This is a genomic window from Streptomyces sp. B15, assembly GCF_018070605.1.
In the GTDB taxonomy this organism is placed as follows: Bacteria; Actinomycetota; Actinomycetes; order Streptomycetales; family Streptomycetaceae; genus Streptomyces; species Streptomyces smyrnaeus.
Genome location: NZ_JAGPXJ010000004.1, coordinates 56050 through 112706 on the forward strand (window position 1 = coordinate 56050; position 56657 = coordinate 112706).

General features: G+C 72.2%; 49 protein-coding genes and 2 pseudogenes (2 of these 51 only partly in view). 17 read left to right on the forward strand and 34 right to left on the reverse strand.

The genetic code is table 11. The features are described 5' to 3' along the window. The 4 genes in view from KBY19_RS03640 to KBY19_RS03655 are tightly spaced (each overlapping or abutting the next) and all read right to left on the reverse strand, a layout consistent with a single transcriptional unit that may run on beyond the window. Positions 1 to 184 carry the 5' end (the start) of a DUF3488 and transglutaminase-like domain-containing protein gene (locus KBY19_RS03640; protein WP_247690559.1) on the reverse strand. Its footprint begins 2423 nt before the window's first position, so only the first 184 of its 2607 coding nucleotides appear in the window; the start codon lies at positions 182 to 184; its stop codon lies beyond the left edge, outside the window. Continuing rightward, positions 181 to 1356: a DUF58 domain-containing protein gene (locus KBY19_RS03645; protein WP_185018514.1), complete on the reverse strand. Its 1176-nt coding sequence runs from the start codon at positions 1354 to 1356 to the stop codon at positions 181 to 183. Before KBY19_RS03645 ends, KBY19_RS03640 begins: the two co-directional genes overlap by 4 nt. Continuing rightward, positions 1356 to 2366, reverse strand: coding sequence for a MoxR family ATPase (locus tag KBY19_RS03650; protein WP_185018515.1), 1011 nt, complete (start codon positions 2364 to 2366; stop codon positions 1356 to 1358). The genes KBY19_RS03645 and KBY19_RS03650 overlap by 1 nt, the downstream gene beginning before the upstream one ends. Further along, on the reverse strand, positions 2357 to 4738 hold the full coding sequence (locus KBY19_RS03655; RefSeq protein WP_210965134.1) for a hypothetical protein: 2382 nt from the start codon (positions 4736 to 4738) through the stop codon (positions 2357 to 2359). Before KBY19_RS03655 ends, KBY19_RS03650 begins: the two co-directional genes overlap by 10 nt. Before the next feature lie 358 nt (positions 4739 to 5096). Here KBY19_RS03655 and KBY19_RS03660 point away from each other — a divergent pair, with 358 nt between their 5' ends. Beyond that, entirely contained in the window at positions 5097 to 5810 is a 714-nt protein-coding gene (locus tag KBY19_RS03660) for an ABC transporter ATP-binding protein (protein ID WP_210965135.1), read from the forward strand. Then, a complete protein-coding gene (locus tag KBY19_RS03665) occupies positions 5807 to 7528 on the forward strand; it encodes a hypothetical protein (RefSeq protein WP_210965136.1) in 1722 nt (573 codons plus the stop codon). The genes KBY19_RS03660 and KBY19_RS03665 overlap by 4 nt, the downstream gene beginning before the upstream one ends. A gap of 39 nt (positions 7529 to 7567) precedes the next feature. Here KBY19_RS03665 and KBY19_RS03670 read toward each other — a convergent pair whose 3' ends face one another. From KBY19_RS03670 to KBY19_RS03680, 3 genes are all read right to left on the reverse strand, one after another. Next, on the reverse strand, positions 7568 to 8416 hold the full coding sequence (locus KBY19_RS03670) for a metallophosphoesterase (RefSeq protein ID WP_099885228.1): 849 nt from the start codon (positions 8414 to 8416) through the stop codon (positions 7568 to 7570). Between the two features lie 151 nt (positions 8417 to 8567). Continuing rightward, on the reverse strand, positions 8568 to 9863 hold the full coding sequence (locus KBY19_RS03675) for a PP2C family protein-serine/threonine phosphatase (RefSeq protein WP_210965137.1): 1296 nt from the start codon (positions 9861 to 9863) through the stop codon (positions 8568 to 8570). Between the two features lie 114 nt (positions 9864 to 9977). Beyond that, positions 9978 to 10478: an STAS domain-containing protein gene (locus KBY19_RS03680; protein ID WP_099885230.1), complete on the reverse strand. Its 501-nt coding sequence runs from the start codon at positions 10476 to 10478 to the stop codon at positions 9978 to 9980. A 488-nt stretch (positions 10479 to 10966) separates the two neighbouring features. On the opposite strand from KBY19_RS03680, the gene KBY19_RS03685 reads away from it, so the two are divergent. Then, the gene (locus KBY19_RS03685; protein WP_099885231.1) at positions 10967 to 11389 is read left to right on the forward strand and encodes an ATP-binding protein; all 423 of its coding nucleotides are present in this window, start codon (positions 10967 to 10969) and stop codon (positions 11387 to 11389) included. Positions 11390 to 11479: 90 nt separating this feature from the next. Beyond that, positions 11480 to 12004, forward strand: a complete 525-nt coding sequence (locus KBY19_RS03690; protein WP_099885232.1) for a VOC family protein — start codon at positions 11480 to 11482, stop codon at positions 12002 to 12004. Here the strand turns inward: KBY19_RS03690 and KBY19_RS36170 are convergent. Further along, positions 11984 to 12220, reverse strand: a pseudogene (locus KBY19_RS36170) (hypothetical protein); the annotation flags it as partial. The gene KBY19_RS03690 and the pseudogene KBY19_RS36170 sit on opposite strands and share 21 nt — an antisense overlap. 101 nt (positions 12221 to 12321) lie before the next feature. Next, a complete protein-coding gene (locus KBY19_RS03695) occupies positions 12322 to 13386 on the reverse strand; it encodes a Ku protein (protein ID WP_210955154.1) in 1065 nt (354 codons plus the stop codon). 382 nt (positions 13387 to 13768) lie between these two features. Here KBY19_RS03695 and KBY19_RS03700 point away from each other — a divergent pair, with 382 nt between their 5' ends. Together KBY19_RS03700 and KBY19_RS03705 are read left to right on the forward strand one after the other, a co-directional pair. Further along, a complete protein-coding gene (locus tag KBY19_RS03700; RefSeq protein ID WP_210965138.1) occupies positions 13769 to 14929 on the forward strand; it encodes a polyprenyl synthetase family protein in 1161 nt (386 codons plus the stop codon). A gap of 236 nt (positions 14930 to 15165) precedes the next feature. Next, positions 15166 to 16512 carry a CapA family protein gene (locus KBY19_RS03705; RefSeq protein ID WP_247690560.1) on the forward strand — a complete coding sequence of 449 codons (1347 nt, stop codon included), beginning with the start codon at positions 15166 to 15168 and terminating at the stop codon, positions 16510 to 16512. 52 nt (positions 16513 to 16564) lie between these two features. On the opposite strand, the gene KBY19_RS03710 is transcribed toward KBY19_RS03705, so the two are convergent. The 10 genes from KBY19_RS03710 to KBY19_RS03755 form a co-directional block, all read right to left on the reverse strand. Continuing rightward, the gene (locus tag KBY19_RS03710) at positions 16565 to 17734 is read right to left on the reverse strand and encodes a S8 family serine peptidase (RefSeq protein WP_210965139.1); all 1170 of its coding nucleotides are present in this window, start codon (positions 17732 to 17734) and stop codon (positions 16565 to 16567) included. After that, entirely contained in the window at positions 17731 to 18651 is a 921-nt protein-coding gene (locus KBY19_RS03715) for a hypothetical protein (RefSeq protein ID WP_247690561.1), read from the reverse strand. Before KBY19_RS03715 ends, KBY19_RS03710 begins: the two co-directional genes overlap by 4 nt. Positions 18652 to 19014: 363 nt before the next feature. Beyond that, positions 19015 to 19410, reverse strand: coding sequence for a hypothetical protein (locus tag KBY19_RS03720; protein ID WP_210965140.1), 396 nt, complete (start codon positions 19408 to 19410; stop codon positions 19015 to 19017). A gap of 135 nt (positions 19411 to 19545) precedes the next feature. Continuing rightward, positions 19546 to 21051 (reverse strand): APC family permease, encoded by a 1506-nt coding sequence (locus tag KBY19_RS03725; protein WP_099885238.1) that lies wholly within the window; start codon positions 21049 to 21051, stop codon positions 19546 to 19548. Positions 21052 to 21331: 280 nt separating this feature from the next. Beyond that, positions 21332 to 22693, reverse strand: a complete 1362-nt coding sequence (locus tag KBY19_RS03730) for a GntP family permease (protein WP_099885239.1) — start codon at positions 22691 to 22693, stop codon at positions 21332 to 21334. Between the two features lie 271 nt (positions 22694 to 22964). After that, the gene (meaB, locus tag KBY19_RS03735) at positions 22965 to 23951 is read right to left on the reverse strand and encodes a methylmalonyl Co-A mutase-associated GTPase MeaB (RefSeq protein ID WP_099885240.1); all 987 of its coding nucleotides are present in this window, start codon (positions 23949 to 23951) and stop codon (positions 22965 to 22967) included. A 4-nt stretch (positions 23952 to 23955) separates the two neighbouring features. Beyond that, a complete protein-coding gene (gene scpA / locus KBY19_RS03740; protein ID WP_210965141.1) occupies positions 23956 to 26217 on the reverse strand; it encodes a methylmalonyl-CoA mutase in 2262 nt (753 codons plus the stop codon). Then, a complete protein-coding gene (locus KBY19_RS03745; protein ID WP_210965142.1) occupies positions 26214 to 28112 on the reverse strand; it encodes a methylmalonyl-CoA mutase family protein in 1899 nt (632 codons plus the stop codon). Before KBY19_RS03745 ends, scpA begins: the two co-directional genes overlap by 4 nt. Positions 28113 to 28339: 227 nt before the next feature. Then, positions 28340 to 29008 carry a response regulator transcription factor gene (locus KBY19_RS03750; protein ID WP_307842262.1) on the reverse strand — a complete coding sequence of 223 codons (669 nt, stop codon included), beginning with the start codon at positions 29006 to 29008 and terminating at the stop codon, positions 28340 to 28342. Next, positions 29005 to 30237, reverse strand: coding sequence for a sensor histidine kinase (locus tag KBY19_RS03755; protein WP_210965143.1), 1233 nt, complete (start codon positions 30235 to 30237; stop codon positions 29005 to 29007). The genes KBY19_RS03750 and KBY19_RS03755 overlap by 4 nt, the downstream gene beginning before the upstream one ends. 302 nt (positions 30238 to 30539) lie before the next feature. Between KBY19_RS03755 and KBY19_RS03760 the strand changes: the two genes are divergently transcribed. After that, positions 30540 to 31415 (forward strand): class I SAM-dependent methyltransferase, encoded by an 876-nt coding sequence (locus tag KBY19_RS03760; RefSeq protein ID WP_099886903.1) that lies wholly within the window; start codon positions 30540 to 30542, stop codon positions 31413 to 31415. On the opposite strand, the gene KBY19_RS03765 is transcribed toward KBY19_RS03760, so the two are convergent. Both KBY19_RS03765 and KBY19_RS03770 read right to left on the reverse strand, forming a co-directional pair. Next, positions 31388 to 32089, reverse strand: coding sequence for an endonuclease V (locus tag KBY19_RS03765; RefSeq protein WP_210965144.1), 702 nt, complete (start codon positions 32087 to 32089; stop codon positions 31388 to 31390). The two genes, KBY19_RS03760 and KBY19_RS03765, sit on opposite strands and share 28 nt — an antisense overlap. A gap of 21 nt (positions 32090 to 32110) precedes the next feature. Beyond that, positions 32111 to 32668, reverse strand: coding sequence for a hypothetical protein (locus KBY19_RS03770; protein ID WP_099885245.1), 558 nt, complete (start codon positions 32666 to 32668; stop codon positions 32111 to 32113). 226 nt (positions 32669 to 32894) lie between these two features. Here KBY19_RS03770 and KBY19_RS03775 point away from each other — a divergent pair, with 226 nt between their 5' ends. Genes KBY19_RS03775 through KBY19_RS03790 form a run of 4 tightly spaced genes read left to right on the forward strand, consistent with a single transcriptional unit; the run spans position 32895 to position 36458 of the window. Next, on the forward strand, positions 32895 to 33647 hold the full coding sequence (locus KBY19_RS03775; RefSeq protein ID WP_210965145.1) for a MerR family transcriptional regulator: 753 nt from the start codon (positions 32895 to 32897) through the stop codon (positions 33645 to 33647). Positions 33648 to 33705: 58 nt separating this feature from the next. Beyond that, positions 33706 to 34371 carry a hypothetical protein gene (locus KBY19_RS03780; RefSeq protein WP_210965146.1) on the forward strand — a complete coding sequence of 222 codons (666 nt, stop codon included), beginning with the start codon at positions 33706 to 33708 and terminating at the stop codon, positions 34369 to 34371. Further along, complete coding sequence (locus KBY19_RS03785) at positions 34368 to 35717, forward strand: nucleotidyl transferase AbiEii/AbiGii toxin family protein (RefSeq protein ID WP_210965147.1); 1350 nt, start codon at positions 34368 to 34370, stop codon at positions 35715 to 35717. The genes KBY19_RS03780 and KBY19_RS03785 overlap by 4 nt, the downstream gene beginning before the upstream one ends. Positions 35718 to 35759: 42 nt before the next feature. Then, entirely contained in the window at positions 35760 to 36458 is a 699-nt protein-coding gene (locus KBY19_RS03790; RefSeq protein ID WP_210965148.1) for a hypothetical protein, read from the forward strand. Between the two features lie 7 nt (positions 36459 to 36465). Here KBY19_RS03790 and KBY19_RS03795 read toward each other — a convergent pair whose 3' ends face one another. The 3 genes from KBY19_RS03795 to KBY19_RS03805 all read right to left on the reverse strand — a co-directional run bounded on the left by KBY19_RS03795 (position 36466) and on the right by KBY19_RS03805 (position 38012). Then, positions 36466 to 36993: a copper chaperone PCu(A)C gene (locus KBY19_RS03795; protein WP_210965149.1), complete on the reverse strand. Its 528-nt coding sequence runs from the start codon at positions 36991 to 36993 to the stop codon at positions 36466 to 36468. Positions 36994 to 37081: 88 nt separating this feature from the next. After that, positions 37082 to 37525: a MarR family winged helix-turn-helix transcriptional regulator gene (locus tag KBY19_RS03800; protein WP_210965150.1), complete on the reverse strand. Its 444-nt coding sequence runs from the start codon at positions 37523 to 37525 to the stop codon at positions 37082 to 37084. A gap of 85 nt (positions 37526 to 37610) precedes the next feature. Then, positions 37611 to 38012, reverse strand: coding sequence for an ATP-binding protein (locus KBY19_RS03805; RefSeq protein WP_210965151.1), 402 nt, complete (start codon positions 38010 to 38012; stop codon positions 37611 to 37613). Between the two features lie 205 nt (positions 38013 to 38217). Here KBY19_RS03805 and KBY19_RS03810 point away from each other — a divergent pair, with 205 nt between their 5' ends. Together KBY19_RS03810 and KBY19_RS03815 are read left to right on the forward strand one after the other, a co-directional pair. After that, on the forward strand, positions 38218 to 39075 hold the full coding sequence (locus KBY19_RS03810; protein WP_099885251.1) for a helix-turn-helix transcriptional regulator: 858 nt from the start codon (positions 38218 to 38220) through the stop codon (positions 39073 to 39075). Next, positions 39072 to 39281 (forward strand): DUF397 domain-containing protein, encoded by a 210-nt coding sequence (locus KBY19_RS03815; RefSeq protein ID WP_210965153.1) that lies wholly within the window; start codon positions 39072 to 39074, stop codon positions 39279 to 39281. The genes KBY19_RS03810 and KBY19_RS03815 overlap by 4 nt, the downstream gene beginning before the upstream one ends. Positions 39282 to 39335: 54 nt before the next feature. On the opposite strand, the gene KBY19_RS03820 is transcribed toward KBY19_RS03815, so the two are convergent. From KBY19_RS03820 to KBY19_RS03835, 4 genes are read right to left on the reverse strand one after another with little or no spacing between them, the layout of a single operon-like run. Continuing rightward, entirely contained in the window at positions 39336 to 39647 is a 312-nt protein-coding gene (locus KBY19_RS03820) for a hypothetical protein (protein WP_247690562.1), read from the reverse strand. Then, entirely contained in the window at positions 39644 to 44263 is a 4620-nt protein-coding gene (locus KBY19_RS03825; RefSeq protein ID WP_210965154.1) for a putative T7SS-secreted protein, read from the reverse strand. The genes KBY19_RS03820 and KBY19_RS03825 overlap by 4 nt, the downstream gene beginning before the upstream one ends. Continuing rightward, entirely contained in the window at positions 44263 to 44922 is a 660-nt protein-coding gene (locus KBY19_RS03830; protein ID WP_099885255.1) for a hypothetical protein, read from the reverse strand. Before KBY19_RS03830 ends, KBY19_RS03825 begins: the two co-directional genes overlap by 1 nt. Next, entirely contained in the window at positions 44922 to 45341 is a 420-nt protein-coding gene (locus tag KBY19_RS03835; RefSeq protein WP_099885256.1) for a hypothetical protein, read from the reverse strand. Before KBY19_RS03835 ends, KBY19_RS03830 begins: the two co-directional genes overlap by 1 nt. A gap of 243 nt (positions 45342 to 45584) precedes the next feature. Here KBY19_RS03835 and paaI point away from each other — a divergent pair. Beyond that, a pseudogene (paaI, locus tag KBY19_RS03840) lies at positions 45585 to 46002 on the forward strand (hydroxyphenylacetyl-CoA thioesterase PaaI). 14 nt (positions 46003 to 46016) lie between these two features. Beyond that, positions 46017 to 47303: a phenylacetate--CoA ligase PaaK gene (paaK, locus tag KBY19_RS03845; protein ID WP_099886905.1), complete on the forward strand. Its 1287-nt coding sequence runs from the start codon at positions 46017 to 46019 to the stop codon at positions 47301 to 47303. A gap of 190 nt (positions 47304 to 47493) precedes the next feature. Here the strand turns inward: paaK and KBY19_RS03850 are convergent, their stop codons facing one another. Together KBY19_RS03850 and KBY19_RS03855 are read right to left on the reverse strand one after the other, a co-directional pair. Next, positions 47494 to 48684 (reverse strand): zinc-dependent alcohol dehydrogenase, encoded by a 1191-nt coding sequence (locus KBY19_RS03850; RefSeq protein WP_099885257.1) that lies wholly within the window; start codon positions 48682 to 48684, stop codon positions 47494 to 47496. 114 nt (positions 48685 to 48798) lie between these two features. After that, positions 48799 to 49725, reverse strand: a complete 927-nt coding sequence (locus tag KBY19_RS03855) for an SDR family oxidoreductase (RefSeq protein WP_099885258.1) — start codon at positions 49723 to 49725, stop codon at positions 48799 to 48801. 146 nt (positions 49726 to 49871) lie between these two features. Here KBY19_RS03855 and KBY19_RS03860 point away from each other — a divergent pair, with 146 nt between their 5' ends. Then, entirely contained in the window at positions 49872 to 50837 is a 966-nt protein-coding gene (locus KBY19_RS03860) for a TIGR03557 family F420-dependent LLM class oxidoreductase (protein WP_099885259.1), read from the forward strand. Between the two features lie 140 nt (positions 50838 to 50977). Then, on the forward strand, positions 50978 to 51391 hold the full coding sequence (locus KBY19_RS03865) for a RidA family protein (RefSeq protein ID WP_180289965.1): 414 nt from the start codon (positions 50978 to 50980) through the stop codon (positions 51389 to 51391). Between the two features lie 10 nt (positions 51392 to 51401). Here KBY19_RS03865 and KBY19_RS37430 read toward each other — a convergent pair whose 3' ends face one another. The 4 genes from KBY19_RS37430 to KBY19_RS03885 form a co-directional block, all read right to left on the reverse strand. Further along, positions 51402 to 53537, reverse strand: a complete 2136-nt coding sequence (locus tag KBY19_RS37430; protein WP_307843429.1) for a helix-turn-helix transcriptional regulator — start codon at positions 53535 to 53537, stop codon at positions 51402 to 51404. A gap of 104 nt (positions 53538 to 53641) precedes the next feature. Beyond that, positions 53642 to 54568, reverse strand: coding sequence for a dienelactone hydrolase family protein (locus tag KBY19_RS03875; protein ID WP_099885261.1), 927 nt, complete (start codon positions 54566 to 54568; stop codon positions 53642 to 53644). Between the two features lie 179 nt (positions 54569 to 54747). After that, on the reverse strand, positions 54748 to 56007 hold the full coding sequence (locus KBY19_RS03880) for a DUF1266 domain-containing protein (protein ID WP_099885262.1): 1260 nt from the start codon (positions 56005 to 56007) through the stop codon (positions 54748 to 54750). A gap of 132 nt (positions 56008 to 56139) precedes the next feature. Next, positions 56140 to 56657: the 3' portion of a helix-turn-helix transcriptional regulator gene (locus KBY19_RS03885; protein WP_210955140.1), read on the reverse strand. Its footprint extends 364 nt past the window's final position; 518 of the gene's 882 nt are visible here — the last part of the coding sequence; its start codon lies off the right edge, out of view; the stop codon is at positions 56140 to 56142.

Below are 56657 nucleotides of genomic sequence, written 5' to 3' on the forward strand. Positions count from 1 at the left end.
TGCCGTCCCGCCCACCGCCGGCCGGCCCGCCCGTGCCGTCGCCGGGCGACAGCGGTGCCGGCGGGGGAGAAGCCTCGGGCGCCGTCGGCCGTGGCGGCGCCCAGGACGGACCGTCGTGACCGGCGCCACCGGTGGGACGCACGCCCGGCAGGGCGGTGGCGCGCGGCGTGGATGCCGGGCTCATCGCACCGCCTCCCGGCGCCAGGTGGCCGGCAGCGAATCGAGTCCGGTCACCCGCAGCTGCGGAACGTCGCTGCCGAGGCCGGGCGGCTCGTGCGGGTCGTCCTGCGTCCGGGAACCCGCCCGCAGCACCACCGTCCGGTCGAAGCGGCGGCGCACCCGCTCCAGCGCGCTCAGCCCGCTGACATCGGCCGTGCCGGTGACGACGGTGAGCGAGCCGCGGCGGCGCGCCCGCTCCAGCTCGTCGAAGGCTCCCGCCGCCGAAGCCCGATCGGAACGGCGCACCAGCGCGAGCCGGTCCAGCAGCGCCTCCGCGTCGTTGCCGCCCGCGCCGTCCGTACGCAGCACGGGGCCCGTCTCGCTGAGCACGTCCACCGGGAAGTTGGAGCGGGCGGCGGCGAACGCGACGGAAGCCGCGGTGTCCACGGCCAGCTCGAAGTCGTCCTCGGTGCGGTAGGCGGCGGACCGGGTGTCCAGCACGACCGTGGTGTGCGGCAGCGAGACATCCACCAGCTGCTTGACCATCAGCGTTCCGGTACGCGCCGAGGAGCGCCAGTGCACCCGCCGCAGATCGTCGCCCAGCACGTATTCGCGCAGCGCGTGGAAGGTCAGCGACCCCTCGTCCGCCGTGTCCGAGGTCGGCCCCTCCACATGGTGCGCCGTGCCCGAGGGGAGGACCGGCAGCAGACACACCCGGGGCCGCACCAGCAGGGTGTCCGTCCCGCCGTCCGTGGGGCCGAACACCCGTACCCTGCGGGCCAGTCCGAGCGGGTCGGTGCGCTCCAGCCGCAGGGGGCCCAGCGCGAGCCGGCCGCGCCGCTCGGTGGGCAGCGCGTAGCGCACGGTGTGCTCAGCGCCCGCGGCCAGCGACGGCACCTGGAGCGTGAGCGGCAACTCGCCGCACCTGTCGGTGACATCCAGCCCGCGCCGGGTGCGGCGCCCGGTGTTGGTGAGGGTGACGGAGCCCTCGGCCCGGTCCCCGCGCGCCACCTTCCGCGGGGTGACCCGGCGCCGCGCCGCCAGCTGCGGTGAGCGCCCCGTCCGGACGAGGGCCGCGGCCACCGCGAGCAGGCAGCCGACCCCCAGGATCGCCGCCTCCGGATAGCCGAACGCGTAGCCGGCCCCCGTGAGTGCCGCGCCGCCGACCAGTGCCCCCCAACCCGTCGGCGACAGCATCAGCCCTGTGCCCCCGCCTGCGGTACCGGAACGGTGGCCAGCGCCTCCGCGACGACGTCGGCGCCGCTGCGGCCGCTCAGCTCCGCCTCCGGGGTGAGGATGAGCCGGTGTGCCAGCACCGGACCCGCCAGCGCCTTGACGTCCTCCGGCAGCGCGTAGGCGCGCCCCTGCGAGGCGGCCCGCACCCGAACGGCGCGCAGCAGTGCCACCGAGCCGCGCGGGCTGGCGCCCAGCCGCACCTCGGGCAGCTGCCGGGTGGCCGCGACCACCCGCACCAGATAGTCGTACAGCTGCGGCGCCACCTGGATCTGCTTGGCGACCTGGATGAACTCCGCGATGTGCCGGCCCGTCGCGATCGTCGGCAACTGCTCGATGTCCGGCTGGGATCCGGCGCCCGAGAGGACGGCGACCTCCGAGGCATGGTCCGGGTAGCCGAGGGTGACCTGCATCAGGAACCGGTCGAGCTGGGCCTCCGGCAGCGGATAGGTACCGCCCATGTCCACCGAGTTCTGGGTGGCGATCACCATGAAGGGGCGGGGCACCGGGTGGGTGCTGCCGTCCGCGGTGACCTGCCGCTCCTCCATCACCTCCAGCATCGCGGACTGGGTCTTGGGCGAGGCGCGGTTGATCTCGTCACCGAGCACGACGTTGGCGAAGACCGGGCCCGGCAGAAACTCGAACGCCCCGGTGTTCTGCCGGTAGATGGTCACCCCGGTGATGTCCGAGGGCAGCAGGTCGGGCGTGAACTGCACGCGGTGCCAGCTCGCTTCGAGGGAGGCCGCCAGGCAGCGTGCCAGCGTCGTCTTACCGGTCCCGGGTACGTCCTCGATGAGCAGATGCCCTTCCGAGAACAGGCACACCAGCGCCAGCTCGACGGTCTCCCGCTTGCCCTTGACGACCCGCTCGATGTTGTCGCCGAGCGCGTGGAAGCACTGGGCGAGCAGCGCGACGGACTCCGGGGAGGCTGCGGTGGCGGCCGGTGCGGTTGCTTGCTGGTGTTCTACTCGCACTTCCAGACCTCCGGGGAGAACTCGCCCTTGCGATGGTTGCTGGTGCCGACCCACAGGTCACTGACGTAGGCGGTCTTGCCCTCCCACTCGATGCGGTCCCACTTGTCGCTCTTCCAGCCGTACGTGTCGTGGGTCTCCGCACTGCCCTCGACCTGGCAGATCACCTTGAGCATCGGCGTCTGCCCGCTGGGGATGAAGCCCGCCCGCGACCCTGCCATGCCGTTGGGCTGGGTACGGACACCCACGTCGTCCCCGTCGTCGACATTGTCCGCGACGCGGATGTTCTTCGTGTTCGACAGATTCACCCGCTTCACGACGCTGCCGCCAGAGCCGGCCGCGTTCTTGGCGGCGACGGTGAGGGTGTAGGCGCGGAAATTCTTCAGGTTCCGCAGCGTCGCCCGGGTGTTGCCCCGATTCCCGTCCGTGTCGGGTCCCCCGCCGGTGACGGTGTAGGTGGTGCCGTTCCCCGCGTTGGCCGGTGCCTGCCAGGTGAGGTTGATGCCCTTGCCGCCCTGCGGGAAGGCGTGCTGGACGTTCTGCGGCTGGCCGGGCGCCACACACGGGCGGGCGGGGCCGGAGCGGCCGGACTCGGCCTTCTGCCCGTCCGAGAACTCCGCCTCCACGGTGAAGGTGTACTGCCGGTCGCAGGAGCCGCCCTTCACCTCGAAGGTGAACGGCCCGCCGGGACCGACCCTCGTCGGCTTCACATCGGCGCCGGCCGGTGCGCCCTTGAGCCGGTATCCGGTCGGCTTGACGCCCGAGGAGGGCGCGAAGGAGACGCGGATGGTGCCGGGGCCGGATTCCGCCTGCGGGACACCGGGCGGCTGCGGCTTCGCGGGCTCGTCCTCATCCGGCTTGTCGGGATCCGGCTTCTCGGGGTCGGGCTTCGGGTCCTGCTTCGGGTCGGGCGCGGGCTTGTCGTCGGTGCCGTCCCGGTCCGGCTTGTCCGCCGGGGCCTCGGGACGTGCGGGCTTGTCGTCCCGGCCCGGACCGGAGGGGCCTTCGGGCAGCGGGTCGGGCGTGTCCGGTCCCGGCGCCGGGTCGCGCCTGCCGTCGTCGTCGCTGCGGTCCTTGTCCCGGGGCTTGCGGCCGGAGGGCACATCGGTGTCGTACTTGTGCACGCGCTTGACGTGGCCCGAGGAGTTGATCACGACGGCGGTGGCGTTGTCCGCGTCGTTGACCCACAGCAGTCCGTCGCGTACGAACAGGCTCAGCTTGCCGCGCTTGCCGGTCACCTTGACCGGCTTGGTGATCGCCGCCGCCTCGGTGTCGTACACCTTCAGCGTCCCGTTGCCCTGGTCGGGCACATACACCTTGGACCCCAGCACCTGCGGTGTGCCGTACCGGCCGTCCGAGGAGCCCAGGGACGCGGTCAGCAGCGAGCCCGTCCGGGTGTTGACGAGCGCCATCCGGCCCGACTTGCGCGCCAGCACCGGCACCACGTCACCGGTCGTCGCCGAGGGCACCAGCACCGAACCGGACGGGGCCTTGGTGATGTTGCTCGGCAGCTTGAAGCGCATCCCGCGGCCCGTGCGCTTGAGCAGGGTGACCGTTCCGCCCTCGGTGTCGGTCACCACGGGGCGGCTGTCGGCGAGCGTCATCAGCAGCGTGGCGGGCTTGTTGCTCTTCGCCGCCACCTTGATGCCCGGCGCCTTCTTGCCGCGTGGGAAGGGTACGACCTTGCCCTTGCCGGGCACCGGCACCCACAGCGTGCCCTTAGGGTCCGCCACGGCCTTGCCCAACGGCCCGGCCCCCAGGTCGACGGGGGCGCCGATCGGAGTCGTACGTACCGGATCGATGCGCTGGACCCGGGCCTTGACCGGATCGACCAGGTAGGCGTACCGGCCGCCGGTCACCAACTGCAGCCCCGTCCCGTAGCGGGAGGACTGCTCGACCGTCAGCTGTGAGGGGTCGATCCGTACGAGCTTGCCCGTCTTCTCGTCCAGGACCAGCACCGTCTTGCCGTCCTGCGAGATGGTGACCGGGTGGTCACCCATACCGGGGAGCTTGACCTTGCCGTCCACGTCCCCGGTCAGGCCGTTGGCGTGCGCGGCCTCACCGGTGCGCGAACTGGTCAGCCAGGCACCGATGTCGGACAGGTCGGGCACCGCCCCCGCCTTGCCGGTGCCCACCACCACGGACGTACCGACCAGCGCCCCCACCGAGCACAGCGCGATATAGCCGGTCGCGCGGCGCCTGTTGGGCCGCACGGTCGCCCATGCGGCGGCGGCCAGCCGTGCGCCGCGCGCCTTCAGCGCCGCCAACCCGCGCCGTTCGACCTCCCGGTCGGTGCTCTTCGCCTCGTCGACCAGCCGCCGCGGACGCAGCCCCGGCGTCCGGCCCTCTTCGGAGCTCCCCCGAGCATCCGGCATCGACAGTCCCTCCCCCGTCACCCGCATCCACGTCCGACCGCAATGCGCCGCACTTGCAGATTAGCCAACCAACCGGTCTCCCGGTCAGCGCCCGAGCCCCTGCTGTGACAGGAGTATGACGTCCCCGCCACGCAGCCATTGCCTTCCCCACTTGTCGCACCGGACGGGACCGGGCGCCGCCGGATGCCGCGGAGGCAGGGCCGCCGGAGGTGGTCCGATCGTCTGAGAAAATGATCCACATGGGGCCGACCGGAGGGGTGATCTCCGCGCACAGCAGCGGGGACGCAGTTGTCATCGGGACGGAACGGCTGTTGCGGCGGCCGCCGACATCGGAGTACGGGGGATGACGGCCGCACCCATGACCGGAACGGAGCCGGCCGGCGGGCAGGCCGAGCCGCTGCTGCGGCTGTCGGGCGTGAGCCGACGCTACGGGGAGCGGGAAGCGCTCCACCCCCTCGACCTGGAGGTCCGCCCCGGGACGTGCACCGCGCTGTTCGGCCACAACGGGTCGGGCAAATCGACGCTGCTGCGCCTGGCGTGCGGGCGGGACCGGCCGACCACGGGAACGGCGCTGTTCGACGGCAGGCCGGTCGACGAGGACGACCCTCAGGTACGGGCCCGGGTGGCGGTCGCGGGGGACACCGCCAGCTTCTACCCGGACCTGACCGTTCGCGAGCACCTCGAACTGATCACCGTGGCCCACGGGGTCGCCGACGCGGACATGTGGATCGACCAGGTGCTGGCCGACCGGCGCCTGGCCGGTCACGCGGACCAGCTGCCCTCCGCCCTCTCCTCCGGCCAGACCCAGGCCCTGCAACTGGCTGCCGCGCTCGTCCGGCCGCGGGACCTGCTCGTCCTGGACGAACCCGAACAGCGCCTGGACCCGGCCACCCGCACCCGCCTGGGCGAACTGCTGCGCGGTGAGACCCGGGACGGTGTGGCGGTGCTCCTCGCCACCCACCAGGCCGAGCTCGTGCACGCCGTGGCCGACCATGTGCTCGTCCTGGAGGACGGCAAGGTGCTCGCCGAGGGCGGCCCCGGCGTGCTGGAGGAGCTGGACGGCCCCCGATGAGCGGCGCAGCGCAGCGGGACGGTACCGAACCGGTCGACGGTACCGCCGCCGAGACCGACGATGCCGCGTGGACGGAGGCGGACGACCGCACTCCCGAGACCCTGCGCTGGCTGCACCACAAGCGCCAGGCCCACCGCAGCCGGCGCAACCGCGACATGGCGGTCACCGGCTACGCCGTGGCGCTGTTCGCCGTCGGCTACGGCAGCACCCTGGGCTACCGCTTCGTCCAGCGGCTCGGGCACCTCGCCGCGCAGGACGACACCGCCGAGGCGATACGCCGCGCCCTGCCGGCGGTGCTGGTCCTGCTGGCGTGCGCACTGGCAGTGCTCGCGGCGCGGGACGCGCTGTGGCGCGGGCCCGTGCTGGTGCCGCGCCACGACGTGGGCTGGCTGCTGTCCCAACCGGTACGCCGGGAGCGGGTGTTGCGGCCCGCGTTCCGGCTGACGGCGCTCCTGATGACGGTCGGCGGGGTGCTGTGTGCCGTCGGTGGCGCGGTGCTGCTGCGGCTGATCGGGCTGGCCGAGCTGGGGCCCGCGTCTTCGCTGTGGCTGCCGGCCGGGGTGTGCTTGCCGCTGCTGGCCGCGACGCTCGCCCTCCATGTGGAACGCGGTGCCCTGTCGGCGCGCCGGGTGCGCAAGCTCACCCCGTACGCCGTGCTGCTGCTGACCCTGCTCGCCGGGCAGGCGGCCCTGGCGGCGACAGGACGGCGCTCGGCGCTCGTGGAGACGGTTGAACTGTGGTCCGGACCGTGGGGTTGGGCCGCGCAGCCGGTGCTGCACGCGGCCGGTGGGCGGGCAGCGGGCTGGCCGCTCGCCCTCGCCTTGCTGCTCGCCGGCACGGCCGCAGCCGTCGCCCACGCCGTCGGTGTGGTCGGGACGGTCCCCACCCGGCTGCTGCGGGCACGCGCCGCCACGGCGGCCACCGTCGCCTCGGTGCTGTGGTCGGCCGAACTGCGCGTCGCCAAGCTGGCGATCGACGAGGCACTCGCGGACGGCGCGCCCAGAATCCGGCGCCGGCTGCCCCTGCCGCGCTCCCGCCGGCTCGTCGTCGTATGGCGGGATGCCGTCGCCCTGCTGCGTGCGCCGGGACGTGCGGCGAGCGCCGCGCTGTGGACGGTCGCCGCAGCCGGTACGGCGGGCCTGGCCGTGCGGCTGGAGGGGACGATGCGTGTGGCCGTACTCGCCATGGCGCTGAGCCTGGAGTGGTTCGCGGTCGGCAAGCTCGCGGAGACCGCGCGGCTGGAGGCGGACGACGTACGGCGCTCCTCCTGGTCGCCGTCGCGCCTCGCCGCCTCGATGGTGCGGCATGCGATCGTCCCGGCGCTGGTCGGTGCCGTGTTCGCCCTGCTGGCGGCCGTCCCCTTCGCGCTGCGCGGCGGCGGATGGGCGCTGCTGCTGATGCCGCTGTGCGCGCCGCCCTTCGCAGCCGCGGCGGTGCTGGCGGCGGCGCGCGGCCCGGTACGGACGGATCTGCTGTCCCTGGGCCTGGTGACTCCCGCCGGGGACGCCAGCGTCTTCGTGTTCCTGCTCTGGTACGCCACACCGTTCCTGACGGCGGTCGCTTCGCTGACCGCGGGGCTGGGACTGAGCGGCGCTCTCGACCCCGGGGCGCAGGCGGGGGCGATGCTGCGGCCCGTGGCGACCGCTGTCGGGCTCACCTCGGCGCTGCTGTTCGCCACGGTGCGCCGGGCGAGGAAGCTGCACGGTCCGATCGGCTGACGAGGGGCGTCCCGCCCTGGCGGCGGCAGCCCGTCCCCGTCAGTACTCGTCCGGCGTGGGCAGGATCTGCCGCAGCAGCCCGCGCGGGTGGCCCCGGCGGCGCCACTCCCTGGGGTAGCCGATGGATACCTCCTCGAAGCGGACCCCGTCGTGCTCGGTGGTGCGGGGGATGTGCAGATGGCCGTAGACGGAGACGGCCACGTTGTACCTCTTGTGCCAGTCGGCGGTCAGCTGGGTGCCGCACCACTGCGCGAACTCCGGGTACCACATCACCTCGGTCGGCTCCCGCAGCAGCGGCCAGTGGCTGACGAGCACCAGCGGGGTGCCGGGGTCCAGGGCGTCCAGCCGCTTCTCGGTGGCGGCCACCCGCTCCCGGCACCAGTCGTCGACGGCGGGGTAGGGGTCGGGGTGCAGCAGATACTCGTCCGTACAGACGACCCCCGAGGCATGGGCGCGGGCCAGCGACTCCTCCTTGGTGTGGGCGCCGGGCGGCCGGAAGGAGTAGTCGTACAGCTGGAAGACCGGCGCGATCACCACCTCGCCCTCGGGACCCACCCAGCGCGGGTAGGGGTCCTCGGGTGTCAGCACGCCCAAGGACCGGCACAGCTCGACCAGTCGCGCGTACCGCTCGGCGCCCCGCAGCTGCACCGGGTCGCCGCGCGGTGTCCACAGCTCGTGGTTGCCCGGCGTCCACACCACGCGGGCGAACCGCCCGGCGAGCAGCCGCAGCGCCCAGGCCACCTCCTCGAAGTGCTCCGCCACGTCACCCGCGACGATCAGCCAGTCGTCGTCGGTCTGCGGGCGGAGGGCTTCGGTGACGGGTTTGTTGGCCGCCATCCCCACGTGCAGGTCGCTGACGGCGAGCAGCCGACCCCGGCCGGACGTCATGCGGTTCCCCCTCCGTATCCCCCTCGGCGCAGCGCCCCGGCGCTGCGCCGTCCCCGTCCGCACCGACGATAACGGCCGTCGCCGCTGTCCGCAGGGGGGCACCGCCACCCCCGAGGGCGCACGGGCCCGAGGGCGGCTCCTGGCGTCGCCCTCAGGGCTCCTGGCGGCGGGGCGGTGTCGAGCCGGCCGTGTCGGCCGTGTAGGCCGATCCGGCGGCGCGGCCGGTCGCGGGGAGCCGCCGCAGAGTGAGGATCGCGAGATCGTCCTGCTGATAGGGGTGGGTGAAGGCGCGTACGTCGTCGCGCAGCGCATGGGCCAGCTCGGTGGGCGCCTCGTCGCTCCCGGAGCCGGGAGCGGGCCGGGCAGCCGGTCCGGCAGCGGGCCGGGAGGCCGGGTCGGCGCCCTTCACCAGCGCGGTGAGCCGCTCGGCGAGCGGATAGAAGGTGCCCGCACCGTCCCGGGCCTCGGAGAGGCCGTCGGTGTACAGCAGCAGAACGGAGTCCGGCGGAAAGCTGAAACCGGCTGCCGAGCGCTCCTCGCCCACCAGCGAGGCCAGCCCGAGGGGCACCCCCGTCTCCCCGAGCCGCACCTGGCACGGCTGCCGGGAGGAGTCCCGCACCAGGAACGGTGGCAGATGACCGCAGTTGACGACCTGTGCGGTGCCCTGGTCGAGCGGGTCGACCGACAGCACCAGGGCCGTGATGAACCGCTCGGGCTCACCGGAGCGGCGGGCGTAGGCGTTGTGGCGGACGACGGACGTCTCCAGCGCGTCCACCAGGCCCGACAGCGTGGGCTCCCGGTGGGCCGCTTCGCGGAACCCGCCGAGTACGGCGAAGGCCGCACCGACCGCGGACAGTCCCTTGCCCTGCACATCGCCGATCAGCACCCGGGTGCCGAAGGGGGTGGCGGCCACGTCGTAGATGTCGCCGCCGAACAGCTTGTCCTCCTGCAGCGGCTCGAACACCCCGTCGACCCGCACCTGGGGCGTCACCTCGGGCAGCGGGTGGAGGATGTGCTGCTGGATGACGGCGGCGGTCGATCGCAGCCGCAGCAGCTCGGTGTCCCGAGCGATGCGCCAGCGCGCCCCGAACAGGGCGAGCCCCGCGAACAGCAGCGTGAGCACCAAAGTGATGGCGTCGTCCAGGTGGTAGCCGGGTGCGCGTGCGATGGACACGACGGCTCCGGCCGTCGCCCAGGCGGAGGCGGCCTGCGTCTGCCGTACGGTGCCCACGCTCGCCGCGATGGCCGGCAGGAAGATCAGCAGGCCCACCAACCGCACCTCGGACCCCGCCACCAGGCTGAGACCGACCACCAGCAGGGTGAGGCCGAGCCCCCACAGCAGGAACGCCCGGGTGGACAGCGATTTCGGCTGCGGGTGCTCCAGGGCCCGCTGCGCCTGGTCGAAGGACTGCTGCGGCTGCTTCACGGCCGGTTGCTGCTGCTCCATGGCCTGTTCCTAGGGTGCGGTGCGGCGACACTGCGCTGCTGGAGGGTGTGCGGTCGGACCCTCCATCCTCACTCGCCCTCGGCCCACCGCCCTCCGCGACACCGCGGGCCGCGGCTAGGAGTCCATGCCCTCGGGGTCCCGGGGGAAGTGCGGGTTGGCGTCCTTCTGCCAGGAGGTCTCCAGCGGCTCCGGGCTGTGCAGCGGAATGTCCGGGCCCGCGCTCTCGGTGGGAGGCCAGTCGGGACGCTGGTCGGCGGGCAGCGAGCGCAGCGCCTCGCTGACGCTGGAGAAGACGGGCAGCATGTCGGTGCTTCCGGTGAGGGAGAGCACCGCGGCGAGCCGCCGTCCGACGCAGGCGAGCAGCAGACTGCCTTCCCGGCGCTGCAGCAGCCATCGCAGGGCCAGCAGGCAGTTCAGCCCCCGTGAGTCGCAGAAGACCAGGGCTGTCACATCCAGCACCAGGTGGCGGTACCCGGTGGCGACCACGGCGCCGATGCGGTCCAGGTAGAACTCCTCGGACCCCTGATCCAGTTCCCCGCTGAAGCGGATGACCGCGCACTCGTCCTTGACGGCGAGCGGCGTGATGGCCAGACGGTCGTTCTCCCGCGACCTCACTCCGCCTCCGTCCCCCGGCACGGGGCCGGTCTTGTACGCGTCCCGCCCTGATGCGGACCTGCGGTCCTTCGAGTATCCCAAATCCGGCGGTGGCAGGACCGGGCCTCTCGCCCGCCGTCGCCTCCCCCGCAGCAGTGATCGTACGTCCTGCCGCCGGACGGGGTGACACCTTCCAGCAGCCGCAGCTCTCGCACCTGCCCCTGGCTTCCCTTCGGTCCGCGCCGACGAACATCCGAAGAGATGATCGTCAACAGTCACCGGAATGGTCTGACCTTTCCTTGTCCGTACCGTCCGTGCCGAACCATGCATGAAGACGAAAGCCCCGGGTAACTGACCCTGCAGCCGTTCGAGCGTTCACACGGGGCACCGTTCAGCGGGCGGCGAGGTATTCGCGCAGGTGCGAGACCGCGCCGGGAGAGGAAAGACCCCCACATTCGCGGGTCAGGTCGCTTTCAGTGGCAACAGCCCTGCGGAGACGGGAGACAGGCATGGAACAGGTAGCGGACCTTCGCGACGGGGAGAGTGTTGCAACCGGAACAGTGCGGACGCGCTATTTGCGCAGCAGTTTTCAAGCGCGTCGGCTCACCCGAAATTTTCTGGCCACGCTCTCACCGCCACCCTCGGGCGAAGCCGCCGAGACCGTGCTGCTGGTCGTGTCCGAGCTGGTGACCAACGCGCTCCGGCACGGTGACGGGGTACGGGACTTCCGGTTGAGCATCGGGCACGAGACCGTCACAGTCGAAGTAGCCGATTCCAGTTCGGTGCTGCCCCGTGACCGCAGTCCGCAGGATTTTTCCGAGGGAGAAGACGGCGGGTTCGGCTGGCCCATCGTCTGCCATCTGGCCCGGGACGTCACCATTCGGGCACACCCGGAGACCGGAAAGACCGTCTGCGCCGATATTCCGCTGTAGCGGTGCCGTGAACGCTGCCGCGCCGGACTGAACTCCCTTATGCGGTCCGGGTGTTCTCGCGTCGTCCTCGAGAACGAAAGGAGCGCGTGTATGCGGCATACGCATGTGCCCAGGGGAATCGATCATGTCGGGGTGACCGTCCCCGATATCGAGAAGGCGACCGATTTCTTCGCCCGGACGCTCGGCGCCGAGCGGCTGTACGACACGCTGCCGCGTGCGGAAGGGCCGAAGGGCGGCCAGGAGACCACCCGGCGGCTGGGTGTGCCGCCCGGCACCGCGCAGGTCGCCATGCGCATGCTGCGCCTGCCGCACGGCCCCGGTCTGGAGCTGTTCGAGTTCCACGGCCCCCGGCAGCGCGAGGCGGCCGTCCCCAGCGATCTGGGCTGGCAGCATCTGGCCTGCTATGTGGAGGATCTGCCCGCCGCGTGCGAGGCGGTCCGCGAGGCGGGCGGGAGCCTGCTCGACGAGCCGCACGACCTGCCCGGCCCCGAGGCCGGACCGCGCAACCGGTTCGTCTACTGCCGTACGCCCTGGGGCAGCACCCTGGAGCTGCTCACCTACCCCGACCCCATGCCGTACGAGCACCACACGCCGCTACGCCGCTGGCGGCCCTGAGCCATCCCCCTGATCCACGGCGGCTGCCGCCTCCCGGCGGGCGCGCAGGCGCTCACGCTGGGGCACCACCGTGTACTTCGGGTCGGCCATGGCGGCCTTCCCCGCGTGGAAGACTCCCAGCCGGGTGCACGCCGACCCGGCGACCAGTGCGGCGCCGCTCAGTGCCGCCAGGGGCCGGCCCCGGCCGCCGAGGAGCGCCCCGCCCAGCGCCCCGGCCCGTCGGATCGTCCCCGGTCAGCTGCCGGTACACGGGCCATTCGCTCAGCCAGGTACGTACGCCCATCCCACGTCCTCCTGCACGTACTCGGTGATCCGGCTCAGGCGGCCTCGCGGGCGCCGTCGAGTGCTTCGAGCAGCTGTTCCCGGCTCATCCTCGAACGGCCCTTGACGCCCTGCTCGGTGGCGCGGCGGTACAGCTCGTCCTTGCTGAGTTCGGCGAGCGCCGGGCCCTTGCGCGGGGCGCCCCTGCCCTTGCCCGCGCCCCGGCCCTCGGGTCCGGCCCCGGACCCGGCCTTCGATCCGGACCTGCGCCTGGGCTCGGGGCCGCCTTTGGACCGGGACCCGGCCTTCGACCCGGACCTGCGCCTGGGCTCCGGCCTGCCCGAGCGGGCACGTTCGATGCTGCGGTTGAGGGCTTCGCTGAGGTCGACGACGTTGGTGGCCTCGGGCGGCCCCTCCGCCGGGGTGACCTCCTCGCCGTTGGCCTTGGCCTCGATGAGCGCGCGCACCCGGTCCTCGTAGGTGTCGGTGTACTCCTCGGGCCGGAAGGGGATGCTCATGCTCTCGACCAGCTGCTGCGCCGTCTTCAGCTCCTTGCTGCCGGACCGCTCCCGGCTCGGCAGCTCGGGCAGCTCCTCGCGCGGGTCGCGCACCTCGTCGGCCCAGTGCAGGGTGTGCAGCGTCAGCGCCTCCTCGCCGGCCCGCAGCGCCACCAGGTATTCCTTGCTGTGCATCACGAACGTGGCGATGCCGGTCTTCTCCGACTCGGCGAGCGCCGCCCGCAGCAACTCGTACGGCTTGCCGTACTGGTCGCCACTGGGGGAGAGGTAGTAGGCGCGCACATAGTGGACCGGGTCGATCTCCGCGGCCTCCACGAATCCGCTGACGTCGATCACCTGGGACTTGCCGGGGGCGATCTCGGCCAGCTCCTCCGGCTCGACGGTGACGTACTCGCCCTCGGCGATCTCGTACCCCTTGACGATGTCGTCGTACTCGACCCGCTTGCCGGTGCGCTCGTTGATCCGCTTGTTGCGCACCCGGTCGTTGGTGCCGCGCTGCAGCTGGTGGAAGTGGGTGGTGTGGTCCTCGGTCGCGGCGTACATCCGCACCGGAACCGTGACCAGCCCGAAGGTGATCACTCCGCTCCAGACCGGACGTGCCATCGCTCCTCCTGCCCTACCTGCCCCGTCGCGCGTACGAGACGTCACGCGTCCCGCCGACCGCTGCGACCGCGCGCGCACGCGCTCTCACTCTCGCCTCTGGCGCACACGCCCGCATCCGGGAGCCGTGCGAATGTGTCCCGAGTTGCACTCCATGCGCGCCTCACACCTGGGAATCTCGCGGGCCCCGCCGCACCCGGCCGCACCCGGCCGCCCCTTGCCGCGCCCTGCCGCCCCCTGCGCCCCCACGTGCTTCGTACTGGCCCCGCCGAGTGGGAGTCACCGGGCCGGAGGGAGGGAAAGCCGATTACTGAGAGCGCACCATTCCCACACGCTTCGCGCTGCTTGGCGCGCCTGGGCCGGAGAAAGGAGAAGCCGCTCCGGTATGACGACTTACGACCTCTCCGACGTCACCGCCGCACCCTCCCTGCTGGCGTACGCGCACGAGCGGACCGAACCCGCACTGAGGGAGGCCGTCGGGGCGCTCCAGCCCGAACTGCGGCGCGTCTGCGGCTATCACTTCGGCTGGACCCGCCCGGACGGCAGTCCCACCTACGGCGTCACCCCGGGTCCGTATCCGCACGCGGCGCTCACCCTGCACGCGGCGGGCGCGGGCGAGGCGGAGCGGGACGGCGGGCTGCCCGAAGCCTCCACGGCCGCGGCACTGCTGGGAGCCGCGGCCGTGGAACTGGTCCACAACTGGGCGGCGCTGCACGACGACGTGATGGACGGCGAGGCGCTGCGCCGGGGCCGCTCTGCCGTATGGGCCGTCTACGGCACCGGCTGGGCGGTGCTGGCCGGGGACGCGCTGCTCGGTGCGGCCACCCGCTGTCTGCTGACGTCCGCGGAGCCGGAGGCGGCGGACGGACCCGGGGGCGGGACGCTGGAGGCGGAGCCGTCCGGCGCCCGGAGTGCGGCGCCTGCCGGAGCCGAGGCGGCGGGGCAGGCGCGCGCCGCCGTACTGCAGATGCTGACCCGCACCACCTCCCGGCTGATCGGCGGCCGTTCGGCCGAGCTGGCTCTGCGGCGCCGGGCCCCGGAGGGGATCAGTGTGGAGGAGTACGCGGCGGTCGCTGCCGCGCGCACCAGTTCACTGCTGGAGTGTGCGCTGGCGGGCGGGGCGCTGCTGGGCGGTGCCGAGGAGCGGGTCGTCGAGGCGCTGACCCGCGCCGGTCACCATCTGGGTATAGCCGTGCAGGCGGCCCGCGACATCGAGGATCTGTGGTCGGGAACAGGGCTGAGCGGACGGCCCGTCATGAGCGGTTTACGGGAGGGCGGCCCGAGCCTGCCGCTGATCGCGGCCCTGCGTGCGGGCAATCCGGCCGCCCGTACGCTCGCCGAGTCGCTGGGCGGCGGCCCGGCCTGCCCACCGCCGCCGGACGAGTTGGCCGACCTCATCGAGAACGCGGGCGGGCGCGCCGCAGCGCACGAGATATCCGCCTGGCAGCTGTCGGAGGCCTACACGCAGTTGGACAAGGCAGCCCTTCCGCCCGCCTCGCACGCCGCACTCCGGGTGCTCTTCCGGCACACCGTCACCCGCGCCTGACCCGGCACGCCGGGGTTCCTGTCGGCCGGGTCCCGCTGCTGACCTGGCCGTTCCCGGCTGCGCTCGGGGCGCCGGGGCCCGGTGGCAGTGCGCTTCAACACCGCGTCGAACGATCGACCGGGTGCACCTTGTAGGCCGTTCGGCCCCAGGTGCGGTGTGGCCGCGGGACAACGGGGACGAGTCATTACCAGTCCGTTTATCGGCTTGTATGACTTTCGCGTCCCGGAGGAGCTCCCATGCGCATCAGCCACCCTCCCGCCCCCGGCCACGCCGGCCACCGCGCCCGATCCGGGTACCGAGCCGGGGGCCGCAGCCGGAACCGGACCCCCGCCCGGGTGCGGCACGCCACCGCGGTGCTGGCCCTCGCCGCGCTGTTCGGCGGCGTCGCGGGATGCGGGGAGGCCGGCAGCGGCTCGGGCTCCGGCCGGGATGGCGGGCAGGGCGACGGGCAGCAGGCCGCGCAGGCGCGCGGAGAGCGTGCGGAGCAGGCCCGGGGCGGGTTCTCGCTGTTCGCCACCGGCGACCTGCTCGTCCACGACTCGATCATCCGTCAGGCCCGTGCCGACGCGGGCGGCTCGGGCTACGACTTCGGCCGTATGATCGCCGCCGCCGAGCCACTGGCCAAGAAGGCGGATGTGGCCATCTGCCACATGGAGACCATCTACGGTCCCGACGGCGGCCCGTTCACCGGCTATCCGCTCTTCCAGACGCCGCCGCAGCTCGCCCGCTCCGTCAAGGACGCGGGCTACGACTCGTGTTCGACCGGCTCCAACCACACCCTGGACGACAGCGCCGACGGCGTCGGCCGCACCCTGAAGGCGATGGACACCGCCGGCCTCGAACATGTGGGGTCCGCCCGGTCGGCCCGGGAGCGCAGCCGGCCCGCGATGCTGCGGGCGGGCGACGCAAAGGTCGCACAGCTCTCCTACACCTACGGAACCAACGGCATCTCCCTCCCGGAGAACAAGCCCTGGCTCGTCAACCTGATCGAGCCCGAACGCATCATCCGGGACGCCCGTGCCGCGCGCCGCGCGGGCGCCGACGTGGTGGTGGCCAGTCTGCACTGGGGCACCGAGTGGCAGGAGGACCCCGACGAACTGCAGCGCTCGGTCGCCAAGAAGCTGACCGCCTCCCGCTCCCACGGGCGGCGGGACATCGATCTGATCCTGGGCACCCACGCCCATGTGCCCCAGGCCTACGAGAAGATCAACGGGACCTGGGTCGTCTACGGGATGGGTGACCAGATCGCCGGCAAGATGAACGACCCGCGCGGCAGCATGGGTACGGCGGCCCGCTTCCACTTCGTCCCCCCGAAGGGGGACGGGAACGAGAGGGACAGCAAGAACAGCAGGAACGACAAGGCCGGTGCGGACAGCGGGCGGGGCGCCGGTGCCTGGACGGTGGACAGAGCCCGGTTCACCCCCTTCATGATGAAGACCTCGCCCCGGCACACCCTGATCAACCTCGCCTCGAAGGCGAGCAGAAGCGCGGGCGACCCGGCGCAGGACGAGGCCTACGAGTCCATCCGCAAGGTGGTCTTCAGCCGGGGCGCCAAGGAGGACGGGCTGCGCATGGCCCCCTGACGCGGCGCGGTGGCGCCGGGCCGGAAGAGGCCCGGCGCCGCCGTCGGACCTCCTACTGCGGTCCGGGGAACCGGGGGCCGACAGCCGAGGTGGCGGCGCGGCGCCGGCCCGCCCGGCTGACGAGGACGGCACCGGCCACCATCAGCAGCCCGACACCCGCCGCGGCGAGGCCGATGGCCAGCGGTGCCGTTTCCATCGGCGGATGCACGGTGGGCTCGACATCGGTGGGGGAGGCCAGCTGCGACCTGCCCTTGTGCTCGGCGGGCGCCGCGCCGTCGGCCGGTGGGTCGGAGACGGCGCGGACGGCCGCCGCCGCGTTCACCACCCCGTGGCCGACGCGGGGGTCGTAGCCGCCCGGCGGGTGCTCGGCGGTCTTGGTGAGGATGGCGCGGACCTGCGAGGGCTTGAGCTCGGGATCCTTGCCGAGCATCAGCGCGACCACACCGGAGGTGAGGGCCGCCGCGGGCGAGGTGCCGTTGACGGGTGCGTAGCCGCCGGTGTTCTTCGCGCTGACGATGCCGACGCCGGGCGCCGCCACGGTGTTGTACGTCCGCACGGTGGAGAACTCGGCGCGGCTGCCGCCCTGTTGCACGGCGGCGACGGCGATGACACCCGGGTAGCCGGCCGGGTAGGACGAGTCGTTGAGGACGTCGCCGTCGTTGCCCGCCGAGGCCACCACGGTCACGCCCTTGTAGGCGGCGTGGGCCAGGGCCTTGGTCTCCTCCTCGTTGAAGCTGGAGCCGAAGGAGTCGCCGCCCAGCGACATGGAGATGACGTCGGCACCGTGGTCGACCGCGTACTCGATGCCCTGGGCCACCGGGCTGGGGCCGGTCTTCCAGTCGTCGGGGTCGTGCTCCTTCTTGTCGTCGATCACCCGCACCGAGAGGATGTCGGCCTTCGGGGCGACCTTGAGCACGTCCGACGCCATGGCGGTGCCGTGGCCTCCCCAGCGCGGGTCGCCGGGCCGGAGGCCGTCCTTGAGGAAGTCGGGGCCGGTGGTCACCTTGCCCGCGAGAGACGGATGGTCCTTCTCGACACCGCTGTCCAGGACGGCGACCTTGACGCCGTCCCCCTTGGTGGTCCGCTGTGCGGAGGACAGGCCGAGGGCGCGCGCTTCCCAACTGGTGGGCGTGTCGGCCTGGGCGGGCGTCGCGGTGGCCGTGCACAGCAGCGGACCCAGCCAGGCGGCGACAACCAGCGTGCCGAGGCGCCGTCGGTTCATGAGGTCTCCTCGAGCAGCAGATCGCCGAGATGTACGTTCAGGTCGTCGGCCAGGGTGGCGGCGGCCTCCCGCCAGGGCATCCGGTCCGACTTGGCGTCCAGTTGCGTCCTGCCCCACTCGCCGGGCAGCCGGCCCGCCTTGCGGCCGTCCACGGAACCGGCACTGACCGCGATGGCGTAGGGCAGCGACGGGCCGCTGGCCTGCACGCCGTCCGAGCCGTTGCGGTTGGCGTCCTTCCAGCCGGCGGCGAGGGAGTCCGGCACCGGGAACGTCTTGACGCCGTGGCCGGCGGTGCGCTTGTCCTGCTGCGCGTCGAAGAAGGCGCTCATGCCGTCCTCGGGGTCGTCGACCTTCGGCAGGACGATGAGCGCCACGGTGGCGACGAGGTTGCCCGTCGGGTCGGTGTAGGTGGCGCGCAGCACCGCTTTGCAGCCCCGCTTCTTCGCCTCGGCCGCCAGCGCTCCGGTCAGCCCCTCGGCGCAGTCGGTCTGCGGGGATATCCCGAGGCGGTGCCATTCGGCGTTCTTCGGATCGTCGGCACCCGACTGCGAGTCGGTCTTCGGGCCGAGGGTCTTGGGGAAGAGCTTGTCCACCGGCTCGTTGCGCCACATGACCGGGCCGTAACCGGAGCGGTTGGGAATGTCCTGGTTGGCGTTGGAGACGGTGTGCGCGGTCAGTGCGCCGCCCGCGAGGAGAGCCAGACCGCCGACGATGCCGAGGAAGGCCGTGAGGCAGTTGCGGCCGGTGTTCTTCCTCGGCTGCGGCGGCAGCGGCGTTGCGCCCCCGGGCATTCCGCCGCCCGGTGTCGTCGCCGGGTGCACCTGACGGCCGTATGCAGGGGGAGGGGGAGGTGGGCTCGGCTGCTGCCCGGAGCCCCCGGCGCTGCCGGGGGCTCCGGGCGGGCTCGGGTAGGACATGGCTCCGGCTCCCTCCTCGGTGTTCGGCACCCGGTGTGCGGGTGCTGAGCAGCGGGGGGAGACGTCTGCGCGAACTCGCTCAACGCGCGGGCCCCCGCCTTTGCGTAGCAGACACTATCGGCCACGTCCGGTGACAAGACGATCGATCCCCAGTCTCGTCTGTGTCACAGAACTGCAGGTCAGAACAGTTCCGGACATACAAGGTCGTTGTACGCACACGCTCTTTCCGGGTGGCGGGAATGCGCCGTGCGGGCCCTCTCGGACGCGCGGGGCCGCTCAGCCCCGCGGGGCCTTCAGCCGCGCGGCGGGGCGGACCCGCGCTCGGTCCCGCCGCCGGGCACGCGGCGCACGCCCCGTTCCGGCTCACGAGGCGCGGGCCGGTGACCGCTTCTTCCTGCGGTGGGCCACCCGGATCACCACCGCGATCAGGACTCCCGCACCGACTGCGCCGATGGGGATGAACACCAACCGGTACAAGGGAGCAGACGACCAGTACGCCCAGGTGTCCCCCGCGAAGACCGTGTCGCCCACGGACACCCCGTTCCTGCCCGTGGTGACGTCACCGACCCCGGTGCGGCCGTCCGGGAACACCCATGAACCGCTGCAAGCGGAAGGCGGCAGCGCCTGCCCACCGCCTTCCACGCACCGCGTCACACTGCGCATCGTGGCGGGCTCACCCGCCGTCAGCTTCTGTGCGTTACCGACGATCCACACCACGAGCCAGGTGACCATCGCAGCGGGCAGGAGCAGTGCCGCCACGAGGATTCCCAGCGGTCTCGACCTGGTCGACGCCTCATCGCGAGGCTGCGCGATGTCCTCGGACACGATTCCCCCCGTCGTCGCCGGCGCGTCGGCATGCGCCTACCCCGGTCGGCGACCGCCGCAACACACCGCTCAGGACCGGGAGGCCGGCTGGAGGGCGTCCGAGCGCTCGCCCCGGTCGTCCCCGTCCCCGCCCTCGTCCGCGTCTCCGTTCCCGTTCCCGTCCCCGTCCCCGTCTCCGTTGTCGTCGTCGTGGAAGGGGGCCGGGGCCTGCTCGTCCTCGGGCACGGAGATCACCCAGTGGGTGTCCTGCCGCGGCCGCAGATAGAACGCCCAATAGGCGACCGCGACGAGGATGATGCCGCCGGTGATGGCGAGGCTCTCGGTGCTCTGCTGCCACAGCACCCACAGCAGTACCGCCATCAGCAGCGCGGGGAGCACCGGCCACAGCGGCATCCGCCAGGCGGCCCGGTGCTTGAAGGCGGTACGGCGCGCGGCGAGGGCGCCGAGCGCGACGAAGACGTACATCCCCGCCACGGCCACTCCGGTGACCTCGCTCAGCACGCCGAGGTCGACGAAGCACAGCAGCGCGCCCGGCACGCCGACCACCAGTGTGGCCACCCACGGGGAGCCGAAGCGCTTGCCGAGCCGGGAGAGGGCGCGGTTGACCGGGGTGGGCCAGGCCGAGTCACGGGCGGAGGCGAAGACGACCCGGGAGTTCTGGATGACCATGACGATCGCCGCGTTGACGATCGCCAGCGCGATGCACAGGCTGATGAACGTACCGACGGCCGAGTTGCTCCACTGCTGCACCATGCCCGCGATGTCGCCACCCGCCAGTGCGTGCAGATCGGGTGCGCCCAGGGTGATGGCGACGACGGGGACGATGACGACCGCGAACCCGATGGCGAGCGTCCACAGCACGGTGCGGGCGACGGTGCGCCGTGGGTTCTCCATCTCCTCCGCGAGGTACACGGCGGTCGAGAAGCCCTGCAGGATGAACAGTGCGGTGGCCAGCCCGGCGACGATCAGACCGGCCGTGACCGGCGAGGTGTGGCCCTGACCGCCGTCCATGACCGGGTGCACCAGCACCGAGGCGGAGCGCTGGGTGTGGGTGAAGCCCAGGAAGGCGACGATGGCGGCTCCCACGACCTCCAGGGCGAGGAAGACGCCGGTGATCCAGGCGTTGGCCCGCAGGTCCAGCAGGCCCATGGCGGTGGAGAGCAGCATGACGGCGGCGGCTGCGAACTCCGGGTCGAGGCGTACGACCGGTGCGAGGTAGTCCGCGGTGCCCAATGCGATGATCGGCGGCACGATCATGACAACGATCAGCGACAGGATGAAGACCAGCCAGCCCGCCAGCCGCCCCATCAGGGTGCCGACCATGGCGTACTCACCGCCCGAGCTCGGGATGAGCGTGCCCAGTTCGGAGTAGGCGAACGCGACGCCGATACACAACAGCGCGGCGACGGTGATGGTGAGCGCCGTGCCGGTGCCCAGTGTGCTGAAGGAGTCCGGCACGATCACGAACAGTGATGACGCCGGGGTCAGACAGGACAGGGTGAGCAGCGTGCCGCCCACGACACCGATGGAGCGGGTGAGCTTGGGCTTGCTGTTGTCTTCGAGCGTGTCGGTCATGCTGGTCCGTTCGTACTCTGCGTACTGGGCGGGGAGCGGTATCGCCTCCGGTGGCGCACCGAGCCGTGGTGCGGGGGGTGGTGGTGCCGGAAGACGCGTTCCGGTCCGCGCATACAAGCTGTTGAAGTGAAGCGGAGTCAAGACCTCCATTCAACGGAATCCGTTGCAGAAAAGCCTGTCTGCAGAGGTCTTCGCGGCAGACAAGGGCTTCCGGGTAAGGATTTCGCCGGATGAGGAAACCGCAGCCACGTTTTCGAGGTTTTGGCCCCTCGCCCGCCGCTCACGCCATCAGACTCACTGCCTGGATCAGCCCCAGGGCGATCACGGAGGCGGCCGAGACGCTCATCGTGACCGTCTTGAGCGCCCCTCGCGTCGTCTGGCCCAGCAGCGCCTGCAGCATCCAGAAGGTGTTGCTGGTGGCGTGGATGGCGAACAGGGAACCCGCACCCGCGGCGAGCGCCACCAGGACCGGCTGGACATCGAGGCTCGGCGCCACCGGGGCGAGGATGCCCGCCGCGGTGATGGCGGAGGTGATGACCGAACCGATGGCCAGATGCAGGGCTGCGGCGATCAGCCAGACGAGCAGGAGCGGCGCCCAGGTGCTGGAGGCGACGGTCCCCTCCACGATGCCCCCCAGGCCCACCGCCCCCATCACCGCCGCGAGCGACCCGCCCACGCCCCGCAGCACCAGGAACTGGCCGCTCAGCCGGTACCCCTGGCCGAAGGCATCACCGACCGTGCCCTTGGGCAGATGGCGGCGCGCGATCAGACAGGCGAGGATCACCCCCGCGAGCAGCCCGGCGACCGGGTCGCTGAGGAAGCCGACGAGCGGGGAGCGCCACTCGGCGACCGCGCTGAAGGCGCCGGTGGCGATCATCGCCATGGCGAGCAGCAGCGGAGACAGGGAGAGCGCCAGCGGCGGCGGACACAGCGAACCGCGTGCCTGTGCCGGGTTCGTCAGTGCCTGGGCCGACGGGGCGGTCTCCTCCAGCGCCGCCGGGCTCTCGTCGTGCTCGGGCTTCCAGAAGCCGCGCTTGATCAGGGCGCTGAACAGCAGCAGGGTCAGCGTGATGGTCACGATTGCCAGCGGGAAGCCGTAGAGGAGCATCACGCCCAGCGGGACCCCCAGCAAGCCGGCCAGTGCCAGGGTGCCGACACCCGGCACGGACAGTGTCACACCGACTTCCAGGCCCACCGCCATGGCCACCGCTATCCGCGCCGCACCGCCCGGCCCGATGCGCACACCCAGTGAGCGGGCCAGCGGGGCCGTCATCACCAGCAGCACGTCGGTGAAGATGAACTGGAGCCCGGTGCCCAGCAGTACGGCGAAGGAGTAGGGCAGGAACCTGGGGCCCAGGCTGCGCAGCAGCAGCGCCATCAGCTTCTCAAGGGCGCCGAGCGCCGACAGCAGCGTACCGAGCAGCACGCCCAGGACGATGAGCAGACCCACCTTCGCCAGCAGGTCGCCGAAGCCCTGGTTGACCAGTTCCAGGGTGCGTTCGGCGCCGAGGTCGCAGACGATGCCGAGGTAGATCGCACCCAGGACGAGGGCGAGCGCGGGATTGACCTTCGCCTTGAGGATGAGGAAGACCACCGCCGCGATGGCGGTGGCCGTATGGATCAAAGGGATGACATTTCCCATCTCATCTCCCGCCGGGCTCGTGGGAACGCGTCGGACGCTCCGGCCCCGAGCGTCCACGGCGGAGCTGAAGGAACGCGGCGCCTCGGGAGCGGAGTCCGTGACTCACGCTGTGGCATGCCCACGAAGGGAGCACCCCGTGCCTCTGCGCTACGCTGCCCCTCAAAGGAGTGCTTTTTCCGGAAATGCACCCCAAGAACGGCAAACGGGATGCAGCCTCTGGAGCGGCCGCGACCGCGCCGGAGGCTGCGCTGCCGACGGGCGCGGCAGGCCGTCACCCGAGCCCGAACGCCTCCACGATGCGCTGTGCCGCCAGCGTCGCCGTCAAGGCCCCGTCACGGACCCGCTCTTCGAGCAGCGGCGCCAACCGCCGTACCTCCGGGTGTTGTTCGAGACGGCTCAGCAGGTCGTCGCGGACCATCGACCACACCCACTCGACCTGCTGATCACGGCGCTTGGCGGCCAGTTCCCCCCGCGACTCCAGCACGGCGCGATGCCGCTCCAGCCGCTCCCACACCTGATCGAGCCCGGTGCCCTCCCGGCCGCTGCAGGTGAGCACGGGTGGCGTCCAGGCGGCGTCGGCAGACCTCATCAGACGCAGCGCGCCCGCCAGTTCGCGGGCCGCCGAGCGGGCGTCGCGCTCGTGCGGGCCGTCGGCCTTGTTGACGGCCAGCACGTCGGCGATCTCCAGTACGCCCTTCTTGATGCCTTGGAGCTGGTCGCCGGTGCGGGCCAGGGTCAGCAGCAGGAAGGAGTCGACCATCTGCGCGACGGTCGCCTCGGACTGGCCGACACCGACCGTCTCCACCAGGACGACGTCGTAGCCGGCGGCCTCCATCACGATCATCGTCTCGCGGGTGGCCTTGGCGACGCCGCCGAGCGTCCCGGCGGTGGGGGAGGGGCGGACGAACGCGTCGGGGTTGACCGCCAGCCGTTCCATCCGGGTCTTGTCGCCCAGGATGGAGCCGCCCGTACGGCTGGAGGACGGGTCCACCGCCAGTACGGCCACCCGGTGCCCGCGCTCGGTCAGCAAGGTGCCCAGCGCGTCGATGAACGTCGACTTGCCGACCCCCGGCACCCCGCTGATCCCCACCCGCCGGGCACCGCCCGCGTGCGGCAGCAGCGTCGTCAGCAACTGCTGGGCCAGTTCCCGGTGGTCGGCCCTGCGGGACTCGACCAGCGTGATGGCGCGGGCGATATGGGCGCGGGAGCCCTCCAGCACGCCCTTGGTGTAGCTGTCGAGGTCGATCGTCCGGGGCACTCGCTCAGCCCTCACGGCCTTCGGAATCGTCCCGGCCGGGCTCGCTGCCGCCGAGAGTGTCGTGGCCCAGTTCGGTGGCCAGCTTGCGCACCAGATCGTAGGCCGCGTCCGGGATGACCGTCCCGGGTGGGAAGACAGCGGTCGCCCCCGCCTCGTGCAGCGGCTCCACATCGGCGGGCGGGATCACTCCGCCGACGACGATCATGATGTCGTCCCGGCCCGCGGCCGCCAGCTCCTCCCGTAGCGCCGGTACGAGCGTCAGGTGCCCGGCCGCCAGCGAGGAGACGCCCACGATGTGCGCGTCCGCCTCCACGGCCTGCCGCGCCACTTCGGCCGGGGTCTGGAACAGCGGGCCGACATCGACGTCGAAACCCAGATCGGCGAAGGCGGTGGCGATCACCTTCTGCCCCCGGTCGTGCCCGTCCTGCCCCATCTTGGCCACCAGCAGCCGCGGCCTGCGGCCCTCGGCCTCCTCGAAGGCGTCCACCAGCTCCCTGGTGCGCGCCAGCGACGACGACACTCCTGCCTCCTCGCGATACACACCGGAGATCGTACGGATCTGCCCCGCGTGCCGCCCGTACACCTTCTCCAGGGCGTCCGAGATCTCCCCGACGGTGGCCATGGCACGCGCCGCGTCCACCGCCAGCGCCAGCAGATTGTTCTCCAGGCCGGGCCCGGAGCCCGCCTCGGCCGCCCGGGTGAGCGCGTCCAGCGCGGCACGGCAGGCACCCTCGTCGCGCTCGGCACGCAGCCGCCGCAGCTTCTCGATCTGCTGGGTGCGCACCGCCGAGTTGTCGACCTTGAGCACATCGATCTGCTCATCGCTGGCCGCGCGGTACTTGTTGACGCCGATCACCGGCTGCCGCCCGGAGTCGATACGGGCCTGGGTGCGGGCGGCGGCCTCCTCGACGCGCAGCTTGGGAATGCCCGCGTCGATGGCCTTGGCCATCCCGCCCGCCGCCTCGACCTCCTCGATGTGCTGCCACGCGCGGTGTGCCAGATCGTGGGTCAGCCGCTCCACATAGGCGCTGCCGCCCCACGGGTCGATCACCCGGCAGGTGCCCGACTCCTGCTGCAGCAGCAGCTGCGTGTTGCGGGCGATCCGCGCGGAGAAGTCCGTCGGCAGCGCCAGCGCCTCGTCCAGCGCGTTGGTGTGCAGCGACTGGGTGTGGCCCTGGGTGGCGGCCATCGCCTCGATACACGTACGGGTGACGTTGTTGAACACGTCCTGCGCCGTCAGCGACCAGCCGGAGGTCTGCGAGTGGGTGCGCAGCGACAGCGACTTGGGGTTGCGCGGGTCGAACTGCTTGACCAGCTTCGCCCACAGCAGCCGCGCCGCGCGCAACTTGGCGACCTCCATGAAGAAGTTCATGCCGATCGCCCAGAAGAACGACAGCCGCGGTGCGAAGGCGTCCACGTCCATCCCCGCCGCCAGCCCGGCGCGCAGATACTCCACCCCGTCCGCCAGGGTGTACGCCAGCTCCAGATCGGCCGTCGCCCCGGCCTCCTGGATGTGGTAGCCCGAGATGGAGATGGAGTTGTAGCGCGGCATCTTCTGCGAGGTGTACGCGAAGATGTCGGAGATGATCCGCATCGAGGGCTGCGGCGGGTAGATGTAGGTGTTGCGGACCATGAACTCCTTGAGGATGTCGTTCTGAATGGTCCCTGCCAGCTTCTCGGGCGGCACGCCCTGCTCCTCGGCGGCGACGATGTAGAGCGCCAGTACCGGCAGCACCGCGCCGTTCATCGTCATCGAGACGGTCATCCGGTCCAGCGGAATGCCGTCGAAGAGCTGCCGCATGTCGTAGAGCGAGTCGATCGCCACGCCCGCCATGCCGACATCGCCCGTCACCCGCGGATGGTCGCTGTCGTACCCCCGGTGGGTGGGCAGATCGAAGGCGACGGACAGGCCCTTCTGCCCGGCCGCCAGGTTGCGCCGGTAGAAGGCGTTGGACTCCTCGGCGGTGGAGAAGCCCGCGTACTGACGGACCGTCCACGGCTGGTTGACATACATCGTCGGGTACGGGCCGCGCAGATAGGGGGCGATGCCCGGGTAGGTGTCGAGGAAGTCGAGCCCACGCAGATCCTCGTCGGTGTACAGCGGCTTGACCGCGATGCCCTCGGGCGTGTGCCAGTCCAGATCCGGCACGGCGCGCCCGGTGCGCTCCTTGACCGCTTCGCTCCACCGCTGGGCCGTGCCGCCGCCGGCGTCGTCGCCGGACCGCTCGGGGTCGAAGCTGACGGCTGTGAAGTCCGGGATGCTCATGCGGCGACCCCCATGCGGTCGAGAAGGGAGGTGAGGGCAGCGACGGCATCGCCGCCCGCGTGGACGAACTCGTCGACCCCGGCGCCCAGGAACTCCGCGCGCCGCTCGGCGTCCTTCGGCTTCCCCGCCAGCAGCACCCGCGCGGCGCCCGCCGCCTTGAGCGCGGCGGCGACACCGGCCGCCTGCTCGGCGTAGAGCGCATCGCTGGAGCACAGGCAGGCGATCCGGGCGCCGCTGCCGGAGAAGGCCTCCGCGGCGCTGTCGGCGTCCACCGTCACCGGATCGTGTACCGGCTCGATACCGCCGGCGCGGGCGAGGTTGGCGACGAACGACACCCGCGCGGTGTGCGCGGCGGCCGGGCCCAGCGCGGCCAGGAACAGCTTCGGGCGGGCGCCGGTCGCCGCCAGGTGGGCGTCCGAGCGGGCCCGCAGCGCCTCGTAGGCGTCGTCCCTGCGTACTCGGGGCAGCCCACCGCCCGGCCGCTCGGGCGCGGGCTCCCGCTCGACGGGACGCTCGTCCAGCAGCGGGAACTCGCTCACCCCGGTGATCGGTTCGCTCCTGCGGGCCAGCGCCCTGCTGCGCTCCGCCCAGCCGACGCGCAGCTGTTCGGCCACCAGCCCGTCGAGCAGCGCCGCCGCCATCCCGCCCGCGCCCTCGATCTCCTGGAAGTGCGCCCAGGCCGTACGCGCCAGCTCGTCGGTGAGGGACTCCACGTACCAGGAGCCGCCCGCCGGGTCGATCACCCCGGCCAGGTGGGACTCCTCCAGCAGGATGGTGGAGGTGTTGCGGGCGATACGCCGGGCGAACGCGTCCGGCAGTCCCAGCGCGTCGTCGAACGGCAGCACCGTCACCGCGTCCGCGCCGCCGACACCGGCCGCCAGCGTGGCGACCGTCGTGCGCAGCATGTTCACCCACGGATCGCGGCGGGTCATCATCACCGGAGAGGTCACCGCGTGCTGCCGCTGCGCCCCCGCGTACGCGGGGGCACCGCACGCCTGCACCACCCGCGACCACAGCGTGCGCGCCGCGCGCAGCGCCGCGATGGTGGCGAACTGGTCGGCCGTTGCCGCGTACCGGAACTCCAACTGCCCGCAGGCCGCCTCCACCGGCAGCCCTGCCTCGGCCATGTCCCGCAGATAGGCGACCCCGGTCGCCAGCGCGTACCCCAGCTCCCGCGCGGGCGAGCCACCGGCCTCGTGGTACGGCAGGGTGTCCACCACATAGGTGCGCAGCCCCGGCTGCTCACCGTGGCACCGGGCCGCCAGCGCGGCGGCCTCGCGGCGCAGTTCGGGTGCCGCCTCGTGGGCGCCCGTACGCGCCGCGTACCCCAGGGGGTCGGCACCCAGCACACTGTCCGGGGCGGCGCCGCCGTCGGTCTGCTGTCCTCGCAGCCGCAGCAGTTCCGCCGCGGCCTGTCCGAACTCGGAGCCCGCGTCCAGCACGACGGGCGCCAGATCGAGGTACACGCCCTCCAGCGCACGCCCCAGCTCCCCGACGGGCAGCCCGCCCTCGCCCACCGTCAGCCACAGCGAGGTGACGCCGTTCTCCAGGTCGCCGAGTACGGCCTCGCGGGTCCCGGCGGCGTCGGTACGCGCATGCCGCTGCCGCACGTCCCAGCCCCGTGCGGCGTTGCCCTCGGGCCGCGCCCCGCGGACGAACGGCGCGGACCCGGGAAAACCGCGCGGGCGGCCGTTCCCGTTCGTCCTCGTGTAGAGGGGGCGTACTTCGATGCCGTCGGCAAGCGTCGTGGTGAGGGCGGACTCGGGCACGGAATCGTCCGGGACCTTCGCTCCCGTCTTGCGCAGAACCCCGGAAACGAGCTGCTGCCACTGCTCGTACGTCGCCTCCGGAAAGTCCTGTGCGAGGGAGAGCCCTTCTTCAGGCGGGACCGTCATGGCCGCAGGTTAGGCGAGGTGACCGGCGAGTAGCACCAGCTCATCTGTGTGACCTTGCACTCTTCTGGGCGGAGCGCTGCGTCCGCTTGGGAGGCTGCCCCTGCCTGTCCGCTGCGGGCTGCGGGTGCTCCCCCAGCCTCCGGCCGGGAGGTGCCCCCAGGGCGCAGGGTGGGCAAGTGCAGCCCACCATGCCGGGTACGCAGGAGTCGCGGGACACCCCGTAGGCGTCATGGCAGCAGGCGCTGTTCCTTGGCGACCGCCACCGCTCCCGCCCGGGTGTCCACCCCCAGCTTGCCGTAGATGCGCCCCAGGTGGGTCTTGACCGTGGCCTCGCTGATGAAAAGAGCGCGGGCTATCTCCCGGTTGCCCAGGCCGCGCGCCAGCTGCTGGAGGATGTCACGCTCCCGTTCGGACAGCGCGGGGCGCGGATTGCGCAGTTGGGCCAGCACCCGGTCGGCGACCGGGGCGGAGAGCGCGGTGCGGCCCGACGCGGCGTTGCGGATCGCCGCGAACAGCTCCTCGGGGCGCTCGGCCTTGAGCAGATAGCCGGCGGCTCCCGCCTCGATGGCACGGCTGATGTCGGCGTCCGTGTCGAACATGGTGAGCACCAGGACGCGCGGGCCGGACGGGCCGCAGTCCCCGTCGCGCTCCGCGCCGCCCGCCGCCAGCCGCCGGGTGGCCGTGACCCCGTCCATACCGTCGCCGAGCTGCAGATCCATCAGCACGATGTCGGGCCGGAGGCGGGCGGCCAGGGCCAGGGCCTCCTCGCCGCTGCCGGCCTCGCCCACCACCTCGAAACCGTCGGCGCTGGCCAGCAGCGCGCGCAGCCCGGCACGGACCACGGCGTGGTCGTCGCACAGCAGCAGCCGGATCGGCGACGAGGACGGCGAGGTCACGAGGTGGCCTCCAGCGGTGTCCTGAAAGCGTGCTGGGCGAGGGGGACGGACGCCGATACGACGGTGCCCTCGCCCGGCGTGGACTCCACGGTGAGCGCGCCGCCCAGCTGCGCCGCCCGCACCCGCATGGCCGGGAGCCCGTGCCCCCGCGCCCGGTCCGCACCCAGGGCGCCGGCCGAGGGGCCGGCCGGCGCGAAACCGCGGCCGTTGTCCGCGATGTCCAGCGACATCCGGTCCTCCTGGCAGGTCAGGGTCACCACGGCCCGGGTCGCCGCCGCGTGCTCGCGCACATTGGCCAGCGCGCCCTGTGCGATGCGCAGCAGCTGCGCCTCGACCCGATCCGGCAACGGGCCCGGGGTGCCGTCGAGCCGGAAGACCACTGCCAGGCCCGCACCGCTCTCCCGGTCGGCGAGGGCGCTCAACGCGTCGGCCAGACAGCTGTCGGCCAGGTCCGCCGGGGCGAGATCGTGGACGAACCGGCGGGCCTCGGCCAGGCTCCGGGAGGTGACCTCGGCCGCCTCCCGTACATAGCCGCCGGCTGCGTCCGGGTCCGTCCCCCGGACGCGTTCGGCGGCCTGAAGGAGCATCTGCTGGCTGGACAGGCTCTGTGCGAGGGTGTCGTGGATCTCGGTGGCCAGCCGTTGCCGCTCCGCCAGGGTGCCGGCCCGCCGCTCCGTGGCCGTCAGATCCCGGCGGGTGCGGATCAGGTCCTCGATCAGTACCCGCTGCCGGGCCGCCTGGCGCTGCAGATGGACCAGCACGGCGGTGGCGACGGCGGCGATGGCCGGCGGCGCGACCACCATGTTCGGATTGAGCGCGCCTTGCGAGACCCGCAGTTGGGAGGCGACCACCAGCGCGGTGAGAACGGCCACCACCGGCACCGCGATCCGGGCGGGCAGCGTGTGCAGCCCGGCGAACAGCAGCGGCATGGCGCACCATGTGGCGCTCGGCGCGAGGGCGAGCAGCACGATCCAGACCGCCGACACCGCGCCCAGCCAGACCAGGTGCCGGGCGGTGGGCCGGCTGCCGGGGCGAGGCGCGGGTGCCCGTGCCCGTCCCAGTATGTAGAGCAGACCGAAGAGGGCGAACAGCGTGATGATCCAGGGGGTGTGGCTGTCGTCCCGGTCGTAGGTGAGGAAGCGGGCGAGCGAGGAGCCCAGCAGCAGGAAGAACGCGGCGTGCATGACCGTCGTCAGCCACCGTCCGTCCGGATCCGTCCGCTCACCCATCGGTCATGCCCTTCTGCCCCGGCCCGGCGGTCGCAGGACGCCGGCTCGTTGTCGTTGCGGGGGCAGCAGCTTCCCGCGCCCCTTCGGGGCGCGTCCGCGTGCCCTGTCGCCTGCCCACCCATGCTGGGCAGGCCGGATGCCGGGTCGCATCAACCGATCGGATGACACCGGCATCCACCGGACCTTCCCCGGACGGTATCCGTTCGGCCGCGTCCCGCCGCGGCGTGTGCACCGAAGCTGGCAGCACGTGCCTGCCGGCCGCAGGGCCCTCGCCCCGGCCGGACGACGAGAAGGAGATCCGCGTGCCCGCCAAGAACGTCACCGTCAACCGCGCTGCCCTGGGGCACCGCGTCCTGTACGCGCTGCGCCACCCCGAGCGGGTCCCCCGCCATCTGGTCCGTGCCGCCAGGGACGCGTGGCTGCGCCACCGCTGGCCCGACCACATCTCCTACTACCGGGCGGTGATGCGCTCCGACACCCGTGCCGACCCTAAGGCGGCGGTCGGCAGCGCCAGCCATGACCGGTGGCTGGCGCTGGGAGCGATGCAGTTCGACTATCTGCTCGCCCATGGTCTGCGGCCCGAGCACCGGATGCTGGAGATCGGCTGCGGCAATCTGCGCGCGGGGTGGCGGTTCATCCGGCATCTGGAGCCGGGGCACTACTACGGCATCGACATATCGCCCGACATCCTCGCCGCCGCGCAGGACACGATGGTGCGCATGGAGTTGCAGAAGAAGCTCCCCACACTGACCCCGGTCAGCGATCTGACGCTCCGCTTCCTGCCCGACGCGCACTTCGACGTCGTCCACGCACACAGTGTCTTCTCGCACTCCCCGCTTCCGGTCATCGAAGAGTGTCTGGCCCATGTCGGCCGGGTGCTGGCGCCGGGCGGCTGGTTCGACTTCACGTTCGACCGCACCGAGGGCAAGGAGCACCAGGTGTTGCGGGAGGACTTCTACTACCGCACCGAGACACTGGTGGGGCTGGCCGAGAAGCACGGTTTGGCGGCGCGCTTCATGGCCGACTGGGAGGAACTGCCGCACGGTCAGTCCAAGATCCGCGTCACCCACGGCCCGGACACCGCCCACGGCCCGGACACCGCCCATGGCGCGGATGCCGCCCATGGCGCGGACGCTGCCCGCGAGCGGCCTCAGCCGGACCGTTCGGCCAGCCGCTGACGCGCCAAGTGGTCCGCCCGGCGGGTGGTCTCGGGCTGGCGGTAGGCGGGGGCCAGCCGCAAGGTGAGGGCCCCGGCGTTGTCGAGGCCGATGCCGCTTCCGACGGAGACGAACACCGGCTTGACCCCGTCCTGGGTGCGCAGCGCACGCCCCACCTGCTCGCCGTCCATCGTCAGCGGTGCCCACGCGCCCCGCTGTTGGCCGGGCTCGTCGTAGTCGAAGAGGAACGGCGTCTTGGCCACCCCGAAGCAGGCGATACCCGTCAGCACGCCCAGGTGGACGGCGAGTCCGGCGCGGCGCGGATGTGCGACGCCGTAGCCGTCGCACACCACGACATCCGGCCGCGGATGCCGCGACAGGCCCCGCAGCGCGGCGACGACGGAGGGCAGTTCGCGGAACGCCAACAACCCCGGGACGTACGGGAACCGGGTACGTCCCACGTACACGGACTCGTCCACCACCGTCAGCGTGGCCGCGTCCAGCACCACAGCGGCGGCCACCAGCTCGCCGCCGTCGGCGTAGGCGACATCGACCCCGGCGACGGTGCGCACCTGGTCGGGGTCGGGGCCCGGCCCGACCAGGTCGGCGCTCTCGCGCAGCCGCTCCTGCACGGCGACGGCCTCCGCCTCGGTGCGGGGCCAGTCGTCCGGTCCCACGTCCGCCCCCACACCCATGTCACTCCGCTGTTTGAACCGTCACTGAGCACACACGACGTCGTGCAACTCGATCGGGTGAGAGTCTAGAGCGACGTAGCCGGTGAAGGTGCTGGTGGTGCCGTCCGCCCAGTACGCGGTCACCGTCGCCCAGCCGACCCCGGCGGACTGCGCGACGGTCACCGGTCCGACCTCGATGTTCTGCGGCGTGTTCTGGGCGCACAGCAGCACGTCGTGGTCGGGGTTGTCCGCCTGCTTCTGCTTGAGGAAGTCGGAGACGAAGTGCTCCCGCTGGGAGTCGGTGGGCCCGTGCTCGCCGTAGAACCAGGTGAGGAAGCGGTGGATCTCCCGGCCGGTGTGGCGGCGCTCGGCTGCGGCTGCCGGCCCGGCCTGCGCGCCGGCGGGCGGCGCGTACACCTGCGGCGCCACCTGCCCGGGCGCCACCTGTCCGGGCCTCGGCTGCCCGGGTGTCGGCTGGCCGGACGGCGCCGCCTGTGCGCTCGGCGCGGCCAACGACAGCGCCACAGCCGCCACCCCGGCGGCACACAGCGGGAGGACACGACGGATACGGGTGGTACGGAGCGCGGCGGTACGGAGCATGCGGACACCTCTTTTGTCAGGCACTGTCCCGGATGGGGACCGATGACCGCATCGTCCGCCTTCCTCGGTGCCCAGGGAACGGGGGCGTCGCAACGCGCCCCCGCAAATCCCCCTCTTGGATGACGGCGCTCACCGCTCTCGCCGCAGGAGGACACCGCCGCCCCCCGGCCTCGCCTAACCTTCGAACCGAAGACGGCGAGCGCGGCACAGCTGAAGGAGACCGGGCATGGGGGAGCGCGGAACCCGCGAGGAGCGGCGGACCCTGCGCTCCGTGGACCTCGCGCGGGCCGCCGGAATCTCGACGCAGCAGGTACGCAACTACGAGGAGGCGGGCATCCTGCCGCCCGCCGAACGCACCGCCTCCGGCTACCGCCTCTTCACGTCCCGCCATCGCGCGGCCCTCCTCACCTACCGTGCCCTGACGAAGGGCTACGGCTTCGACCCCGCCCGGCGCATCCTGCACGCCGTGCACGCCGGCGAGGTGCCCGCCGCGCTGGCGTTGGTGAACGAGAGCCATGCGACCCTGCACGAGCAGCGCCGCTCCCTGCACGCGGCGAGCGAGGCGCTCACGGCGACGGCCGAGCGGGCCCCCGAGGAGGCGGCACCGTCCCGCTCAGCCCTGCGCATCGGGGAGCTGGCACACCAACTGAGGCTGCGGCCCTCCGCGCTGCGGGTGTGGGAGTCGGCCGGGCTGCTGACCCCGCGCCGCGAACCGGTCACCGGCTACCGCCGCTACGGCCCCGCCGAGATCCGCGACGCCCGCCTCATCGCGCTGCTCCGCCAGAGCCGCTATCCGCTGCCCCAGATCCGCACCGTCCTGGGCGGACTCCGGGAGTCCGGCAGTACGGCCGAACTGCGTGCGGCGCTCGACCACCGCGCCCAGGAGCTGACGACGCGTACGACGGCGATGCTGGAGGGCTCCGGAGCGCTGTACACGTATCTGCGCGACCACGGGCCCTCCTGGGGCGAACAGGTCTGAGACGATCACACGCGTGTGCGCCTCATCTGCTGCCTCCCCGGCGCCCGGGCTCGCTTCCGTGGACACTTCCGTGGACGTGTTCGCGGGCGAGTTCGAGATCCATCTGACCGTCGACGGCTCCAGCCCCGCCGTGGGCTCCGGAGCGCTCGCCGCCCACGCGGCCGGACGGGGATGGAAGTACGCCTGCATCGTGTTGGACCGGGGCCGCACTCCCCTCCAGCCGATGGCCACCTTCACCGTCGGGCACTGCACCGTGGGCGCGGCGCTGGCGGCGGCCCGGTCGGCGGCCGACGAACTGTCCGCCGCCGGTTGCCCGGTCGTGCGCGTCAAGGTGGAGGCGGCACCCTGGGCGCGAGGGGTGCCGGCCACCGACGCCGAGGGAGCGGCGCTCGGCCCCGGGTACTACTTCGAGCACCACGTCAAGCTGCTCCTGCCGCCGGACGCCGACCCGGCCGGACCGGCTCGGTGCGCCGTCCGGCACGCCGCCCATCTGTCCCGCAACGCCCGCCGTGTGCGCGACGACGGGCAGCGGGAGCAGTTCGTCACCCAGCGCTGCCGCGAGGTCGGCAGCGCCACAGCGGGGCGGCGGCTGGAAGCGCTCCTTGCCGAGCTGGCCGCTCGTGGGTACGAGACCCTCTCGGTGGAGCGGGAGTTCGTGGTCCACGACAGCGCTCAGACACTGGACGCCGGATGGATCGACGAGGGGGAAGGGGCACGGCCATGAGCGGTTCGCAGTGGGAGGGACTCGGAGACGGCCCCTGGCCCCCGGAGAAGGCGGTGCCGCACCAGCCCCCGGACGAAGCGACCCGCAACGGTCTCGCACTGCCCCCCACCCTGCGGCCGGTGCGGGGCGAAGCCGTCGTGCAGCGCGCGGTCTTCGACCCGTCGGCCCTGCATCACGCCAGGGCGATGCGGCTGGGCAACCCGCAGTTCGCCGACGCGGCCACCGGCGAGCGCTGGTACGCGGCACGCCGCCGGGCGTTGGACCTGGTGCTGGCCGCCGTCGCCGACTCGCCGTGGCGCGCACACCTGGTGCTGCGCGGCAGCGTGCTGCTGCGCGTCTGGTACGGGACGGCCGCGCGGGAGCCCGGGGACCTCGACTTCGTTGTGGAGCCGGCGGACTGGCGGCTGGAGGACGAGCGCACCGGCCGGATGCTGGACGACCTCGCCCGCCGTGCCGACCTCGGCTCCCGCACGGCGGACGGCGATGTCCGGCTGGATGCGCGGGGCGCGGTGACCGATGAGATCTGGACGTACGACCGGGTGCCGGGGCGCCGCCTGGTCATCCCGTGGACGGCCGAGGGCCTGCCGCCCGGCGGCGCCGTCCAGCTGGACTTCGTCTTCAACGAGCCCCTGCCCGCGCCCGCCGTCCCCACCGCGATACCCCGCCCGCAGGGTGCGGCCGACGACGCGCCGCTGTCCGTGCGCGCGGCCACCCGCGAACTCTCCCTCGCCTGGAAGATCCTGTGGCTGGCCAGCGACATGCACCCCGAGGCGAAGGACCTCTATGACGCGGTCCTGCTCGCCGAGGACGCGCGGGTCTCCCTTCCGTTCGACCTGCTGCGTGCCGTCTTCCGCGGTGTGGACCACGGCTACTACGACCGCAATCCGCTGTTCCTGGACGGGTTCGGGTACGAGGTGGGCAGCACCGACTGGTCGGAGTTCACCAAGGAGTACCCGGGGCTGCCCGTGCCCGCCCTCGACGGCGGGCAGCGCCTCGTCCGCGCCCTCGCCCCCACCTTTGCGCTGGACGGCGCCGACGGGGAGTCGGCCTGCTATCTGTCGTACGCGAGATGGCTTGCGCCGCTGACCGACGAGTGCCGTACGACATACGCCGCAGACGGACTGCCTGCCGTGCTGGAACGGCTGTTCACCGGGCACGTGCCGCCCGCCTCCGCGCTGGTCGTCACCCGCGAGGTGCTCGGCCGCGCCGAACACACCCTGGCGGATGTCCTGCCGCTGCTGGCCGGCTACCAGTGGCGGTGGCCCGAGCGCCGTTGGCAGCGGGACCGCTGGGACGAGGAAGAGCTGACGGAGGCTGCCGAAAAACTGGCCAAAGCTGGCGGTTGAACGCCACACGGGGTAAACCCTCTGCGACAGGGGGTGGTTGCTGTGTACGTCCACACAACGCGGCGACGCAGATGGCCGGTGGTGCTCTTCCACGCGATGGGGGCCGTCGGCGCGCCCCTGCTCATCGTCGGCATGGCCTACGGAGGCGCTTCGTACGCCGTCAACGGGGGACCGGACAGCAGCGTGTACGTCGGCAACGCGCTGGTCATCATCGCCTTCCTCGGCGCTTTCGGCACGGGCTTCCTCTCCGACCCGGACCACCCCTTCCAGCCGCTCGTGGCGATCTTGACCAGCGTGCTGCTGGCCGGCGCCGTGCTCGGGGTGGCCGCCGCGGTGGACGACGAAACCCTGCGCAGCCGGGGGAAGGCCACCCGCTGCACGGTGCTGGACGTCGACCGGCAGGTGCACGAGAGCACCTACACCGACAGCAACGGAATCACCCACACGACCACCACCATCGACTACAAGCACAAGCTCGACTGCGCCGCCGGGCGGCCCGACTCGATGACGCTGAAGAAGAAGCGCGCCGACGAAGGCGAGCGCATCCAGGTCACCTACGACCCCCGTGGCCGACTCGACCCGCTGCCCACCGACAGGCTCGAACGGGGCAGCACATGGTCGTCCATGGCCTACCTCCTCCCACCTGTGGTGATCGGGCTGCGGACGCTGGTGCTGCTGGCCGCCGCCTGGACAAGGGCGCGATGGCGCCGACTCGACCGGCGCCGCAGCAGTCGCCACTGAGGTGCGGTCACTCGGTGGGCGAGGGACTCTTGTCGTACTGCGGCCGCTGCGCCGCGATGTTGAAGGTCGTCGACCCGGCGTCCCGGAACCGCAAGGTGATCTTGATGTACTCACCACCCCTGACCTGCTTGCGCAGGTCCCGCAGCAGCAGGTGGTTCTTGCCGGACTCCAGCCCGACGAGCTTGCCCGCAGGAAGACGCACACCGTCCCCGCGCGGCTCACCGTCCGGCCCGACGAGCTGCACGGAGGCGGCGGCCGGCGAACTGGCGCCGACCAGCTTGTCGTCCTTCTGGCCCTTGTTGTAGAGCCGGACATAGCCGGGCACGTCGTCCCCCGCCCGCCACGGCCCGTCGCGCGGCTCGGCCAGATGCGCGTACCTGAGCATCAGGTCCCCGACGCGGGCGTTCTGGCCCGGGGCGTCCCAGTCCGGCAGATTGAAGTCGTCGTCGCCGCCGCATCCGCTCACGGCCGTGACCAGGGCCAGTGCGGCGGCTGCCAGACCGGCTCGGCAACGCGGCCCGCCAAGGCGTGGCATGGACGCTCCTCTCGCCGGAACCCTCGCGCCCACCCTCCGTACGCCCATGGCCCGGTGCAAGCGGGACGGCGGCGTACGAGTGACGGCCTCACTCCGGCCGCACGTCGGGCGGCGGGCCCCACGCCGCCTCCAGGGCCGCCCGCAGCGCCGCGACCTGCTCCGCACCGATCCGCTCGGCGAGCCGCCCTTCCAGCGCCGCGAGCACCCGCTCCGCACGGGCATGCACCCGGGCGCCCTCCTGGGTACGGCGGATCAGACGCCGACGGGCCGAAGCCGGGTCGGGGGCCTGCTCCAGAAGACCTGCGGCGACCAGGCTGTGGACGGCCTGGTGCGCGGTCTGCCGGGTGACGCCCATCCGGCGGGCCAGCTCGGAGACGGTGGTGCCCGCCTCGTCCAGCACGGAGAACAGCTGCGCCTGCGTCGGGGAGACCGGCGCGGCACCGGCCGCCTCCAGCGCCGCCAGCAAGCCGTCCTCGAACCAGCGCCGGGCTTCGGTCAGCAGCTGGGGCAGCTGGCGGCGGCTGTCGTGCATGGGTCCCTCGTGCCGTCTCACGCCGTGGGCGGGGCTGCCCCGGCAACAGGCCAGCAAGGCTACAGCGCCGACGGGACCGGGCCCGCTAGGCCGGGCACCGGGCCCAGACCGTCTTCCCGGGAGCGGCCGGCGTGCGGGCGCGTACGCCCCAGTCGGCCGCCAGCGCCGCGACGAGCAGCAGGCCACGCCCCGACTCCTGGTCCGGCCCCGGGCACGTCGGCGCGGTCGCCGGCGGTGCCGCCTCACCCAGCGTGTCCGTCACCTCGATGAGCACGGAGCCCTGCGGGCGGCTGAGCGCCAGCTCGAAGTCCCGCCCGGACACCCGCCCGTGCAGTACCGCGTTCGCGGCGAGCTCGGCGACGACGGCAGCCGCGTTGTCGCTGCGCTCGCTGCCGTAGGGGAGTCCCCATGCGTCGAACTGGTGCAGCGCGAGCAGTCGCGCCAGGCGGGCGCCCCGCCGGGTGGCGGAGAACCGCTGTACGAACATACGCTCGGTAGCGGCCGAGCGAGCCGGAGAGAGTGGCTGACGCTGATACATGGCCGTCACGTTGGCCCTCGGCAGCCTCCCGCGACCAGCTCAGCAACCCCTACGCTGCGCAAGCGTAGGGGTGCGGAGTGTGGACAGTGCGGGCAATGGCCCGTAACCCTGGGTGAGTTGGGGACGTTCCCCCGCCACAGGGAGGTGGCCGGAAGTGGCCGACTACGACGAGGGTGAGGAAGAGCGCGGCGGTGGAGGGAGGGAGCCAGAACGTTCGGACAGTCTCTGTACATTCGGCGCCGTTGTGAAGCAGTTGCGTAAACGTGCGGGCTTCACGCAGGAGGCGTGGGCCGAGCGCTCCGGCTACTCGTTAAGTACGTGTGCGGGTGTCGAGCAGGGACGGAGGTTTCCTCCCCCTCGGTTCATTGAACGGGCGGAGCGGGACTTCGACGCGGGTGGTGCCCTGAGGGAAGCCGTGAAGCATCTGTCGAGGGGCAACGGCATCGCCGCCTGGTTCCGCCAGTTGGCCAAGATGGAGCTCACGGCGCTCAGCCTGTACACCTACGAGAGCCGAGTGGTCCCGGGGCTCTTGCAGACCGAGGCGTATGCGCGGGCGTTGATCCTAGGGACGCCGCCATTGCCGACGGAGGAAGAGATTGAGGAGCTGATTGCGGATCGGCTGGAACGGCAGCAGTTGTTGACTCGGAAGCGGCCGGTCACGTTCAGCTTCATCCTTGAGCAAGCCGTGTTGGAGCGCCGCACGGGTGGGGACGAAGTGGCTCGGGAACTGCTCGACCATTTGATCGCTTGTGCTGACATCGCGTCGCTGGAACTCCAGGTCATGCCTTTGGTGCAGCCGTACGGACATGCCGGCGTGGCAGGGCCGTTCCGGCTGTTGGAGACGCCCGAACATCGGTGGTTCGGTTACGTAGAAGGACAAGAGACCGGTCAACTCATCACTGACGACGGCGCACTCAGCCGCTTGCACATGCGGTATGCAAAACTGCGCTCACAGGCTCTCACCCCGGCAGATTCCCTGAGCCTGCTGAAGCGAATGCGAGGAGCGCTATGAGCAAGGACGCCGAGCTCAACTGGTTCAAGAGCAGCTACAGCAGCCCTCAAGGAGACGACTGCGTCGAGGTCGCAACCCTCCCCGGAGCGGTCCACGTCCGGGACTCCAAGGACACGACCATCCCCTCCCTCTGCATCACGCCGGCCGCCTGGTCGGCGTTCATCGCACACGCGCCCCGCCAGGGACGCGGGGAACTGCGCGACTAGCCACAACACACCCGCAGTCCGCAAGCCGCAGGCAGGGGCACCCCCTCCCCGGGATCACCCGGGGTACCGCTCCAGCACGCGGCCCTCATCGAAGTCGGCCTCCGAGAGAAAGACCGGCAGCACCTCGGCGGGGTCACCGTCGGAGATCAGAAAGTACCCCGGCTTCGGCGCGTTCTCGACCTCGCGTACCAGCCCGGCCAGGGTCCCGTCCGCGAGGCGGAAGACGAAGGTGTTCCACGGCCCGAGGTCATCCCAGGTGACCTCGGGCTCGCCCCAGCGCCGTACGGCCTCTTCCGTACTCAGGTCCAGATACGCGACCTGCGCATTGCGGCGCAGCAGTGCAGCGTCGACGCGCTCCATCGTCATCTCACCTCCGTGACGAAGACCGGGATGCGGGCGAAGTCCTCGCCGTTGTGGAATGTATGTCCGACTCCTGGGCCTCCCAGTTCCCAGCTGGAGTACCCCGTCATGTGCGACAGCCCTGTCGGCTGGACCGAAGTGTAGAACTCGAAGCTGCCGGGCACGGCATCGGCCGGCAGCGGGCCGACGTGCGCCTGAGCCGCCTCCACCGTGCCGGTACGCGGCAGACGCCCCCACAGCTCACCGCTGTCCAGCACCTGCTGCACCACCTCGGGGGTCTGGGTGGGGGAGCCCTTCCGGTGGAAGGGGCCGTACAGGGTGGCGGGTTCGCCGATGTCGGGTCGGCCAGGAGGCAGGGCCAGCGGCTCGCGGGGTGGCTCGGGTGCCGGGGCCTCGTCCCGGGCGCCGCGGCCGAAGAGGCCCTTGATCCGGTCCTTCAGCGACGGTCCGCAGCCGGGGGCGAGCCCGAGAACGTCCACGAATGCCTGCGGATTGTGGACGTAGGCGGCCGGGTTCGCCGCGGGGGCGAGACCAAGGGGGTCCGGTGACGCGTAGCGCGCCGTCTCCGGGTCGTAGTGGCGGAAGTAGTTGTAATGGAGGCCCGTCTCCGGGTCGTGGTACTGGCCAGGGAACCGCAGCGGGGTGTACGCGGTGCTGTCGGCGCGCCAGCCGGTGGTGCCCCACAGGGTGGCGCGGCTGCGCCAGGCGATCTCGCCGCTCTCGTCGACGAGTTCGGTCGGGGTGCCGACAAGGTCGGTGACGATGGCGAAGAAGCGCGCGTCGATCTCGCGCTGGGTGGCTTGGTCCAGGCGGCGCTCGGTCTGGCTGAGTGGTGTGTCGCCCTCGTGGTCCCAGGTGAGGGTGACCGGCGTCGAGGAGCCGGTGCCGGTGGTGGTCTGCTCGATGAGGGTCGAGCCCTCCCAGGTGAAGACCGTGCGCTCCACCACCGTCTCGCCGTCGGGCGCCATCCGGCACTTCTCGGTGCGGCGGCCGAGCGGGTCGTACAGATAGCGCCAGACCGTGCGGTCCGGGGTGGTGACCTCGGTCAGCTGGTCCTCGGCGTCCCAGGTGTACCGCCAGGTGTCCGGCTTCTTCGACAGCCGGGCCTTCTGGCGCAGGGTGAGCCGGCCGGCCGCGTCGTGCTCGTAGCGGACGCTGCCCGCTCTGGTCACCCGGGTGCCGTCGTAGGCGCGGTCGCCGGTGGCCTCGGGCGCGTGTTCGGCGGGCCACGAGGCGTGGGTGAGGTTGCCTGCCTCGTCGTAGGCGTAGCGCTCGGTCCAGTTGCGTGCGTTGACGGCGGTGACCCGGCCGAGCGCGTCCAGGTCGAAGGTGCTGGTGCCGGCCAGCAGATCGTCGACGGCGGTCAGGTGGCCGTCGAGCCGGTAGGAGTAGCGGCGCTGCTGGACGGGGTCGGAGCCGGCCAGGGACAGGGCCTGGTCCGTCAGCCGTCCGGCCGGGTCCCACAGCTGCCGGAGGGCGAGACCCGCGTCACCGATGCGGCGCTCCGTCTCGCGGCCCATCGCATCGCGGTCGAAGCCGAGGGTGCGGCCGTTGATCGTCAGCGAGGTGCGGCTGCCCGCCGCGTCGTAGGTGCTGGTGGAGACGGCGCCGGTGGGGGTGGTGCGGCGGACACGGCGGCCGAGCGTGTCGTAGGTGTGGGTCACCACCCGGCCGTTGACCATCTCCGCCTTGACGCGTCCCAGCTTGTCGCGCTGGAAGCGCACCTCCGCGTCCGTGCCGACGGCCTCGGCCAGCCGGCCGGCCGCGTCGTAGGCGAACGTGGTCACCTTTCCCGCCGCGTCCTTGCGGGTCATCCGGCCCATGGCGTCGAACTCGTAGCTGATCCGGTCACCCAGCGGGTTGATCCGCGCCGTCAGCTGGCCCGCGGCGTCGAGCTCGTAGCCGCGTGTACGGTTGTCGAAGTCGGTCTCGGCGATCAGCCTGCCGACCGGGTCGTAGGTGTAGTCCCAGGTCAGCCCCTGGGGGTTGGTGACACGGGTCAGGCGCAGCTCGGCGTCGTAGGCGAACTCGTAGCGCACCCCGTCCGGGTCCGTGCGAGCGGCCAGGACATCGAAGTCGCCGTACTCGTACACCGACTCGGCGCCCGCCGCGTTGAGATGGCGTACGCAGTTGCCCTCGCCGTCCCACTCCCAGCGCTCCGTCATGCCGTCCGGGCCGGTGCGCCGGAGAGGGTGGCCCTCGACGGACCACTCCAGCTCGGTTCCGGCGCCCGTGGGGTCGGTGATGCGCACGGGGCGGCCGAACGCGTCGCGCTCGTAGCGGGTCACACCGCCCAGCGGGTCGGTGATCTCCACGGGGAGGCCCGCCGGGCCGCAGCACACCCGGGTGGTCGCGCCCAGGGGGTCGGTGATTGAGGCGAGGTGGCCGCGACCGTCGTAGGTGTAGCGCGTGGTGTTGCCCGCCGGGTCGGTGGCCGAGATCCGGTTGCCGTAGCCGTCCCACTCCTGGCGCCACACCGATCCGTCCGGCTCCGTGGTGGCGACCGGGCGGCCCAGCGCGTCACGGGCGATGGTGCTGGTGGCACCGTCGGGGTGGGTGACCGAAGCGAGGCGGCCTTCCGCGTCGTAACCCAGCGTCGTGGTCCGGCCCAGCGCGTCGGTGTGCGTCAGCGGCCGGTTGTGCGGGTCCCGTTCGATGCGGGTGCGGTGGCCCAGCGGATCGATCTGGCCCATGGAGTGGCCACGCTCGTCGAACAGGTGGTGGGTCGCGCTTCCGTCGCGCGTCGTCACCGTGGTGACCCGGTGGCCGGTGGCTTCGTCGGTGCCGTCGTAGTCGATGCGGATCTGCATATGGCCCGCGGTGCCGCCTTCGGCGATGACGCGGTGCAGGTTGTCGTAGACGTAGTCGTAGCGGCGGCCGTTGGTGTCGGTCCAGGCGATGATCCGCTGCTCGTCGTCGTACTCGAAGCGCAGCGGGCGGCCCGAGGAGTTGGTGACCTCGGTCAGATTGCCGTCGGTGTAGCCGTAGCGCATCACCGTCGTGCCGCCGTCCGCGCCCGCGAGGGACAGCGCCGTCACCCGGTCGTCCTCGACGGTCAGCGCCACCGCGTAGCCGCCGCTGTGGACGAGACGGGAGGGCGCGCCGGTCTGCGTGTCGTATTCGAAGGTGATGCTGTGGGCGTTGCGGTCGGTGAGCTGCTCGATCCGCGCGACACCGTCGTCCTCGGCGTCCGGCCCGCCCTGGGCGGGTCCGAAGTGCCGCACCCAGCCGGTGTCCGGGTCGGTGAGCGTGTAGCCGTGGTCCGGTGTGCGCTCCAGCCGCATCCGCACCGGACCGGCCGTCGGCAGTGTGGGGACCCCGGGCGCCGGGTGGGGGAAGGCCAGCAGCCGGCCGTCCTCGCCGACGAAGACGACGCCCTCCGCGTCGACCTCCAGACGCTGGTCCAGCGTCGAGGTCCAGGACGGGCCGAACCAGTGGCCGAGCCGGTAGCCGGACTCCGCGCGACGGGTGAACGCCAGCGGCAGGGAGCCGGGCAGGGACAGATCGGTCTGCGGCAGATACATCCGACCCGTCGCCAGGTCCACCGGGTCGGTTCCCTTGCACGGGGTTTCCTTCGCACCCCGGGCGGCGGCCTCCGCGCCCTTGCCGTCGAGAGCGCCCCGCCCGCCGGGCAGGTCGTCGGCGAGCTTGGTCAGCTTTCCCGCCCGCCCGGCCTTTATCGCGGCCCCGGCGCCCTTGGTGCCGAGGAGTTCGGGAATGAGGCGGCCCACGCCTTCGGCGGGGTCCTTCTGGAAGGTGTCCCACAACTTCTTGCCGGTGCCGACGGGATCGTTGGCGACCCGGGCCAGTCCGGTGACGGTGGAGTTGAGGTTGGTGACGTACTCGGCGGGGTGAGTGAGGTTGTAGGGGTCGGCGGGGTTGACGCTGCGGACGAAGTTGACCAGCCCCGCGGTGCCCTTGACGATGCCGCCGGAGACGTGGACGGCGTCCAGCTTGAGGCCCTCCAGGCCGTCACCGGCCTGGTCCCAGTAGTCGGGCTTGGGCGGGGCCGCGTCCCGGGCTGCCTTGATCGCCTTCTGGGCGCGGGCCGCAGCGGTGTTGCGCTGGGTGCGCGCCTCCTGCAGCGTCTCCTTCGCCTCGTCCTTCTTGTCGTCCTTGTACTGGGCGACCGCCTCCCGGGCCCGGCCCTGGGCCCACTCCACGGTGTGGGCGAAGTCCTCCAGCGCACCTGCCGCCTTCTCGCAGGCGTCGGCCGCCTTGATCCACTTGGCCGGTTCCAGGCCGACCTTCTCCCAGAACGCGTCGGCGGCCTTGCCCTTGAGCGTCCCCTTGTGCAGACCCTTGAGGCCCTTGACGACCTTGTCGAAGGCTGTCTTGAAGTTCCTCAGATGCGTGGCGGTGGAGCGGATCTTGCTGGGGCTGCCGAAGACCAGCTTCTTGGGGTCCTCGGTCTCGTCCAGCTGGAACTCGGCTGTCTCGGCGCCCATCCGGTTCGCCGCCGAGCGTGACTTGTCCCGTACCCAGTCCCCGCCGGACTCCCAGCCGGCGTCGTCCATACGGTCGGCCGTCCAGTTGCCGAACCCCTCGACGCCGTCACCGACCTTCTCGGTCAGATCCTCGGCCTTGTCCTCCCACGAATCCGGGACCAGATCCCAGCCCATCAGCCCTGACCCCCTTGCTGCTGCTGCGCCGCCGCGCGCTCTTCCGGCGACGGGCCGAACCACTCGTCCCGCTCGGCCTCGATCTGCTCGTCACTCATACCTGACGCTCTCTGCGCCATGTCCATGTACATTCCGCCCCGGCCCTTGGTGGTGAGCTCCCGGCCGGTGTCCTTCCAGTCCTGCTTGATGTCCTCGCCCGCCTTGTCCCAGGACTCCCCGCTCCAGTCCGGTGCATCCGGCTTCACGATGTCGCCCCAGCCCTGCTTGGTGATCTCCTCCTCCGTGGCATGCGGATTGCCGGTCACCAGAATGGAGTTGAGGCCCACCTTCAGCGCTCCCGCTGCGTACTGGTCCTCCTCGTAGGCCATGCCCGCCGACAGGCCCAGCCGTTCGGCCAGCCCGTTGGCGTTCTGCACCAGGGCGCGTACGCCCCACTCCCACTTCTCGCAGAAGTCCTCGAAGTCGACGGCCACCCCGCCGTCCCCGGCCTCCATCCCGGTGAGGGACAGCTCTTCGAAACCGGCGCCCTGGAGGGAGGAGGTCGCGGAACTGCCGGATGCCTTCAATTCGTCGATGGCGCCTTTGAGGCCCTTCTCGATGAGGCCGAGGGACTCCTCGTTCCAGTTGACGCCGTCGTCCTTGCCGCCGCCGCTGCCCATCAGACCGGCTGCCTCTTGGTATCGCCGGTTCCGCCCACGGCCACCTCGTCCGGCACGATGCCCGGCACGGGCGGGAAGAGCATGGAGCCGTCCTGGTCGGCGATGTCGACTGACACGCCGGTGGGGCCGTCCAGCGCGGGGATCACGGCGTCCAGCAGCCGGGCACCCAGTACGGACACATACGGCCACTCGGCGCCCGGCGAGCCGCCGCTGCCCGGCTCCCGCGCGAACCGGGCCAGCGCCGCCTCGTCGGTGAACGCGAGAATCCAGCGCACCCCGCCGAAGGACCGGGTCAGCAGCTGACCTGCGTCCTGGCCGCCCGCCGGCACCAGCACCGCGGTGCGCCGGAACTCGCCCAGCAGCGCGCCTGGGTTTCCGTCCCCCGCACGCATCGCGGCTATCTCCAAGGTCAGAGCCATTGCCCGCCGTTCTCCTCCGCCCCGTATCGCCGGCCGTTCCCCTCACCGCCGGAACAGTCGGGGCACGAACACCTGAACGTGTCGTTCCACGCCGTCTCGCGGCTGTTTGGTTCCCGGTCGCGGATGGAGACGAGCGGTTTGCCGAAGAGAGCACTGCAGCCGTCTTGACAGGCCGGACCCCGCGCTGGATTACTGGGCGCACCGAATGGTCGGTCGGTGTCTGCCGGAGGCGGGAGGTCGCAGGTGGGGAACGGTGCGGGAACCGGGTCCTGGCCCGTGGCCGCGATACTCGGTGCCGACCGGGCCTCCGCCGCGCTGGGCATCGGCCTCATGCGAAGCGGGTGAGAGATGTGCGACCGTGCGGATGCGGGGCAGGGCCGACATGGTCAACGGCCATGGGACGGCCCACGGCGGCTATCTCTTCCTCCTCGCGGACACCGGGTCCGCCTGCGCCTGCAACAGCCATGGCCCGGTGACGGTGGCGGCAGGGGCGGACATCACCTTTGTGGCGCCCGCCTGGGAGGGTGACGAGTTGCCGGCCGTGGCGCAGGAGCGCACGCGACACGGCCGCAGCGGGACCTACGACGTCACCGTGGCGCGCGGCGAGCAGGTGATCGCGGAGTTCCGGGGACGCAGCCGTACGGCGACGCCGGTGAAGTGAACGGGGACGGCGAGATGGACGAACTGCTGGACGACGGTGAGCTGCTGAGCACGGACGAGCTGCGGCGACTCCAACTGGAGCGGCTGCGCAGTACGCTGCGGCACGCGTATGAGGACGTGGAGCTGTACCGCAAGAAGTTCGACGCGGCAGGGGTGCGACCCGAGGACTGCCGCACCCTTGACGATCTGGCGAAGTTCCCGTTCACCACCAAGGCCGACCTGCGCGACACCTACCCGTTCGGGATGTTCGGCGTGCCCATGGAGGACGTACGCCGTATCCACGCCTCCAGCGGTTCCACCGGGCGCCCCACGGTCGTCGGCTACACCCAGCGCGATCTCGACACCTGGGCGGACCTGGTGGCGCGCTGTATACGGGCAGCGGGTGGGCGGCCCGGCCACAAGGTGCATGTGTCCTACGGCTACGGGTTGTTCACCGGCGGGCTGGGGGCGCACTACGGCGCCGAGCGGGCGGGCTGCACCGTCATTCCGGCCTCCGGCGGGATGACGGCACGGCAGGTTCAGCTGATCCAGGACTTCCGGCCCGAGATCATCATGGTGACGCCGACCTACATGCTCACCCTGCTGGACGAATTCGAGCGGCAGGGCATCGATCCGCGCGGCACCTCGCTGCGGGTCGGCATCTTCGGGGCGGAGCCGTGGACGGAGGCGATGCGGCGCGAGATCGAGGAGCGGTTCGCCCTGCACGCGGTGGACATCTACGGGCTGTCGGAGGTGATGGGACCGGGCGTCGCCCAGGAGTGCGTGGAGACCAAGGACGGTCTTCACCTGTGGGAGGACCACATCTACCCGGAGATCGTCGACCCGCTGGGGGAGGAGCCGTACACCTCGGGGGAGCGGGGCGAGTTGGTGCTGACGACGCTCACCAAGCAGGCACTGCCCGTCATCCGCTACCGCACCCGCGATCTGACGCGGCTGCTGCCGGGGACGGCCCGGCCCGCGTTCCGCCGTATCGAGAAGATCACCGGCCGCAGCGACGACATGATCATTCTGCGCGGCGTCAATGTCTTCCCCAGCCAGATCGAGGAGATCGTGCTGGAGATCCCGGCGCTGGCCCCGCACTTCCAGCTGCGGCTCACCCGGCAGGGCCGGCTGGATCACCTCAGTGTGCTGGTGGAGGCGCGGGCCGCCGCCACGGGCGCTCAGCGCGCGGATGCGGCGGAAACCATTGTGCGCCGCGTCAAGGAGGGCATCGGCGTCACGGTGGAGGCCCAGATCGTCGACCCGGAGACCATCGAGCGCTCGGTCGGCAAGTTCCGCCGCCTCCGCGACCTACGCGATTAGGGGGTGCCCCTTGCTGCCCGTTGCGCACTGCGGGGTCCGCTGTAGTCGCGCGCGCAGTTCCCCGCGCCCCTTCGGGGCGCGTCCCGCAGCGAGAGGGAGCATCCCTCAGGGGCGCGGGGAACTGCGCGACAGGCCAAGAACACGTCCGCGGACTGCGGGCGGCAGCAAGGGGCACCCCCTCCCCGGAACGCTAGGTCGCTGAAGGCTTCAAGAGGGCCTTCACCATGCCGTCTTCCTTGCGCTGAAACGTGCCGTAGGCACTCGGCGCCTGCTCCAGCGGCAGCGAGTGGGTGGCGAAGTGGTCCACGCCCAGGGGGTCGTCGTCGGTCAGCAGGGGGAGGATGTCGTCGACCCAGTTGCGGACGTTCGCCTGGCCCATGCGCAGCTGAATCTGCTTGTCGAACAGCTTCAGCATCGGCAGCGGGTCGGTGGCGCCCCCGTAGATGCCCGAGATCGACACGGTACCGCCGCGCCGTACGACGTCGAACGCCGCGTTCAGCGCTGCCAGCCGGTCGATACCGGCGCGCTGCATCATCTTGGCGCCCACCGCGTCCGGCAGCAGACCGACCGCCTGGTGCGCGGCCTTGGCGACGGGCGCGCCGTGCGCCTCCATGCCGACCGCGTCGATGGCCGCGTCCGTACCCCGGCCCTGGGTCAGCTCCCGCACCGCGGCGCCGAGGTCGTGGTGCTCGCGCAGATCGAGGGTGTGTACGCCGTGGGCGCGGGCCCGCTCCAGCCGCTCGGGCACCAGATCGACACCGATGACCAGTTCCGCGCCCTGGTGCTGCGCGATACGCGTGGCCATGTCCCCGATGGGGCCCAGCCCCAGCACGGTGACGCTGCCGCCCTGGGGAACGTCGGCGTAGGCGACCGCTTGCCACGCCGTGGGCAGCACGTCGGACAGATAGACGAACCGTTCGTCCGGCGGCCCGTCCGGCACCTTCACCGGCAGATGGTTGCCGAACGGCACCCGCATGAACTCCGCTTGGCCACCGGGTACTTGGCCGTACATCTTGCTGTAGCCGAACAGAGCGGCGCCGGTGCCGTACTCGCGTACCTGCGTGGTCTCGCACTGCGACTGGAGTCCCTGGCCGCACATCCAGCAGGTGCCGCAACTGACGTTGAACGGCACCACCACCCGGTCCCCGGCCGAGAGCCCGGCCACCTCGGGGCCGACCTCCTCGACCACTCCCATCGGCTCGTGCCCGAGGATGTCGCCCTGGCCGAGGAACGGCCCGAGCACTTCGTACAGATGCAGGTCGGAGCCGCAGATGCCGCTCGTGGTCACGCGGACGATGACATCGTCCGGCTCGGTGATCTCCGGATCGGGCACCGTCTCCACGCTGACGTTGCGCTTGCCCTGATAGGTGAGAGCCCTCATGTGTCCTCCAGGTCCTTACGGGCACGGCTCCGCCGTCGGGGTCTCGGCGGTTGCCCGGGTGCGCGTTGCTTGTGGCTTGTCGCGCAGTTCCGCGCGCCCCTCCGGGGCGCGGTCCTACGCGCCTGTCTGATTGAGGCGCCGCGCCGCGCGGTCGTTGAGTGCGCTCACCGCGGACTGCCAGCGGGAGCGGCCCTCGCGGCCGGAGTCGTCCGGTTCGGGCAGCAGCCGGGACACCAGCTCATTGGTGCGGGTCACCAGCGTGGGGGCGACCCCGTACGCCTTGGCGCCCAGCTGCGCCGCAGGGGTGAGCACCACTCGCGTACGGCGCTGTTCGAGCGCCCGTACGATGCGTTCGGCAGCCCGCAGCGCGTCCATGGACAGCCCCGGCAGTCCCGCCAGCGTGGCGAACCACGCGAACTCCTTGCCCTCGTCGCCGGACAGCTCCACCTGGCGGTGCGAGCCGGTCCGCATCAGGCCCGGATGGACGGCGGTGACGCTGACCCCGTGCTCGGCCTGCTCGGCACGCAGCCCCTCCGCGAGCGCCGCGACGGCGGACTTCGCACACGAGTACGGCAGCAGATGCGGCACCGGCAGCAGTCCGCCGACCGAGCCGATCAGCCCCAGCCGGCCGCCGGCCGGACTCTCCCGCAACTGCGGCAGGGACTCCATCGCGGTGTGGAGCGCGCCGAAGAACATGGTGTCCATCGCGCTGCGGAACCCCTCGGTGCCCGACTCCTCGGCGGGCCCCACCTGGATGTTCCCGGCGTTGGCGATCACCACGTCCAGGCCCCGCTGGTCGGCCGCGGTGTTCTCCACCAGCTCGTGGACGGCGGACCGGTCGGTCACGTCGCACACCCGCCCGGTCACGCTGGTGTCGCGTGCCCTGCGCCGCAGCAGCCCGACGGCGCGGTCCAGCTCCTGCTGGTCACGTGCCGCGATGGTGACGTCGCAGCGCCGCTCCACGCATTGCCGGGCCAACAGCAGCCCCAGCCCGCGCGAACCGCCTGTCACCAGCACCGACAGGTCGGAGAGTGTGTCCATGCCCGGTCTCCTTCGGACGGAGGTGTCGGTATCCGGCGGTTCCCCGCATCCGCCGTGTCACACCCCTCGCTGGCCGGGGGACGGTGGGAGTGTGCGAAAGGAAGTGGAGGTACCCGAGGGGGGAGAGCGACCAAGGAGCAGTACACATGCAGATCGGCTACAAGCTCGCCACCGAGCAGTACGGCCCCCAGGAACTGATCCGCCAGGCCATCGCCGCCGAGGCCGCCGGATTCGACTTCGTCGAGATGAGCGACCATTACCATCCGTGGCTGGACGAGCAGGGCCACTCCGCCTTCACCTGGAGCGTGCTGGGGGCCATCGCCGCCAAGACCGAACGCATCCAGCTGGTCACCGGCGTCACCTGCCCCAGCATGCGCTACCACCCGGCCGTCGTCGCCCAGGCCGCCGCGACCATGGCGCTCGTCTCCGAGGGCCGCTTCGTGCTCGGCGTCGGCTCCGGCGAACGGCTGAACGAACATGTGACCGGTGACGGCTGGCCCGCGGTGTCCGAGCGGCACGTCAGGTTCCGGGAGGCGCTGGAGATCATCCGCCTGCTGTGGCAGGGCGGCTACCGCTCCTACGAGGGCAAGTACCTCCGCCTGGAGGACGCCCGGATCTTCGACCTGCCCGCGGAGCAGCCGCTGATCGCGGTCGCCGCCAGCGGTGCCGCCTCCAGCCGGATCGCCGCCGAACTCGGCGACGCGATCTTCGCCACCGAGGAGAAACCCGAGATCGTGCGCCACTACCGGGAGGCGGGCGGCACCGGACCCGGCTACGCCGAGGTGCCGATGGCCTGGGCGGAGAGCGAGAGCGAGGGCGCCCAGTCGGCGCTCAAGTACTTCCGGTGGGCACTCGCCGGCTGGAAGGTGATGAGCGAACTGCCCAACCCGGTCAACTTCGAGGCCGCCACGGCGCACATCCGCGAAGAGGACATCCGGCAGCGCTTCGCCTGCGGCAACGACCCGCAGCGCTTCATGGAGGTCGCCCAGCCCTTCGCGGAGGCCGGCTTCGACCGCCTGGTCCTGATGAACGCCGGACCGGACCCCAGGGGCTTCCTGGACTTCTGCGACGCGGACCTGATCGGCCGCCTCAAGCAGAATCTGGGCGGCTGAGGCCGGGCCGCCCCGGGAGGCGGGCGCCGGCATCCGCCGGGCGCGAATAACCGGTTGCGGGGGCGGCGGCACTGCGCTGAAGTCGGTCGGGCCCAGCCGTACCTTGCGAGAGGAACCCCGTGCCGCGAGCAGTGTCCCTGATCCTCCCCCCGACTCCGGCCGGGAGCCTGCCCCGGCAGACCCTCTCCGACGTGGCCGAGTACGCCTACGCGGCCACGGCGCCCTGCGACGCCCGGCTGATCTTCCTCGCCGGGGCCTGCCCGCTGGCCGCCGACGGCACCGTCGGCCCCGTCGGCGACTACGCGGGGCAGGCCGCCCGGGCGGTCGAGAACCTGCGCACCGCACTCGGTGAGGCGGGCGCCGACCTCGGCGACCTGATCAGCACCAGGGTCCTGGTGGCCACCGCCCGCCAGGAAGACCTGGTGACCGCCTGGGAGGTCTACCGCGACGCGATGGGCGACCACGCCGTCCCCAGCACGCTGCTGGGGGTCACCGTGCTCGGCTACACCGACCAGTTGGTGGAGATCGAGGCGGTCGCGGCGGTCCGGGACTGACCGCGGTCGCTCACCCGGCACCGTCGCCGAACGTCATCACACGGGAGAGCTCCACCCGCGACCGCACCCCGAGCGCGGCGAAGATGTTGCGCAGATGGTGATCGACGGTGCGGGGGCTCACCGACAGCTGGAGGGCGATCTCCCGGTTCGTGGCGCCCTCGGCGACATGCCGGGCCACGCGCACCTGTTGCGGGGTGAGCCGGGTCAGCGGCCCCGGCATCGGGTCGGCTCCGGCCTGCCCCGCCGCCCGCAGCTCGGCCCGGGTCTGCTCGGCCCAGGCCCGCGCCCCGCACCGCTCGAAGGAGACGAGCGCGTCGGTGAGCACCCCGCGAGCGTCGCGGGGCCGACGCCGGCGCCGCAGCCAGCCGCCGAACAGCAGCTGGGTGCGGCCGCGTTCGAAGTCCCCGCCGGAGCGCTCGTGCTCGGCCAGCGCCCGCGCGTACAGGGGCTCGCTGCCGGGCGCTTCGTCCACCAGGGCGCGACAGCGGGCGAGTTGGCCCGCGGCCTGCGGGTCGATGCCCTGCGCCACCCAGTCGGCGAACTCGGCCACCGCCGCCTCGGCCGCCCCGCTACGGCCCGAGCGCACAGCGGCCTCCACGAAGCAGGGGACGGCCAGCATCCGCACCGCGAAGTGGCCCCGCCTCGGCCCGGTGCCCACCAGCGGTCCGAGCCGGGCCGCCGCCTCGGCCACCCGGCCCCGGCTCAGCTCCGCACGCGCCAGCGCCCACTGCGCCAAGGTCGCCGCCTGCGCCAGACCGTGCCGGCCCGCCACCTCCTGCGCCGCGTGCGCGTGCTCCGCCACCCCGGCCGCGTCACCGTCCACCGACCCGACCAGGGCCAGGATCGCGTGCTGGTGGGCCGCGATGTTCCGCTGGCCGGTGCGGTGGGCGGCGCGCAGCCCCTCCTCGGCGTGTGCCCTGGCCCGCGCGTGCCGGCCCGCCCGCAGCTCGGCGTAGGCGAGGTGTTCCCACGTACGGGCGACCAGCACGTGCAGCCCCCGGGCGCGGGCCACCGCGGCCGCACGGGCGTTGAGCCGGGCGGCGGCGGCGACATCCCCGACGACGAGCGCGGCGGCGCCCGCGCGCAGCAGTTCCTCGGGCTCGTCCCCCGGCCCGTCCTCCGCGGTGAGCAGCCGCCGCAGCGGGACGCGGCCCTCGGCCGGGCGCCCCCGCAGGACGGCCGACATGCCGGTGCGGTAACTGATGAGCGAACGGGTCGGCTGCGGGGTGCGCACCTGGCGCCGGGCCCGCGCCGCCGCGCTCGCCGACCGCTGCGGCCGCAGGGGGCCCGGTGGGTCCGCCTCCGGGGCCGCGCGGCGGGCTGTCGGGCCGCCCGCGCCGCCCGGCGGTGCGAAGCCGTCGACGGCCGCCAGATATCCCGGCGCGTCCCCGAGCTCCCAGGCCGCCTCCATCGCGGCCAGCCGCGCCGTGGCGGCGTCCTCGGGAGCGGCGGCCGCCAGCAGTTCGGCGGCGAGGAGCAGCGCTTCTTGTGCGTCGGCCACCGGCCCGTCGCGTAACCACAGCAGGCCACGCACGAGTTCGGCCGGGCCGCGGGCCGACTCGGGCGAGGGGGTGCGGTCGGCGCGGGCCAGCAGGGCGTGCGCCCGGGTGGGAGAGCCCGCCAGCCGGGCCTGTTCGGCGGCCGCGACCAGTCGCCGGGCGCGCACCGCGCGGTCGGCCGTCAGCTCGGCCGACCGCGCGAGCGCCGCCGAGCACTCCGCGTGTCCGGCCCGCTGCCGCCCGGCCAGCCGGGCCGCGGTGTCGGCCAGTGCGTCGGCGAGCTGCCCGGCGGGTCCGAGTACCGCGGCGGCCCGGTGGTAGAGCAGCGGCAGCGGCCGGGTGCCGTCCTCGTACGCGCATGCCAACAGCCGGTGCGCGGCCTGCCGTTCGGACAGCGGCGCCTGGTCGTAGCTGTGGCGGCCCGGCGCCGGTCCCAGCCGGAGGAGATCTTGTTCGGGACGGACGACGCCCGCCTGCTCGGCGGCCCGCAAGGCGTCCGTTCCCAGCCCCGCCGCACCGGCGGCGCGCAGTACGACGGCAAGCTCCGCCCCGTCCTGGCCGGGGTCGCGCTGCTGCTCGGCGCCGATCAGCAGCGGCAGCAGACGGCAGGAACGGGCCCGTTCACGGACGGTCGGCGGTCCGGTCACGCTCCGCAGGTTACTGCGGAGTCAGTTACCGGGGAAGAGCCCGGGGGCCCGGGGACGAGACCCCGCGCCCCCGGGCCGTCACCGCGGCGCCCGGTCACGTTCGGCTAAGAGGTGTGGGGGCAGTTGCCCCGGTACTCCTCGATGGTCAGCGAGGGCCGGGGAAGGGGGCAGAGGAACTGCTCGTAGCGGGTGTCGTTGTCGATGAACCGCTTCAGCCAGGACAGGCTGTACTTCGCGATCGTCGTGTCGGGGGTGTTGGGGGTGAGGTGACTGGCGTTGTTCAGCTCCAGATAGGCCCGGTCCAACGAACGCGGCAGGCTCTCGTAGAAGGGCTCGGAGTGGGTGGCGACCGGGGCTATGGAGTCACCGTCGGCGCCCACCACCAGCGTCGGGGTGCGCAGCTCCGGCCAGCTCTTGTCCAGGTTCCACCCGGTGAGCGGAATGGCGGCCTGGAGCGAGGGGCGGCTCTTGGCGGCCTCCAGCGAGCCCCCGCCGCCCATCGAATGGCCCATCACACCGAGCCGGCTGCTGTCGACGCGGTCCCGGACCCGGCTGCGGTCGGTCAGGTGGTCCAGCGCTGCCAGGAGCTGCCGTCCGCGGCTGTCGGGCTGGTCGAGGGTGGTGAGCGTGTCGATCGTCATGACCACGAACCCCTGCGAGGCGAGTCTCGGCCCCAGCCAGGCGATCGAGGACTGGGTGGCGGTGAAGCCGGGTGAGATCACCACCGCACCGAACGTGCCGTCCCGTGTCGTGGTCGGGTAGTAGATGGTGCCGCCGCCGAAGCCGCTGACGGACAGCCGCGAGACGCTCGTGTCGGAGACGGCGTAGGGGCCGCGTACCGCCTCGATGCTGTCCTCGGTGGGGTCGGGGCCGCGCTCGTACGGGTTTTCGGCCGCCGCGGCGGGAGCGGCCGCTGTCGGGGTCGTGGCCTGCGCCGCGGCCGGAACGGCCTGGGTCGCGGTGAGCCCGGCCACCGTGAACAGCGCGGCGAGCACCGTACGCAGGAGGCGGGGTCGGGGTTTGTGCGGCATGGAGGGTGCGTCCTCTCGCTGGGCGAAGGACACGGCACGGCCCGCCACGTCGTGGCCGGCCGCGCCCGTCCGGGTCGGTTGCGCAGGCCACTGTCCCGGCGCAGACCCGAGGTGCGCATCGGCGAAACCACCGGTCTCCTACCGCGACCCGCGGGTGGCCCCTCGGCCGGAACGGTTGCTCAGTCCGGCAGTTGGAACGGCACCGTCCGCCACGGGCCGGCCGACGCCCGCAGCAGCACCCGGTGCGCCTCCAGCACCTCGGTGTACCACTCGCCGAACCGCTCCTCGTCGAAGTGCAGACAGCGGCCCATCACATACGCCGCCGAGAACTCGGCCCAGGAGCGGTAGGTACTCCGAACGCCCGCGCTCACCCGCTCGATCGCGTCGTACATCTCCGCGCGGGTCGCATAGCGGGCGCCCCGGCCCCAACGGGCCATCTTCGAGGCCCGGCCCAGATCCCAGGCCGCGACCGTACGGACCACCTCGTCGGGCCCGAGCAGCTCGTCGGCCCGGAACCGCGCCTCGTACCGCAGGATCTTGCCGACCATCCCGCGCATCTCCACGAGGAACGCGTCGAACTGAGGCCCCTCGGGCGCCTCAACGACCCGCCGCAGGGTCGCCTCCACACAGTCCCGCCACCGCCCGGCGTCCACCGGGCCGCGACCGCCGTGCTCCTTCTCCAGCGCGAGCCGGGCACCCAGCACGAAGTCCCAGAACCAGGGGCTCACCTCGCACTCCAGCAACCGCTGCTGGGTCTCCAGCCAGTCCTCCCGGCTGCTGATTCCCCAGCTCTCCTCCAGCCGTTCGACCTCGGCGCTGTAGCCCGCGCCGTGCCAGTCCAGGGTGTTCCACGGGTCGCCGTTGCCGTAGCACAGGTGCGCTCCGCAGGCCAGGCCGTGCAGCAGCGGACCCGGATCCGGGGCGCCGGTGCGGCGGGTGACGAGCCGGTCGGTGAGCGCCTGCGGGTCGAACAGCTCCTCGTGCAGATCCGCCCACACCTCCCGCTCCTCGTCGTCGACCTGGAACATCTCCTGGCAGGGTGTCGCCGCGTTGACGACGAGCACGTCCACCTCGGGCGGCAGGATGTCGGCGAGAGTGCCCAGGGTGATGAACTCGAAGACGACATAGGGGTGCGGGCGCGGCAGCAGCCCGTCGGTGTAGACCTGGGTGATGGTCCGGGTGATGCCGTCGGAACCGGTGATCTCGCTGGTCAGCAGCTGCCGTTCGGCCGGATTCCGGGTGGCCTGCTCGATCGGCACCGGGTGGTAGACGCCGTTCTCGGCCAGAGTGCGCAGATAGGTGTAGCTCTCGTCGACCTCGTGCAGCTTGTACAGCCGCCGTTCGAGGTCGGCCGGGGCCTGCCAGCAGCCCTCGTCCCCCGTGTACTCGATGACCGGGAAGATGTCGTCGTGCTCGTCCTGCTCGCCTACCGCGTACACCCTCGTGCCCCGTTCCCGGCCCCCGGCCCCCGCCCGTCGCCGGTGCCGAGGCGCCTGACCATGATCGAACGGTCACGCTACCGCCTTCGGCGGTGCGGCGGTGCGCCGGGGCCCGAGCTGTCCGGAAGCCCCTCACGCCCACAGTCGTTGCAGACCCACCACGTTCAACAGGGCCAGCTTCTCCGCAGCGTCCGTACCCTTGGCCGCCGTGTAGAGGACCACTCGCAGGTCGCTGTCGGGTGCGATCAGGACATCGCAGTCCAGCGCGACCGTCCCGACCTCCGGATGCTCCACCGTCTTGCTGGCCCTCGTGTGCCGACCGACCGCATGTTCCTCCCACAGCCTCAGGAACGCGGGGCTGCGCCGGCACAGTTCGGCCACCAGGCCGCGCAGCGCGGGGTCGGAGGGGTAGCGTGCCGTTGCCGTGCGCAGATCGGCCACTGTCGCCGCCTCGAAGTGCGCCTCCTGTTCGGCGTGCTGCCGCACCGGTGTGGGCTGCCCCGTGAAGTGCTGCCACAGCACGTTGCGCTCCCACCCCTGCCGGTGCGACGGATCGCCCATCAGCGCGGCGAACAGCGGGTTCCACTCCAACAGCGTCCACGCCGCGTCGTACACGCTGACGGGCGTCCCCGGCAGTTGCTCCAGCAGCC

Coding starts and splice junctions, on each gene's coding strand:
- KBY19_RS03695 (WP_210955154.1), bottom strand. CDS start 13,386: ATGGCACGTCCGGTCTGGAGCGGAGTGATCACCTTCGGGCTGGTCACG.
- KBY19_RS03830 (WP_099885255.1), bottom strand. CDS start 44,922: ATGGGCAGCGGCGGCGGCAAGGACGACGGCGTCAACTGGAACGAGGAG.
- KBY19_RS03785 (WP_210965147.1), top strand. CDS start 34,368: ATGAGCGGTTCGCAGTGGGAGGGACTCGGAGACGGCCCCTGGCCCCCG.
- KBY19_RS03875 (WP_099885261.1), bottom strand. CDS start 54,568: ATGCCGCACAAACCCCGACCCCGCCTCCTGCGTACGGTGCTCGCCGCG.
- KBY19_RS03690 (WP_099885232.1), top strand. CDS start 11,480: ATGCGGCATACGCATGTGCCCAGGGGAATCGATCATGTCGGGGTGACC.
- paaK (WP_099886905.1), top strand. CDS start 46,017: ATGGACGAACTGCTGGACGACGGTGAGCTGCTGAGCACGGACGAGCTG.
- scpA (WP_210965141.1), bottom strand. CDS start 26,217: ATGAGCATCCCGGACTTCACAGCCGTCAGCTTCGACCCCGAGCGGTCC.
- KBY19_RS03670 (WP_099885228.1), bottom strand. CDS start 8,416: ATGACGTCCGGCCGGGGTCGGCTGCTCGCCGTCAGCGACCTGCACGTG.
- KBY19_RS03770 (WP_099885245.1), bottom strand. CDS start 32,668: ATGCTCCGTACCGCCGCGCTCCGTACCACCCGTATCCGTCGTGTCCTC.
- KBY19_RS03665 (WP_210965136.1), top strand. CDS start 5,807: ATGAGCGGCGCAGCGCAGCGGGACGGTACCGAACCGGTCGACGGTACC.
- KBY19_RS03835 (WP_099885256.1), bottom strand. CDS start 45,341: ATGGCTCTGACCTTGGAGATAGCCGCGATGCGTGCGGGGGACGGAAAC.
- KBY19_RS03765 (WP_210965144.1), bottom strand. CDS start 32,089: ATGGGTGTGGGGGCGGACGTGGGACCGGACGACTGGCCCCGCACCGAG.
- KBY19_RS03820 (WP_247690562.1), bottom strand. CDS start 39,647: ATGACGATGGAGCGCGTCGACGCTGCACTGCTGCGCCGCAATGCGCAG.
- KBY19_RS03855 (WP_099885258.1), bottom strand. CDS start 49,725: ATGGACACACTCTCCGACCTGTCGGTGCTGGTGACAGGCGGTTCGCGC.
- KBY19_RS03755 (WP_210965143.1), bottom strand. CDS start 30,237: ATGGGTGAGCGGACGGATCCGGACGGACGGTGGCTGACGACGGTCATG.
- KBY19_RS03800 (WP_210965150.1), bottom strand. CDS start 37,525: ATGCACGACAGCCGCCGCCAGCTGCCCCAGCTGCTGACCGAAGCCCGG.
- KBY19_RS03715 (WP_247690561.1), bottom strand. CDS start 18,651: ATGTCCTACCCGAGCCCGCCCGGAGCCCCCGGCAGCGCCGGGGGCTCC.
- KBY19_RS03795 (WP_210965149.1), bottom strand. CDS start 36,993: ATGCCACGCCTTGGCGGGCCGCGTTGCCGAGCCGGTCTGGCAGCCGCC.
- KBY19_RS03815 (WP_210965153.1), top strand. CDS start 39,072: ATGAGCAAGGACGCCGAGCTCAACTGGTTCAAGAGCAGCTACAGCAGC.
- KBY19_RS03660 (WP_210965135.1), top strand. CDS start 5,097: ATGACCGGAACGGAGCCGGCCGGCGGGCAGGCCGAGCCGCTGCTGCGG.
- KBY19_RS03705 (WP_247690560.1), top strand. CDS start 15,166: ATGCGCATCAGCCACCCTCCCGCCCCCGGCCACGCCGGCCACCGCGCC.
- KBY19_RS03860 (WP_099885259.1), top strand. CDS start 49,872: ATGCAGATCGGCTACAAGCTCGCCACCGAGCAGTACGGCCCCCAGGAA.
- KBY19_RS03710 (WP_210965139.1), bottom strand. CDS start 17,734: ATGAACCGACGGCGCCTCGGCACGCTGGTTGTCGCCGCCTGGCTGGGT.
- KBY19_RS03850 (WP_099885257.1), bottom strand. CDS start 48,684: ATGAGGGCTCTCACCTATCAGGGCAAGCGCAACGTCAGCGTGGAGACG.
- KBY19_RS03745 (WP_210965142.1), bottom strand. CDS start 28,112: ATGACGGTCCCGCCTGAAGAAGGGCTCTCCCTCGCACAGGACTTTCCG.
- KBY19_RS03675 (WP_210965137.1), bottom strand. CDS start 9,863: ATGGAGCAGCAGCAACCGGCCGTGAAGCAGCCGCAGCAGTCCTTCGAC.
- KBY19_RS03805 (WP_210965151.1), bottom strand. CDS start 38,012: ATGTTCGTACAGCGGTTCTCCGCCACCCGGCGGGGCGCCCGCCTGGCG.
- KBY19_RS03725 (WP_099885238.1), bottom strand. CDS start 21,051: ATGACCGACACGCTCGAAGACAACAGCAAGCCCAAGCTCACCCGCTCC.
- KBY19_RS03685 (WP_099885231.1), top strand. CDS start 10,967: ATGGAACAGGTAGCGGACCTTCGCGACGGGGAGAGTGTTGCAACCGGA.
- KBY19_RS03730 (WP_099885239.1), bottom strand. CDS start 22,693: ATGGGAAATGTCATCCCTTTGATCCATACGGCCACCGCCATCGCGGCG.
- KBY19_RS03655 (WP_210965134.1), bottom strand. CDS start 4,738: ATGCCGGATGCTCGGGGGAGCTCCGAAGAGGGCCGGACGCCGGGGCTG.
- KBY19_RS03700 (WP_210965138.1), top strand. CDS start 13,769: ATGACGACTTACGACCTCTCCGACGTCACCGCCGCACCCTCCCTGCTG.
- KBY19_RS03775 (WP_210965145.1), top strand. CDS start 32,895: ATGGGGGAGCGCGGAACCCGCGAGGAGCGGCGGACCCTGCGCTCCGTG.
- KBY19_RS03825 (WP_210965154.1), bottom strand. CDS start 44,263: ATGGGCTGGGATCTGGTCCCGGATTCGTGGGAGGACAAGGCCGAGGAT.
- KBY19_RS03645 (WP_185018514.1), bottom strand. CDS start 1,356: ATGCTGTCGCCGACGGGTTGGGGGGCACTGGTCGGCGGCGCGGCACTC.